The sequence below is a fragment of the Sphingobium limneticum genome (assembly GCF_008710165.1).
Lineage (GTDB): Bacteria > Pseudomonadota > Alphaproteobacteria > Sphingomonadales > Sphingomonadaceae > Sphingobium > Sphingobium limneticum.
Window position 1 is genome coordinate 1 of sequence record NZ_VYQA01000019.1, and the last position, 55,456, is coordinate 55,456.

Genomic DNA, 55,456 nt, shown 5'->3' on the forward strand with positions numbered 1-55,456 from the left:
CCCATTCCGAGCCGTACTCGGCCCGCTGCTCCACCACCATACGAACCGCCCGCTCGCGGACTTCAGGTGAAAATTTGTTGGTTGTCTTGCTCATAACGGATGCTCCTTCTCACAAGTTGGAGCCTCCTGGAAACCCGGGGCGCTTCAGCGCGCAGTGTTGCTGAGGAGGTGTTGGGCGGCCACCAACCTGATGTGTGGGTCTCCGATCGCTACGCTGGACAGCAGGAACTGGGCAAGGAGCATCAGGTCTGCCTCGCGCATGTCCTGCGCGATGTTCAGTATGCCATCGACTGCGGGGATACCGCCTTCGCCCCCAAAGTCCGCGACCACCTGCGCTGGGCGATCCGCATCGGCAAGCGACGAAGCAGCCTGAAGGACACAACGCTGGCCACCTACGCTGCGAAGGCCGACAATCTGCTGACCCGCCTGGTACAGATGCCTGTCGCGCACCCTGCGGGACGTGTTCTGCTCAAACAAATCAAGGCTTGGCGAAGCAAGTTCTTCATCTTTCTCACCAACCGCAACGTCCCTGCGACCAACAACATATCAGAGCGCGAGATCCGCCCCTCGGTCGTGTTCCGCAAGGTCACCAACGGCTTCCGCTCCGACTGGGGCGCCCAGATCCACGCTGGATATCGATCCGTCACCGGAACCGCTCGTCTCAGCGGAAAATCGGCACTCGTAGCCATCCGCGAACTCGTCGACGGCAGATTCGTGGTCGCCTGATCAGCCCACCAATTGCCGACCCCGTGAGCAATTACCATCGTTCATCCACACAGCACCTGGGGATCGAGTTTGCTGCGCCATCTGCAGGCAAAAGCATATTGCACTGACGAAAACACTGTACGCTCGGTCTGGTAAATCAAGGTCATGTCCTGTCTATCACGGGCGAAAGACAGCATCTCCGTATCTCGTCCTCATATGGCGAGCTACCGAATTCAAATAGCGATACTGCCGCGACGCCGTCGGGCTGTGATAGGCGCCAATCGCCTTCCAGTAATTACCGGTCGAGCGCAGGGCAGACAGGAATATCCACCTTGCAGCCTCCGCATTGAAGCAGGGATCAAAACGCAGCCAATGTCGAACCTGAACAGGTGAGCGCCCAACAAGCGCAGCGATGCGAGGTGTCCACCAACTGTTGATCTGCAGGGGACCGAGATCGTGAGAGCCGTTGCTGTTACGAACCTCAGCGCCGACCCAGCCCGCTTCCTGATCGCGCAGTCCCCAAAGCGTTTTTTCCAGCTAGGGCTGACCAAGCGAGGCTTGAAGAATGCAGGCGGCGATCCGCAATTCCTCCTCATCTGAGGACTTCGAAAATGCGGGGGTGGTGTACAATGCCATACTGATGACAGCAGTGTATAACAGCCTGGGGATGCCGTGTGACTTCATCCGACCCTCCGGATAGCGGTTCCAGGCGTAGTGATCGGATTGGTCGGATCACTGTAAAGCCCAAACACCGGAACTGGGCCATCTTTCTGAAATGCAGAGAGCGCTCTCTCCGAATTGATCTCGGCGGCGGCATTACGACTGACAGAAGTCCGACTGTGCGGCTTGGTCCATCCAATGCGGCTCAGGAAGACCCTACACCCTCTGGCTTGGCGCGACGTACTGAATTCAAATTGATACTCAGGCTGGACGGCACCTGCGAAGCGCTTTCCCTGGATCAGTTGAACGGTAAACTTGCAGCGAAGCATGGGCAGTGACCTTATCGTTCGGGGCCATGGGATGGTTCGGGTCGAGGCGCAGGAGATTGGTTTTCCCGGTCGATGCCGGTTTTCGGCGCACTCCCTTCGGCGTGCGCATGGTCGAGAATGCCTGCGAGAAACTTATCGAGCACCTGCGCGATGCTCCGGGCACCGTCCGCAAGATGCTCAGCCGCGCCACGGGGTGAGCGGTCCCGATAGTGGAGTTGTCGCTCGATCGCCCGATCGCGCCGCTCCGTTCGGTCTCGCTCTTGCTCGGCCCTCAGACTTGCCACATGGCCTTCCCGGCGTTTCGAAAAGGCATCTACGCGATCAGTCTTCAACCGGCCCAACCCTTCCGAAGAAGACGTCTTTTCTCCTGACTGGCGATCGAGTTTGGCAATCAGTTCCTTGACGTTGTTGGTCCAGAGCCTGGCACCGAATGCCGCGCGGGTAATGGCGGTGTAGAAGTTCTGGGCGTTGACCAACGGCGATTCTGCGGGCGCCAGCACGAAAACGCGCGGATAGGTTTTGGACTGTGCGGAATAGACCGTCTCTGCGTAACCATGATCCCAGGTCCGGTGTTCCGACAGATTAACCTGCTGCACGCGCCCATCTCGATCCCAGCGGATCGTCGCTAGCGCGCCATCAAGTTTTTCTGCGGTGCCGCGCTCCGCATTGCGTAGCCCGAGTTCGCGACTGACGAGCCGCCACTGGATACGGTCACCCTCCGCAATATCCCGCTCTTCAGGATTGAACACATTGATGTGGCGGGCCTTCGTCGTCTGCGGATCCCAGCGTATGACGCGCCCCTGATCGTCGACGAGACGCACAACCTGGCGCCCATTGGCCTCCCGGCCTAGTCCAGCGACCCGATAGTCGGCGTGCCGTGCGATACCGAGGTCTGCAATGTCCCGCTCGAAACGCACCACCTGTCCTGCACCGTAGAAGCGGGCCATATGCTTCTGGATATCGGTTGAGCCCGCCGGGGCCAGGATGGAAAACCGGCTGCCCTCGGCGGCCAGCCCATTCTCGTTTTTCAGCGCTTCGCGAATCTTGCTGTTAACGATCAGCCGGGTCGCATTGTCGAGGACCAGGATGTTGGTTCCGGCCCGCGATGCCGGTTTAAGCCGTATCCAGGCGTTGACGACCTGTTCCGCCATCTTTTCATTGTCGTCGACGGTGCTGACGCTATCGAGCTTTGCCAATGCCTCGGCAAAGTTCCCCGTCCGCGCGGCTGTGACGGCAGCCTTGATTGATTTCGTTTCCTGCCGCACGGCGTGCGTCAACTCGACCGTTGGCAAGCCCAGTCTTCGCATCAACCAGAAGGGTTTGCCCTGCTCGATCGCCCCGGTCTGTTTCTCGTCTCCGAGAAAAAGCAGCCGTGCCCCGGTCGTCCTGCTGATCTCCAGCATCCGCTGGGCCTGGCGGTTGCCGAGCTGCCCTGCTTCATCGAGAACCAGCACATGGCGGTCCGTGATCCCCTGCCCGCCGCGCGCGATGAAGCTGGCGACAGTATGGGACGTGATGTTCGCCTTGCTTCCCAGTTCCGCTGCGGCCGATGATGTGGGTGCCAATGCAATCAATGCCGTTCCCGGTTCGGCTGCCTCGGCCAGAACTCTCACCAGCGTCGATTTTCCAGAACCGGCGACACCGTGAATCGCCGTGACCCGATCCCGCGTCAGCGCCGTCTCGACAAGTGCGCGCTGCTGCTGCGTGTTGAGCGACGTCCCGTCGAGCACGGCCAGCAAGCGATCGCTCGAGGCGATGGGACGCGCGTCATCAAGGCCGAGCGCAATATGCTGGGTCAATGCCAGCTCCAGACGCCAGGACTTCCGGCTGGTGCGGCCACGGGTCAACATCTTGTCACCGGTCTGCGCATGGGTCGGCAGCAATTTGCGCAGGACCTCATGTGCTGCGATCCGGGGACGAATATCATCAAGCCGGACTTCACCGACATGGGCAGCAAGACCCCTGCGCAATATGTCGCCTAAATTGTTGACCGCCTCGGATGTCTCCAGTTGCCGCAAGCCGAAAAGAGCCGCACGCGACGCATCGCGTTCCGTGGGCGCCGGATGCTCCCCTTCTCGACCCCGCGCCAGCGCAGCAATCTCCTGCAGCATTTCGAGACGCTTGCCTGTCCGCTGATGCCATTGCGCGCTGAGTTCTTCCTGGCCGATCTTCACCTTCGCCTTGCGCGTAGCATAGAAGGAAGCACGCTGGGCTTTCTGTCCCACCAGACCATGCTCGCGCGCATGATCCTCGATCGCCTCGGCGCGCTGCGAAAATTGGTCGATCAGGTCCTTCGGCACGCCTCGTATCTCGAACAATCCGGAACGCGGATCAGCATCGATTTCATAGCCCGCTTCGCGCAAGCCGAAAGCCAGCGCATTGCGATATATCTGACCGGCCACACGCTGTTCGCCATACATGACCCGGCTTTCGAGGCTTGCCATGGGATCGCCATTCTCGCGGTTCGTCATGTTGAGCACGACGAGATGCGTATGCAGATGCGGATCAAGTTCCCGGCTGCCATGCTCGGTAAAGCGAGCAACCAGGATCCGACCCGTTGTTTCATGAACGATCTTCCCTTTATCACGGCGGCGCAACTGCGCCTGCTCCTCCAGATAGGAAATGGCTGCGGTCACCGCGCCCTCATGGGCGGCAAGCACGCGTTCGTCACCGGCAACCAGCCCCATGACCGACACGGGCTTGGGCGCGTTGACCGCAAAATCCCAGCCTGGGTGATGCTGAATTTCGCCATCCGCACGATGCCGCCCGAGTTGTTGATCCCCGACTTTTCCAGCAAGAAGGTCGCGCAACAGCTTCGGATCAACAGCCCCGAAGAGGCCGAGATCGGCTGCAAGCTTCCCACCCCATTCAGACGGTTCATTACCGCCCTTGGTGTAATAATCCCCGACCGTATAGTAGCGGGCAATATTGGCTGGTTTGCCATGGAGGCGTTGTGGCTGGATCATGCTGGCCTCGCGCGCTCACGCGGCCCGTCGTCGCGGCCATGCTGGACAAGATCAGACCGGATTTCTCCCTGCTTGCCGGCAAGGATGGTCCAAAGGGTGCGGGCGGGCGCGGGAAGCTCGGCATTCTCGTCAATGAGCAATATATCTTCCACACGCTGCGGATCGAGGTTTGTTGCTGGAGGCGTAAACAGATCCGACTGCGGTGGCGGCGTCGGGGCGGATCCTGAAGATACCGAAGGCTTCGCTGGCTTGATCTCGCCATGTGTCGCTGGCGGAGATGACTGCGTGGCTTCCCGCTCCATCGCTTCGCGAACACGCGCTTCGGCATGGGCAATGCGAACGAGCATCCCGGCCTTGTCGATCTGAATGGGGGGCGTCGTGCGTTCGAGGAAAGCTGGTCCCAAGGAGGGTACGTCGTTGAAGCGGCTATCGAACCGCACCACAGGCAAATTGCGGCCGAAGCGCAGGAAGCCCATCAGGTTGGGCAGGTTGGTGACTTCGGTCGACATGACCAGTGGCCGCGTCACCTGCATCCGCGACAGATTGACCCCATCGCGCATGTCGTTGACCCCATAGGACATGCCCTCATTGGCCTCGACCTGTTCGACCTGACCGAGGTTGATCGAGACATGCTCGGCCGTATCCGTGTCGTTCGCGCGTAGCGCCACCCAGGTTGAGCAATAGCCAGTGATCGCAGCCGCATCGTCCTTGCCGTAAGTGGCCTTGAGCTGGGGATAGGACTGGAACCCCAATATGCCGCACCCGCCATATTTGCGGGCACGGGCAAGGAAATCCGAGAGCGACGGCAGCTTATGCAGCGTCGGCAGTTCGTCGATCACGCAATAAAGCCGTCGGTCGCGATCGGGCGTCAGGCTCATGATGGCGCTAATTGCGATGTCGAGCCAGACGGTGATGAGCGGGCGTAGCGAGGGAAGCTGGTCGGCCTTCACGGTGATGAAGAGCCAGCTCCCGTCTGCGCCTTTCTCAACCCAGTCGCGGATCGAGAAGCCGTCCTCGGTATCATCGAGATAACCAAAACTGCGCATGACCGATGCAAGTTCGGCCTGGATGCCGGCGGATGTCCTTTCGCCTTCGGTGCTGATGAAGGCGGCGGCATCAGTGCCAGTCACGAAGGCGGCAAGGTCTTTCAGTTTAGAACGCAGCAGACGGTCGAGGAGGACCGAGACATAGGTATGTTTCTGGCGCGCCAGCTTGCGCATGACCGCAACCAGCGTCCCCCGCGCCGCCTTCGCCCAGAAGGGATCGCCATGCTTGTCGGGAATGGTCGATTCCGCGATCTGATCATAATGATAATCGCGTGGCACATCGACCCAGGGCGACCAGCGCGCCGCGCGCTGGTCGAGCGGGTTGAGCAACATGTCAGTGCCCTGCCGATAGAATTTCTCGACGAAGGTACCGGCGGTATCATAGACAATGGCGCGCCGACCCGATTTGCGGATGCCGTCGAGCATGCCGACGATGAGGTTTGTCTTTCCCGTGCCAGGCGCACCGCACAGCAGGATATGCTCAGGCTCATAGGCCTCAGGCACCGGCACATTGCCGATCACCAGAGGTCCCTTGGTCTGTCGCCATAGCGCGCGTTTTACCTGGCGGATCGTGCCGAACCTCGCCCCTCGCAGATATTCATTGGAGCCAAGGCCCCTACCCGTCCGGGTGAAGTAGAACCAGGCCCAGGCGAGCATGACAAGGGTGAACAGGCCAGAGAGCAGTGCGCCATGCAGCAGATAGCCTTCAAATACATGCAAGGTCTTTTTCGCGAGGGTCGAGGCAACCAGCCAGTCCGCCGAGGTCCAGTAGGCCTGGCCGTCAGGGGTGCGAAACTGCACCGGATCATTGGTCCCGGCGGCCGCATGCACCTTGATCGTGGCCTCAGCCAACTTAACCAGAATGAACCGCTCATATTCGGTCGACTTCTCGAACGCATACCAGAGCGTGCCGATGATCCAGATAATGAAACCCGCCAATATGGTCTGGTAGAAGACCTGGGTCGTCATGCGGACATTGTGGACGATCGCCTGTCCGCCGCGCGTCCATGAGCCCAACGTGTCGTTGCGAAAGATGCTCATGGGATATCCTCCCCCCCAAGCAGGCCGCGTTCGGCAAGGATCATTCGGGCCTGCACCATGCCCTGCTCGAGCGCACTGGGAGATTGCTCGCCGACGGACGTCGCAACGATCGACAGGATTTGGATCGAGGTGGCGAGAATCTCATCCTGGGAAGAGAAAACGTAGCGTTTGCGCTCGTCGACCGCCTGCTCAAGCAGCTGACGAATGAACGCCGATAACGACAGGTTCGCACCGAGCGCACGGCGCATCAAGGCGGCATGCAGCGATTCATCGAGGCGGAAATTAAGCTTGGGCAAGCGAACAGTCTCCTTATCCGGAGACCTTCGAAAATATCATGAAGCGATCGCATATTACCGGAATGGCAATATTGGCGCAAGCCGCCCTATGACCAGATTGATCCAGAGATTTAGCGCTGGGAGTAGGTACCGACAGAAAAAGAGGCTGAGCGGACTCGATCAGTTGCTTCTGATAATGATGGACGGCGGCGGCGTTCCGCCCGTCTCCTCGCGGTGTCGACGGATTTCGCCGATCCCCAGTCTGATCTTCCTGGCTACAACGTCCGACATGCGCCGCACCTCACTGGGCGTATCGAGACCAGGGACGCCTTCCAGAAACTCGGTCAGCAAAATGGTGAGCATCTGACCGACTTCTGCTGTCCCGATATAGAGAGTGCCCCCCTTGCCCGCTTCCGGGGCGTGTTGCCTTTGCGCCGACACTTCGCAGATGGCCTTGACCACCGCTTGGCGGAGATCGCTGATATACTCCTCATTCAATTCCGTCATGGCGCGATCCTTTCTTGCCGCGACAAAAAGACCATGAATTTGGCCAGGATTCAACGGGTGGTGACCTGCAGGCTCCACCGCCATCGCATGCCGCGACCAGGAATGACATACGACGCGTATCACGAAATTCCTGAAGGCGTTTCAGTATGATAGGCTTGCCCAAGTAAACCCGGTGTTTTGCGTACGACAGCGCGCCGGTTCAGTGTGAGACACGTAATACAGACTTATCCTAATGTTTTTAGGGCATAATGTTCCCGCAGCACCCGTGCGTAGGGTCCATTACAAAACGGCCTTGCGCCGTGCGTCCCGCCTTACGCAGCGCGCTCGCGCTGCGCTGCCTCGTGCCGGTAGGCGCGGGGCAACCTTTCTGCTGATTTTCGGGGGCCGATATCGGGGTGGTTTGAGGGTAGAGCTCATGAGCTTTTTCTCCCAGAATTTAAAAAAGGAGGCCGGATATAAGGCCCGGTCCCGAGAGCGTGATTACCGTCATCAGGAGATTTAACGCCGGGCTTCGCATGCCAGCATCGCTGCCTCGCCGGCGCGCCGTACACCCCGCCAGTTCCCCAGGAAGCGGCAAGCCGCTCTTGCTTTGGCCCGTCGATATGGCACAGTTGCGTGTGACGGGCAGCCCATCGGGGAAGGACGATGGAAATGCCAAAGATGACCGAAAGGGATCGGCTTGCCGATCTCGAAACACGTCAGCGCAAGCTGACGGAAGATCTGGAAACCGCCCGCCGCGCTCTGCGCGGCAAATATGCGGCCATGGTAAACGACGTGCCGATAGAGAAGCTGACGGAGCGTGAGTTCCGCGAACTTCTGACCCAGGCTATCCGGGTTGGCGGCAGCGCAGCGCTGACGGCCCTGAAAAAGTTGCCGCCAGTGAGCTGACCCGCCGCGAAGCGGCAATCTGATGATAATCGGCATGGGTGGAGCATAAGGAACCCATTCCTGTCGGTATCAGAGCGAAGGACGACATCGGATATCGGCGAGATTTCCCCTGCTCTGACCTTACTGGATCTTGAAGGCAGAGGACGCATTCCCCGCTTTGGCCCTCACCTCATTTGATCGTTACGCTGAACGTTTTCGCGACTACCAGCCTTCCCAAACCGCACCCGAAGGGTGTCCCTGCGACGAGCACGGCGAAGCCGCGCGCAGGAGGCCGGGACCGCGCTGGCGGTTCCGTATCGCCTCCGCGACGGGCCCGCTTGCGGGTCCCTGAGCGGGGGCGAGTGCTGCGCTTGAAAAAAGAAATGAGGATCGGCCCGGTAAACCGGACCGATCCTCTCGGGGCGTCATTGCGCCTCCCATTCCTGATCGCTGAGCCTCAGAAACCGCGCCGGGATACGCTTCTCCCTGACCAGTCGCGCAAGGTGCGATTGCAATCCTGATCCTTCGCACACCAGCGCTTCGACGGGACGTAATCCGACCATCTGCTCGTTGCGTACGAACCCCGCCCGTTTGCCAAGCTTTGCGCTGAGCCGGAATGTTATGAGCGTGACTTTGCGCGACGCTGCCCACGCTGCGGCCATGGCGTCGCACCCCTTGTCTTGCGCGGTCGTCGCCAGCACCATCATCGGATTTCGGGATTTGGCTTCATCGAGCTTGCCCCAGATGAGACGGTCGTCAAACCAGCATTCCGCTCCTCCTGAGAAGATCACAATCGGTCCTTGCGGGTTGTGCGCGTCGGTCCGGCGTTGACGACGGGCGGCGAGGAAATCGGTGGCGGCAATAACCGACGCAGTGCGCTTGCTCGATACCAGCGATCCCTTCGGCGCGGACCATGGCCGTCCGGTTTCGGTGTGGAAGACGTCAGCCGCATGGTCGCGCATGCACCGCAGCGCCTCGGTAGCTTCGTCGAGATATTCAAGTTCGTCGCGTGCCTGCTCGAGTTCGACGCTGTGGATTTCGCTGCCATCGGCGCGACGCAGCAGGTCCTGAATCTGCCGTGTCGCCTTGTCGGCCTGGCCCTCCCACTGGTCGGCGACGTGATGGAAGCTGTTGACGATACCCCACGCCAGGCGCTGCGCGGCCGGCTCCAAGCGCGTGTCCCGTAATGCGTCGAAAAGTGTCGTGACGATCAGTTCGACGGCGAACTGGGCTTCCCTCGGATCGGGCATGTCGGTCGCCATCTCTTCTCCACCACGCCCGATGCGGACACCATCGAGATCGGAGGCGAAGGCCGCGTGGAAGTCGTCGGTGGTAGCCACTGTCTCCTGCGTGATGAATGTAGCAATGTCGGAAGGCATGCGGTCGGCGTGGTTGATCTTCGTCATGAGAACCTCCTTTTGAAGCGAAAGAGGTTCCCCCCTGGGCACGGGCTCCGAGCGTCGGGGTCAAGGATCGCGGAACGCGACCGGCGCAGCCGGCGATGGGGGTCACGATTTTTTGGGGCGGTCACCATGGTCGAGTGAGAAGCGCGGCGCCTGACCCGCCCCAAAAAATGGTGGGGCCCCGTCGTCCTTGAGGCCGACGCGGTCCCGTGCCACCCTTGGAATTCTTGAGAGAGAGAAGAGGCGTTGCGAATCTGGGGCTCGATGCCCCTGATTCGCAAATGGGTGCCTCCTGGCGATGGCCTCGCAGGGAAGTGCCGGCAACGCTTGCCCTGATCGCCGAGGTAGCATCTGTTCCATGAAAAAGGGGACAGCGCGCGTAGCGCTATCCCCGAACGAAATGCGAGCGATGTAATGTCAGGCGGCACGGCGAAGTTGGCTGCGCCGGGGCGGAGTGACATTTTCGACCGGAACCTGATCGGCCTTGCGGAAGGCATGGATCGGAACGCTGGCCTTCCGCAGAGCCTGATAAAGATTGGCCTGAATACCCGATCCCTCACCCAGCAAGGCTTCGACGGGTTTCAGGTCCACAAGCTTGCGATTGCGGGCGAAGGGCGCACCGCGCCCCGACCCCGTCAGCGAATATGTCACAAGTTGCACCTCCCGATTGCCAGCCCAAGAGGCCACGATCGCGTCGAATCCCTTGCGCTGCGCGGTCGTCACCAGCGTCATATGCGGGATGCGTTCGAGGATGGTGTCGAGCCGATCCCAGAGCAATTGCCAGTCATGCCATTCCGCATGGCCTGAGGCGATAACGATCGGTCCACGGGGACGGTACCGCTCCCGTTCGGCCAGTTCCCGGGCACGCAGGAAATCCTGTATCGATACTTGCGTGGCGGTAGCCGCCTTCGAGACACGCGATCCGCGCGCCGGCGACCAGGGGCGACCCGATAGCACGCGGAAAGTTTCGGCGGCATAATCGCGCATGCACTCGATCGCCTCGCGTTGTTCGGTCAGCGACTGGCACAGGAGCTGTTTCTCCTCCAGTTCGCTGTTGAAAACCTCCGAAGGCTCGATCCGCCGGATCAAATCGCGCAGCTCATTGGCCAGCATGTCTTCCTGTCGTTCAAGCTTGCCAGCTACGAAGTGGAAGCTGTTGACCATGCCCCAGGCGATCTCGGGCGCGAGCGCGTCGAGGCGGGTATCGGTCAAGAGATCGAAGATGGTGGCGATCACACCCGCGCAATCGGCCTGCGCGTGGAGCGGTTCGGGCATATCATGCTCGCCCGGCTCGTCGCCCGGCGTGATGATCGAAAGCGGGATGGGATCGCCAAAAGCGCGTTTGAATTCCGGTGTCGCCGTCATCTGTGCAAACAGCGTCGGCAGGTCTGCGAAGTGGCTGATACGCCGCGAATGGTCATGGGTCATGGTACTTCTCCTCATCATGGAAAAGGAAAAAGGGGCGCGAACGCGCAAAGGCGTCCCGCCCCATTATGTCGATCAGTGCATGTTCGCCCGTACGCTGGGCAAAGCGGTTGAGCGCGTCAGGACGGCATCGACGATTTGCGCCGCATGGGGCGCAAAGGGCGTGCCTTCGAGCATGTCATAGATAGCAGCGATGATCTCGCCGCATGTAACGCCGCCAGGTATTTCCGGCGAGCGGACCGCAAGCGTGTTTTGGGATGTCAGCAGATCCCGGATAGCGGGACTGGCCATGATCGCGACGCAGAGCGCCGAGAGATCGGACAGCGGCGCGATGTCATGAAAAGAAGGAAGCGGCATGGACTGTCTCCTCATGCGAAGAAAAGAAAAGGGCCGGGGAAGCCTGACGCCTCCCCGGCCCGGAACGGGTTCCGATCAACGGGAGATCAGAACGGGTCCTCCTCGCCAAACGGCGCGCCCGCACCGGCCAGCTCGCCGTCAGCCCCTGCGGTGCTGTCACCGAAGCCGCCTTCGTCGCGCGAACCGCGATCGTCATAATTGGTGCGGCTGGTCCCCATGCTGCCCCCGAAGTCGGAGCGCATGGTGTCGCGCCGCCATGCGACCATGTAGCCGCCATGATCGGCCGGGAAGAGCGCGATCGGCAGCGGTTCAGGCAGGCTGGGGTCGTCGATATTGCCGGCAAGGAAGACCTCGCCGGTGCGCTTGGACGCAGCCTCCCACAATGCGCCGACCTGAACCCAGCGACGCGCGACGTTGAGCGCCAGGATTTCGTATACCGGAGCCTTCTCATTCTCGCTCATGACCTTGCGCAGCCCGATGCGCGGGAGATCGATCGTGCGGGTGGCGATCGAGCCCGTCAGGCGGCCGTTCTGATTGAAGATTTCACCGATGTTCATCGTCTTGACCTTTCGAATGTCGCTCGAAATCCATTTTCCGGCGACACCCTCCCCGTCCCTTCTCTCCTCTCTGTCCCGCCCTTGCCCCGCGCGCCGCCCGTCGAAGGAACAGCGCTCCCCATCCTTCCCGCGACGCTCGCCCCTCCGCCACCCGCAGCCCTGCGACCGGCCCACAATTCAGCGCAAAACCCCGGCAGGACGGGTCGCCAATACAGCCCTGCCGGGGGCAGCGCAGGTGGATGGCGCGCGAGGCTGAAGGCGCGGTGGGGCTACGGTCGGGCGAATAGCGGTAGCGGTGCGCATGGTGAGATCATGCCGCCATCGCCAGCCAGCGATCCGGCCAGGCCGGCGGCCTTGTCGTCACCCGATAGGCCTGCAAGGGTAGGATCCCGCGGATGACATAATGCGGGATGCCGGTGTCCCGCCGAAGATTGAGGGCGATTTTATAGGCGTGATCGAATGAGCATAAGCGGCGCCGGCAAGGTGACAACCGGGCGGGCAGATCGGACGAGGGCATCATGGCCTCCATGCTGGAATAGGTTCAGGCAGCGATTGACCGGTTTGCATCGACCGCCGCAGCGGCGTTAAGTGCAAGCAGGCTTTGGAGCGTGACGGGTGTGCGATTTGCCCGCCGGGTCCTGGGGCCTCGGGACGGTCTGGCCGGATCGTTGAACCGACAGCCGATACGTGCGGCGCGCTTACCGATGACGGCGGGATCGCGGCCAAGCGCCTGGGCGACATCGACCATCGAAACGCCATGGGTCCAGGCGTTACGGATCGCCCGGTCCTCATGCGCGCTGAATGCGCGCATGAAGCCATGCACCAGCCCCAGGCGGTTGGCATGATAAAGGACAGCGCGCACGCCGCGACCAAGGTCTTTGGCAATGTCCCGTGTCGGTACCTTGCCATAATCCGCTCGCAACCGAGCTTCTTCCCCGGCCGTCCAGACAGGTCCCTGCCGAAACCCGTCGCGGCGGACATGCGTGCCGCGCAAGCCAAGCGCCTCTGCACGCCAGCGGATGGAATGCGGGCTGCGGCCAAGCCGCTCCCGCAGGGGCGTCAGGCTCGTACCAGTCGCATAAGCGTGGCGCAGCAGCTCGTCTTCCTCAATGATCCACGGCCTGCCCCACCCTCTGCCGTAACCCAGTTTGCGAAGGCGTTGGCCAAGGCTGCGACTGTTCCGGGCCGGAAATCCCTCAGAAGCGAGCGCCCTGGCAATGACGACATAGGGCACGCCTGTGGCCGCGAGTGTGAGTGCGCGAGCCATTTCCGCGTCGCTCCAGTCGTCCGGCTGGCAGGCATGGCGCAGACCCAGCGCCGAAGCGCGGGAGATGACGCCACCGAAGGGACGGCCGATGAGGCTGGCAATCTGGGCGACGGGAACACCCTTGGCGTACCCGGCGCGAAGCTGTGCATCTTCCCAACCGCTATAGGGCGGCGATCCGGGCTCGGAGAGTCCGAGCAGTTGCGCACGGGCATAGAGGGCGCTCACAGCGCGGCCGAGGCGGGCAGCCAGTGTCGCGGTTGGTTCGTGCATATAGCAGCGCGCCAGTTCCTCATCCTCCCACGCGATCCAGGATCGCCGCGAGTTTCGGCGGAGGCCAAGATCATAGATACGCGTGGCGATGCTGGCACGCGATCGGCCCAGCACTGTGGCAATCTCCTCTAGCGTGCAGTCATCGGCGAAGGCGGCGCGCAAACGCAGCGTTTCATCGGGGAGCCATGCGTCGGCACGGAAAGCCAGTTCGGCAAGTGGCGCGGTTGTACCCGTTTGCTGGTCAGGGACGAACGGGGTGAGTTCGACGATTTCAGCGTCGAGATCGAAGCTTGTCTCTTTCATGGCACTCTCCGTTCAGACCAGGCCGATAACGGGCGTATCGACGACACGCAGGCGCAACCGGGCAGACAGCCGCGCGATCCGCGTATCGCCGCGCGGCATGGTGTCGGACGCACCGATCGCGGCGAGCAGGTCGAGCCCGGCATCGATATCGTTCGCAGGCAGGGCAAGGTGCCGCACCAGATCGTCCGCCGTGGTGGCGTTGGGCGCTATGCTGCCCAGCGCGCCGACAATCCGTGCAGCGGCGGGGGCGGCGGGATCGAGGAGGAAGGCGTCGAGCGCGCGTTGGCCTCGCATGGTCACCTGGTTCCCTCTGGTCGGCGCGACCTCGCGCAGGGTGTCAAGATCGAGCAGGGTCCGGCTTTCATCGGCATCAAGATCGGCGGCAGCGACTAGATCGGGCGTGCGCCCGATATGGGGGGTGATCGTGGGATCGATCTTCGCCAGCACCGGGATCGCCGCGAGCGCGGGGCCAAAGGCGAAGAATTCGCCGGGCGGAAGCTGGCGCAGCAACGCGGCCTGTTCACTGCCGAACCCCAGAAGGTCGGCAGCACGTGCCACGTCGCGATCAAAGACATTGAGGCCGATCAGATGATTGTGCAGTTCAGAGACCACCGAACTGGCGAGCTTGGCGAGGCGCTGGGTCGCGATTATCGTGCCAATGCCGCGCTTGCGACCCCGCGCGCACATATCCGTCAAGGTGGCGACCCCCAGACGGCGGGTCTCCGCGTCGCGGGCCGAGGCTGCAATATGCGGCGCGAGCAGATGCGCCTCGTCGATACACACCAGCACCGTGTGGGCCCAATGTTCGCGCGGTGTCGAGAGCAGGCCCGCAAAGAAGGCCGCAGCTTTCTCGATGCGATGATCGGGCTCCAGATCGGTAAGGTCGAGATGGAGGGCGATACGATGCTGCCGCGTTCGCAGCGCGAGCGCTGTGAGACCATCATTGGCATATTCGCGTGCGATGACCGTCGTTGCGCCGATATGCGTAGCAAGGTTGGCGAACTCGCCTTCCGGATCGACAATGATGGTGGTGAGATAATCGAACGCTTCTTCGATGATCCGGCGCAGCGTCTGGCTTTTGCCCGCGCCTGAAGATCCCTGGATCAGACAGCGCCCCGCCATCAGTTTACCCAGATCCAGTTCGAGCGGACTGGTCGATGAGCGGCCGAGCGGGACTTTCGTGTCGCGGGTGAAATCAGGATTGGAGATCGTCATGGGATATGCTCCTTTGCCCGGCGGCGCTGAGAGCGGCCGGAGATGCTGGTCGAGGGAAAGGGCTTGAGGTGATAAATGGCCAGCGGGCCTGGCGATCAGGGATGCTTGTGCTGCGATCCGTCGATCGACTGTTCGGAAAGCGTGGCGTCCTTTTCACAGGCCTCGCAAAAAGCTGCGTCGAACACAGCGCCGAGCGCCCAGTCCTGGGCATCATCGTCCCAGCGCGCCCAGGCATCGCGCATTACCTCGGCGCTGCCACATGCAGAACAGCGGATCGTGATCCTGGCAGCGGGGTTTGCGGCATTGACCGATTTCCCCGCGTCGCCCGTTGCCTCCCCCTGCCCGGCCGCGAAGACCGGGAACCGATCGCAAGGCGGTTCATCACGGTCGAAGCTCAGCCAGTTCGCTCCAGCCTTGCGGGCGTCCGACAGCAAAGCCCAGAATTCAGGCGAAAGCCCATCGGGGCGATCGGGCCAGTCATCGATGAAGCCAAGATGGACCCAGAAGCCATATTGGTGGGCCTCGATCGACAAGATCGGATGATCGACGATGATCCGGCCGCTCCTTCGCGGCGCGTGCTGGATCAGCCGGTCGATGGCGTCATTCTCGGCGCGGGGAAGATGCGCTGTCGAACAGGCGCAGACGGGGAAGCGGCGCATGGCCGGTCTCCTTGATTGGGTTGGGACAGGGGTGACAGGCGCGGCGAGCCAACTCGGGCACCCTTTCAATTCGGCAGGAAATCGACCGTGATGGCACCGCGCTCGGCGTGAATGACGATCTTGCGATCGAGCGGGATCAGCCAGCTCAGATTATCCCATGCGCTCATGTTGATGGCTTCGAGGGTGGCAGCGTCCTCCCCAAGGAGGATATGCGTAGCGTGCTGCCGCGCCTCGCGTTCGAAGGATCGCGACTGGGTGTCCCAGCTGTCGCAGTCGCCATCATCAGCCCCACAGAAGATCGTCGCATAGATCATGCGGCTCAGTCTGTCCGGGGTGATTCCACCATCGCGCGTGGCCAGGATGATGGCCTCCTCAGTATCCCAACCGCCATTGCGGCAGACGAGCGCCGGGATTTCGATGGAATGGACGCTGCGTGGCGCGTCCGTGCGACCGGTTTCACAAACCGTCAGCTCGATGACGATCCGGTCGACCAGGCCACAAGCGAAATCGGCGGGGAGACACATGTCGTCGTCATAGCGATGGACGGAGCCTTCCCGGTCGATGCGCAGGGAAATATCCCTGATCACCGGGAGCGTGTCATACCAGGCGTAGCCTTGCAGCGCGTCTTCCGCCTCGACGAGTTGCACATCCTCAATGGGCGGTTTGCCCCGAGCCAGCGCAAGCGACTGCGCGATATCCGGCTCCAGCGCCGGCACGATCAGCATTGCGCCTTCAGGAGCGATCATGCGGCTGCTTCGCCCATGACAGTCGTCGGCGGTCTGCGGCCGCCAGATCGCCAGCCCTGAGCGCGCCTGCGGCAGCGTGACGCCTAGCTCGCACGCCCGCTGCCAGGCGGTAAAGGGCAGCCGATGGTCCGGTCGGGTCGCGATGGCCTTGTACAGGATCTGCTCGGCAGCGTCGCGAAGGGCCTTCAATGCCGCGTTGTCGATAACCTCCTTGCGCGCCGGCAGAACCATATGAATTTCCGGCGCATCCATAATATCGATCCGGACCGTCCAGAGACTGCCATTGTCTTTTTCTTCCCGAACCGTCGGCAAGGCGCATTTGACGCGGTGCCCGTGAAAATTGATGCGTTGGTCGCCTGGCCAATCAGGATCCCGATCATAGACACCGATACGGCAGCCGCAGGCGTTTTCGACAAACATGGCGTCCTTGAGGAAGTCTTCGCGGGGCAGCAGCGCATCGTTCAAGGTGACCGGTAAGGGATAGTGACGGGCTGCATCGGCGACGGCCGCGGACAAGCCTTGGTTCCAGTCGAGCGGCAGTTCGATCGAGATCAGCGTGCCCCAACCGATCACGGCCGGAGCGATGGCAAGCGGCGCGCCGCTTTCCCATGCGTGCGCGGGGATCTGGACTTTCCAGGCTGCGGCGGCAGAGGGGGAGAAGGACTGGATTTCGACCGCGCGGCCGGCAAGGCTGAACATGCCCATGCCGGCCGGGTCTTCGCTGCGGGCAATGTCATCGCCCCAGCCCGAATGGCCCAGCATTAGCAGGGCGGCGGGATCATCGATGCCGCAGCCATCATCGCGGATGTGCAGAAGGTATCGGCCATCCTGTTCGGTCAGATCGACCGCGATGCAGGTGGCACCGGCGCGCCTGGCATTCTGGAACATCTCATGAAGGTAGTCCCGGCTGTCGCCTGAAAAAAGGCGTGAAGCGCGGCGGATCGCGTCCGGGCTGACGGCACTATGGATCGTTGGGGGAAGGGGCATGGCGGTCTCCCTGGTTCCGGACTGGAACCCATCATCCCTTCCCCTCTTCCTCCCCCCCATTTGTCGTCAAAGGGCATGGTGCCCGTTGAGGCCCATGTGCAAGCTGCTGTTGCGGCAGCGGTCCCCGGCTGCGAAGAACGAGGAATGCCTCAGGATATGGATTCGCAACTGACCGCCTTGCTCCGGCGCCTGCCGGACTGGATGCGCCGGGACATCGCCGCCACCGATCCAGCACGGCGCGAACGCGCCGAGGAGGCACTGCACGCCATGCTGCTTGCCCTGATCCAGGGAACAGCAGGGTCGGTATCAGGGCAGGACGGCTGATGGGGGCCTCCAGGAAGGGCAGTCGCGGTTCGGGCAAGATGACGTCCGAAGCGATCGCGGCGCTGGGAGCCGGTCGCCTTGCCCGGCTTGTTCTCGCCCAGGCCGAGCGTGACGCCGTCTTCGCCCGCGCCGTCCGCATGGAACTGGCGGCCAAGCACGATGGCGGCGCGCTGGCCCACGAGATCGACAAGCGACTGAAGACCATCCGGCGTTCGCGCGGGTTCGTCGAATGGGACAAGGCCCCTGCACTCGCGCGCGAACTCGATCAGTTACGCGAAGCGATCATGGGGCCGCTGGCCGAACACTCTCTGAGCCAGGCGATCGATAGCATGCGGCTGTTCCTGAGCCTTGCCGAGCCGGTGTTCGAAAGGTCGGACGACAGCAGCGGGTCGCTTGGAGAGATATTCCGGCAGGGCGGTGAGGATCTTGGCCGACTATGGTGCCAGGCGGACATGTCCGATGTCGAGCTGCTGGCAGGTGACATTCTGATGCTTGTCGAGGGCGACGGTTATGGCGTCTTCGACGATCTGCCGGAAGCGGCTTCTCCAGCCTTGGGGCAGAAGGGCCGCGCAGCCTTGCGCGGGATTCTGCTTGAGCGGCAGGCGGCCAAGACAGGGAATGACCGGCGACAGTTCGACTATAAGGTCGGCTGGCTGCTACCCAAACTCGCCGATCTCGACGGCGATGTGGACGCCTATATTGCAACTGTCGATCCCGATCGTCGCAACCCCGTACTCAATGCGCAGGTGGCCGCCCGATTGATCGCACATGGTCGTGCGGCAGAAGCCCTTGACTGGATCGACGCACCGGTTGAGCGCAGCCATAACGAGCGCGAGCTTGCCGATCTCAAATTACGGGCCTTTGAGGCGCTCGGCCGCAGGGACGATGTACAGGCGCAGCGCAAGGCGATCTTCGACCGCTGGCTCGACGGGCAGGTACTGCGCAACTGGCTCAGGGCTTTGCCCGATTTCGAGGATGTCGCTGCGGAGAGGCAAGCCCTCGATCAGGCCATGGCATATGATCGGGCGACATCGGCGTTGGCGTTCCTGGTTGCCTGGCCCGATCTCAAGCGCGCGGGCAGGCTGACCAGGGAAAGGCTCGAAGATTTGGAAGCCCGGAGCTATGACACTCTGCGTCCTGCCGCTGAGGCATTGGCGCAAGCCGACCCGGGCGGGGCCACCTTGCTCTATCGCCGACTGGTGACTGGCGTGCTCGACCGGGCGAGTTCGAAATACTACCCCTATGCTGCGCGGGACTTTGCAGCCGCGACGGATTTGGCTGACCGTATCGCAGGCGATGTCGATGTCGTACCGCATGATGACTGGCTGGCCGATCTTCGCAAGGTGCATGGACGCAAGATCGGCTTCTGGAATCAGGTCGCGGGGAAATTCGGATAATCGCGGAGAAGCCGGGGCGGCCAGATTGGAAACCTCCCTACCAATGGTGCAGCGGCAGTCCGTCGACGTCACTGCCGTCACAGTCGAAGAGCAGGAACTGGAAGCCGTGCGCGCGGCCGAAGGCGATGAGCCGCAGCAGATCCTGCGGCAATTGCGCACGGCGGTCATCATCAATGGCGCGCGTCGGTACGAACCAGCCATAGACCGAAGCCGCGATGTCGATCGGTCGATCACTGGGCGGCCAGGACGCCCATTTATCGAGGCATGAGGCGGTATGAACCGTCAGATGGGCGGTCGATAGTACACAATAGCGGCCTTGCTCGATCGATCCGGCAGCAAGGGGAGACGGGTTTGCGACGGGCGCAATACGTATGCGATCCTTCGTGCAGCTTTCCGACGGATGACATTCGAAATAGCTTGATATCGCTTCTGTGTCGGACAGGTTATCCGGGTCGCGCGCGTCGTCGATCTCGCTCCAATACTCACGGCAATAAGCAGCGATTTCCACGTCGAGAGCCATCGCATCGATTGCGACGTGGATATTCATTCCATGCCGATGTTCAATCACGGCAGTGTGGACCTCTATCGCCAGATGGTCCTCATGGCTGGTCCCGATCGCGGTTTGGGGGGGTGCGTCATATCCTATAGGTGGAAACGACGTCGATCTGACGTACCGAACGGGCGCAGTTGCGCGAATGACCGGACGGCGCGGATCTGACCAGTCGATCGTGTCGTCAATCCAACGGGGCACGAAATCCCAATCGAACGACAACGGATATTCGCCTTCGACGGTGCGCCATGCAGCCTCGACCGCATCGACCCAGCCTACCACGATCAGACGCAGCGCCGCCGTGCCGAGCGTATCGACGCATTTGCGTAAGGCGAGCGCCAGACTGCTTGCATCGGGAGTGGTCTCTGGCCGATCGCGCAATTCAAGGACGGCTTCCCAAAGACAAGCAGCGGTTTCGAGATGGGATAATGTGTAGCGGGTCATGGAGATGGCTCCAGGGGAAGGTGGCACGGGCCCACGGTTCGGACAGCGGCTGGATCGGCACACCCGTCCCAGGATTCCGGTTCGGAAGTTTTGTCATCGAGATTGATCTCAGAGCATGATCAGGCCGTGCGGACAGTGGCGGTTCGGCTGAGGTCAGGAATGCGCGCATCGTCATAGACGCTGTTTACCGACATCTGCAGCGCCTGTTGCTCCGCAGCAAACCAGGTGGATGCAGGAACGGTGTAAGTCTCGGTGGCATAGTATTCGCCGCCGCTGAAGAAGGCGATGTCGACGATAAATTGCGGCAGGGGAAGGGACGAATGGGCGCGCATGGCGGCATCCTTTCATGACAATGGCCACCCCGGCGCTTGACCGGGATGGCGAGGAAGAAGGTGGAGAAGGCATGAGAGCGGCGGCGCCGGGCCTCAAAGCGCCTGTTCGAGCAGCTTTCTGGCCTTGTTCTCCAGGTCGAGGCGGCTGTCCTGATGCGGCTTCGCGCGCGCCAGCGCTGTTATGCCCTGGACGAAATCATAGATGGATTCAGGCGGCCGGCCTTCCTCGGCCAGCACGGTCTGGATGATCTTTGCGGTCTCGGCCTTGGAAAAGCCGCGTTTGCGAAGGAAGGGTTCGCGCTCTTCCTCCTTGCGCGCGACGATCCGCTCGCGAGCGGCCTTGATGCCGGAGATGAAATGCGACGGCGAGGAGTTTGCGAAATGCTCGAGCGCGGGCGCGGCCTGATGGGCAAAACGGGCGCCGGCGAATTTCGAGTGGCGGATGTTGACCTCCTCGAAATTCTCGACACCCCACAGGCAGCGGTTGGCGCACACACCGCGCAGATAGAAAGTCGCGATCCCGAGCGTTTTGGAGCCGACTTCACTGTTCCAGGCGTAGAACCCGCGAAAATAAAGGTCGGGATCGCCATTAGGGAGCTTGCCGGCCTCGATAGGGTGCGTGTCGTCCACGAGGAACAGGAAAATGTCCCGGTCCGATGCGTAGAGCGTGGTCGTCTCCCTGGTGATATCGACATGCGAGTTATAGGTCATGCCGGCCCAGTCGATCGTTCCGGGCACCTTCCAGCGCGTGTCGCCGACGCCATCGCCGGCAAAGGCCATCACCGCCTGGACCAGTTCCCAGTCGAAGATCCTGCCATATTCCGACCCGGTAGCCGCCCGCAATTCGGTGCGACCATTCTCGGTCTGGAGCAGTTTGACCTGCTCGCCCCGGTGGTTGATCAACCCATGCTGCAGGTTGATGCCGGCAAGCGCGGCAGGAAGCTGGCGCAGATAGGAAGCCGGAGCACCGACGAGACTTGCCACCTGGCCAAAGGACCAGTTGGTGGGTGCAAGCGGTCGATCATCGCCAGGCGCCACCAGCATCAGCCGTTCTGGATTGTCGCTTTTCGCCTCGACCCGGATCGACCGGCTTTCAACGATACGCGTGGTCGCACGGTCCGCGCGGCCGCGCACGGCATCATAGAGACTGGTCAGCGAGAGATATTTCTCGTCGTCGGGACGGGAGAACCACTCGGACGATACGCGGCTGCTCATGCGTCCGCGCGAGACATCGATCCGATAGGGCGCCGTGACGCGGGGGCTTTCGTTCATGGGGGCAAGGGTCGCCATGGGAATCGTCTCCTTGAGATGCAGAGCGACAGGTGCTTCACCGCCCCTGTCACATCCCCGCCCCTCCCTTCCCTTTCGCGCACCGCGATATCGGGTTCACGAGACCCGACCGGCGGCGGCAGGTACGACGGCGGCTTGTATGTTTTACAAACTGGCGTATATGTTCAACGAAAGGAGGCCATGATGGCGACGAAGCACGAAGAGCATCTGTCCCAGCGACATGGAGCGGTCGTGGCCGCTGCCAAGGCGGCGGGTTTGCTGTCGGGCACGAACAGCGCGGTCGGCGCCCGTGTCCCGCGTGAACTCATCGATCGCGCCAAGATGCGCAGCGGCATCGCCTCGACCACCGATCTTGTCGAATATGCGCTCGCCAAAGTGGCGCTTGAGGATGATTTCGGAGCCAGGCTAGTGCGCCGAAAGGGCACGATCCCTGCGGATATTGCGCTTGGGATTTGATCGCAAGGCCTCGTTGCGCCGGATCAGGCCGCAGCGATCTGGTGCCAGGCTGTCGCGACGACCCGAAGAGGCATTGCCGCTTGTTCACAAGGCAGCTGTCATAGGCCGCGAGCTTCTGCTCGACACGTGCGTCTATATTGATGTGCTTCAGGGCAAGACACCGGATGAAGTAGACTGTTTGCTGGAAAACAGGATCGTCAATCATTCCTGCGTGGCGCTTGCCGAGATGACCCACCTGATGGGCGCGCTCGATCCGGCCGACAAACGCACCGCGTCGGTCCTCAAGACGCTGGGACGGACAATCGACGATATCCCGGAGCATCGCCTCAGCGCGCCCTCCTCCCGCATGTTCGGAGAGGCCGGTATGCTGGCAGGCATGGTCACGAGGCTTTCTGGCCAACCCCATTCGATCGCCCTGCTCAACGACGCCCTGCTGTTTCTGCAGGCGGCGGCGACCGGCTGTGACCTGCTGACAGGCAACCGGCGCGACTTCGATTTTTTCGATCAGATCATTCCCGGGACGGGCGTCATCCTGTATTGAACCGTCACATAGGCGCGGGAAACCGACCATGCTCGCGACCGGCAGGATCGGTCAGGCAACATGCCAGCAGCACCAGCGTTCAGCGGCCTGCCGTGGACTGAGCAGGCCGTGATTGCCGGCACACCATGTACGGAAGGAAGGATCGAGCGCGAGCCCCTGATCGGCGAGCCGGTCGATGACGTCCTGCATGAAGCGATCAACTGGAGCGATGGCGGCCCCGGCTCGAGCATGAGCGACCGCAGCCTGAAGCTGCGTTACCATTTTCTCGGCTTCATCGATCGAAATATCCTCGACGGCGCGCATGCCGCCGCGCGGTCCGCAGATGGCCAAAGTTATGATTGCTGTGCCGGACGGAATTCGGCCCAGAGCGTCGATATGGACATGTCGGGCCATGCCAATCTCCTATGATGTGAGGCGCGAGAATGTCAGAATAGGCTCAACTGTCGCGGCATCGATCGCTGCGATGCCCGTGGTTCGTGCGATGGCGAAACGGCGCCTTGTGATGGTGATGTCGCGGCGGTGACGGTGGTCGCGCGTTGGGCGGTCTCAGCCACGGGTTCGCGACGTTGACGAAGGGTGAGCCGAGCGGTCCATCCCCCCAATATATGCGCTGGGGTGAACCAATGGTCCTGTATCTCGCCCGACAAGGCGTTGCCGACCATGAGATGGGCTGGAATATGAAGCAGTGAGAGTTGAACATAGGCCATGTGGATCGCACGCGGATCAACATCGATCGCCGTCACATGAAGGTGCCGCTGATAGTTATGCCCGATATCGCGCATGGTCTGGGCAAGCGCGATCACCATAGGAAATGGCGCTCAGGAAGCCCTTAGCCATTCGTAGAGAAGATGATCGTCAGGACCATATTGCGAACCGATGGCGATCCGGATCAGCCGGCCGTCGCAGGCGAAGGCGGAGGCCCTGGGAAAGGACAGGTAGGAACGACCTTCGAGGATCAGGTCGCCCGAGCGCACTTCGGTGATGTCGCGGGTCGTTCCAAGAAGTCGATGACCAGACGGTGCGTCCAGAAGCTTCAGCCGATCACCGGCTTTTACACGCTTCTTGAATGCCGCTAATGACAGGACCGTATCGACGGGATTGCGGATACCCTGACGTTTTGCCAATGCCGCCCAATAGGCCTGGCCGATGCGCGCCTCGCTGTAGAAACTGCATGACCAGAAATCCTGCAACGGATTGGTCCGCGTGAACCCGAACCGTTCCATCTGATCGCGCACCTCGACGATGAAGGCATCCTGCGCTTCACGGCCGGTGAGGTCGTCCGGGGTATCGAGGATTTCCGCGATGACCTTGCGTCCGCCTGCAAATGTCTCGGTGCGGATCGCAAAGCTGGTGCCGGTAAAATGCTGGGCGAGTTGGCGATCGATCCGGGAGGCGAGCGATGGCAACGCTTCGCCGGCGCGGTAGAGATCGCCTTCATAATGGAAGTTGCCGCGTTCGTCATGGTCGGTCTGACTATACAGGCGCGCGGACGCGCCCGGCGCGTTAGCGTCAGTCATGATGTCATCCTTATGGGTCAATCAAATTCAGGGGGTGGGGTGCGTCAGGCCGACGGCACTTCCATTGAGGGAGGCACGCTGCGGTCTGCTTCAGTTCGGGCGAGAACCCAGTCGAGATAGCCAAGACGCGTATCGCCATTGGCGACCTCGGTCTGCCAATCAGCCGAGGGATAGTGTGGATAGTCGATCCATGGATCAGGCGGTTCCATCGGTGGCGTCACTGCAGATCGGACCAACCGGCGCGCCAGTTCTTCCTGGGTGCTGGCGAATTCGACATGATCGGCAAATATCGCGCACCATCCTCCACCAAAACTGTCGCGACGTGGGCGCGAACAGCCATAGCTCCAGTCGAACCCGACAGGCGCGGTCTGCAAGCTATCCTGGCAACAGCGTCGGATGAGTTCAGCAATCGGACCAGGCTGGAAGTCGGTCGTGCCATAAATGGCGACGATGCAATCGGCTGCGCCCGCAATCTCGATCTCGGCTCCGAAATCTGGGAAGTCCGAATCATCGAAGATTTCAAGCAAGCCGTTGAACGGATTGGCGAGATCGGTCGGGCATGAAGGCGGCGAGGAATTCAGCGCTCGGTTCCCCCGGCGCAAAATCACCCAACAGGTCGGACGCGTGCTGCCACACCTCCTCGATCAGCGCGCCTTCACCGGCCGTGCAGGTGAACGCGAAGGACGCTTGAACATAATGGTCAGCCATGGATCGGCTCCATCATTGCTCCATCAATCGGTTCTTCATCGATGAGCACCAGCGGCGGCGGGTTCTGGCGGGCAAGCTGGTAGTCAGTTTCGATTGCGGCGATGCCTCCCAATTCCCGAATGCGTTCGATCGAGAAGAGCTGCTGGTCATCTTCAGTCGTCAGATAGTGTCGCGGTTCGCCATGGCCCCAGTAAATGACGCGGACAGAGGGGAAGCTTCCGGCATATCCGCCTGACCATCGGACATAATGAAGGCCAAGACGTCGACAGCTTTCTTCGATTCTCCCGAAGCATCCATTGGCCACTTCATGATCCATCAAGGTGAGAGGGTCATTTACGGGAATATTGGCCGGATCAAAGGGCGTTCCGTCCCAATCGACAGCCGCATTGTCGTTGCCGATCGCCTGAACGAGAACGGGGTATTGCGAACGAGGAAGCACACCCCCTATCATGATATGCGCGGATACACGGTCGGCCATGACATGCCTTTCGTAGTTACTGGACTCCAGTCGGTCTCTCCATCCTCACCCCCTCCCCTTTGCCGGACCGTATGACCGTCACTCATTCCCGTCTTGCATGAGCTGTAGATTCCCGCTTAGCTAAAGCGCAGTTCCAGTCCGGCGATAACCGGCATCCTCCATTCGTTTCTCAACCAGGAGTCCTTTCGTGGCCGATACCGAGCAGCCTGATTTCACCGCAATGACGGTGCAGTTACTGAGCGCCTATTTCTCCAACAATCAGGTTCCGTCCGGCGACATCGCCAGCATCATCGAAGCGACCCGCGGCGCGCTCGAACGGAAGGCCGACGTGGAAGCGCCAGCGGCACCCGAGTATGTTCCTGCTGTATCGATCCGCAAGAGCCTTGGCTCACGCGAACACATCATCAGCATGCTCGATGGAAAGCCGTACAAGACCCTCAAGCGGCATCTGGCGGTCAATGGAATGACACCCGCCGAATATCGCGAGCGCTATAATCTTCCCAAGGATTATCCCATGGTCGCGCCTGCCTATTCGGAACAGCGGCGCACCGTCGCGCAAAAGCTCGGCCTTGGACGGCGGTTTGGCGCGAAAGCACAGGATGCGGTTCCGGTAGTGGAAGCATCACCCGTGGTAGAGGCGGCGCCAGTTGTCGAAGCGACACCGGTTGTCGAAGCCACACCGGCAGTTTCGACGGAAGCTAAGTCCAAGCGCGGCCGCGGCAAGGCGGCCGCTGCCAAACCAAGCGAACAGGCCGAAATCGTATCGTCCGAACCTAAGTCAGAACCTTCGACCGTGCCTGCAAAAGCGGAGACCGCGACAATAAAGCCTGCCAGGAAGAAGCTGGGCGTACAAACGACACCGCGAACTGCGAAGGCCCCAACAGCGGCCCTGAAAGAGCCGTTGGAACCCGCAGTAGCAGAGCCCACAAAGGCTAAACCTGCCAAGCCAGCCACCGGGAAAGAGACAGCTGGAAAGGCTGCGCCGCCAAAGGCTGCGGCATCCACGAAGCAGAAAGGCGCAGGGCGGCAGGTATCCGCTGTGAAACAGAAGAAAGCGCCTGTTCCGGCACCGACATCTACGGAATAATGGTCACCGACGAGATATGGGTTTATCCAACCCATATCTCGTCTGTCCGCTGACCTTACGAGCATCATCGGTAGCGCGATGTGGCGCATCGCGGCGAAGACTAGCTCCGCTCCGCCATAATCCTGGCAAGGATGTCGCCCGCACGGTCAGGAGGCAGGAAAATCCTGGTCTTGAAGGCGACGACCTCACTGAACGCTCCGCAAGCCTTCAACCAGGTCCGGTCTTGGGGTCGATAGTCTCGTATTTCGAGGCGAGCACTGTCGTTGACATGAACCCGGGCAAGTTTGGCCGGGCCAAGACCTGGGATCGATACTCCGCCCACCGAACGCGCACCATCGATGATTTCGTCGGGACCAAGAACTGTCGCGCCATCGAGGCCGAACTCCCTTTGGATCCGTTCCACGGCCGCTGGATGGATGATGCGCCCCAGGATTGAACCGCCCGCGCCATCGTCGATCCGCCAGACGCGCACGTCATCTTCCGGCAATTTATGCCATATGGGCAGCAGCAACCCGGTTGCCATGGTGATCGTTTCGACCATAAGATTTTCCGTCGCTTCAGCCACTTCCCCCTCCCAAAAGACCTGGAAAGCATCGGGTTCGATCTCGCTCCAATGGCTGGCTTTTAGGGCCGCTCTATCCATGCGGAGCTGACCCCTGGGACGAATGAGATAGCAGCGTTCGATCCATTTGCCATCGTCGTCCTGTCCCGGCCATGTCGGCATGCACAGTGCGACCCGGCCGGACCGGGTATTGCGGAGCCAGGCAATATTGTCCGTGTTCTTGCAGACAAGCTGCAACGCAGCCCAGTTGGTGATCGGAGGCCGCCGGTGCAGTTCGAGACGCAAAAGCCGTGTTTCGGCGCCGATTACAGGATCGGTGCGCAGCAGACTGTCGGAAAGCAGAACCACTTTCTCGGCGCGGATGGTTTCAATGCCCAGGTCAAGCGTGCCGGCAGCGCGCGCCGCTTCGACGCGGTCCTCGACCAACCCCAGAAACTCCTCGAATATGCTGTTCTGGGTCGCGATCCGCAGTGCCAATATGCGGTTGAGCCAGCGGTGAATGGACGGCAGACGTTCCAGAAGTTCCCCGCCCTCGTCGCAAAGCTCAAGGCCCGTCATCTCCTGGAAGTCAGCGAGCGAGACGCTGCGGAGTTTGCCCTCATAGAGGAGATGGAACCATTGAACGAGCGCATCGCGGGCATAGTCGGATTCCAGATTGTCGGAAGGATCGAACAGGTTTTGCGATCCGGTCTGGCGTTGCCCTCTGGTCAGTGCGCCCAATGCTTCCAGACCGCGGATGATGGTGCTGAGGAAGCGCCGCTCCCCCCGGCAATCGGTGGTGAGTGGGCGATAGACGGGCGGCGTCAGCTGGTTCGTCCGGTGGCTACGACCAAAGCCCTGCACCGCCGAGAGGATACGGAACCCAAGTTCCAGCAGAAAATGCGCGCGGCGCCTGTACGCGCTGGCACAGGTCCGATCGGAATGCATGGATCGTCCGGTACTCCCGGCCAGGGAAAAGGCGGCGATGGGCTTGCGGCCATCCTGAAACGCCTGAACCTCGAACAGATTGGCCCGAGCGCTGCGCCTCTCGACCTTTTGTCGCCCGGTGATGTCGGGCACGATACGCCGCGAGCGCCCCGTAATCTCGGCGACCTGGTCGGTTCCGAAATGCGCGATAAGTGCATCGAGCGCGGTCGGAATCGCGGGCAGTGCGCACAGCTCCTCGATCAATTCGTCGCGTGCGGCTATCGCCTGCCGACAAAGCACCGGATTGCCTTGCGCATCGGTCATTGGTTCGGCGCGCATCGCGCCATCGTCGGCACGAAAGACCCGCATCTGGCGCACAGGAAAGCCATTCTTCATATAGTCGATCAAGGTTTCCTTTGGAGAAACCTCAACGTCCATCGTCGCCCGTTCCTGGGCGGAGAGTTCGGATAGACGCCGATCCATGATGGCCTCGCCCGTGCTGGCGAGTTGCACCAGCACTACATTGTCCGACGCCAGCTCCTGCTCGATCGCGTTGATGAGCGAGGGCATTTTCATGCTGACCAGGAGACTGGAAAAGAAGCGCAATTTCGCGGATTCAAAGGCGCTGAGGGCTGATCCCCGCGCCCGGGCGTTCTGGGTCTTGCCCGACATTCTATCGACTATGCCGATCTCGGCCAGCACATCGCGCAATCCGCGATGAATAATGCTCCAGCTATCGGCATAAGCATCGTAGATCGAAATCTGATCTGGCGTCAGCGCATGTTCCAACGGCTCATATTCGACGCCCGCAAAGCTCAACGCCCGGGCGGTGTAGAGACCCATCGCTTTGAGATCGCGGCAAACGACCTCAAGGGCTGCGATCCCCCCCTCTTCCATCGCCTTCATGAACATGTCGCGCGTGGCAAAGGCAGTGCCCGGTCCCCAGAGCCCCAGGCGAACAGCATAGGAGAGATTTTCCGGCCTGGCCGCGCCGGTCGCGGACATGTAGAGAATGCGAGCGCGCGGAAGCGCATTTTGCAATCGAACGCCGGCAAGCCCCTGTTCCGAGCCTTGCGCTTTGCCAAAATCCGTCTCAGTCCCGCCTGCGTGCGCCATCGCATGAGACTCGTCGAAGACGATCATGCCGACGAAATCCTCGCCAGTCCAGTCCAGTAGTTGTTGCAGGCGGGAGGCTGTATCGTGGCGCGCGGAGCGCAAGGCGGCGTAAGTGAGGAAGATAATGCCGCTTTCCATCGTGATCGACGTACCCAGGGGAAAGTTTGAAATCGGCTGAATATCGATGGCAAGCCCGCCCAGCGCCGTCCAGTCGCGGCGGGCGTCCTCGATGAGGTCGGCCATGGAAATCCAGATCGCGCGGCGATTGGCCCGGTTCCATTGATCAAGGATGATGCCCGCCGCCTCGCGACCCTTGCCCACACCAGTACCGTCAGCGATGAAAAAGCCGGTCCGATAGGCTTTGCCTTCCCTGTCCTCGATCAGGCGATCGCCGGCGAGGTTAGATGAAAAGCGGCCGACAAGATCGCGCGCATGCGCTTCACCGGCATAAATGACGGTTTCAAGCTGCGCCTCTGACAGCGCCTTGGCCGCGCGGTCCTGGAGCAGGGGTTGATAGCGCGGCACCGGCAGGGACACCGAGGCCATGGCAATGGATTCGACAAGAACATCGGGATGCCTGGAGGCAGCATCGATGGAGATCCGTGCGGGCCGCCAGGCAGAATAGATGCCCACGGTCTCGCCGGGAGCAAGCGGCTCCTCCCGAACCACATATGTGATTGGCCGTGCGTCCTTTGCCACCGCTGCAACGCGCGACGGCGGCGCAAGCCTTTGCCCGCTCATATGCCCAAAGAGGCTTCCTCGCGCGACATTAGTGGCTGGTCGGGAAGGCAAAAGACCAACGGCTGGCGGAGGAAGGAGAGGTGGAGGCTGCAGGGGATCGAGCCGATCAGGGATGGCGAGGACAAGGTCCAGTGCTGCCTCGATGTTGCAGGCGACGTGACGCTTTGGCACGCCGATCCATCCCTTGTCGAAGATCAGCAGACGCACATCGATCCCCGTTCCATGTTTGGCATAGGGGCTACCCGATATGGCGATTTCGATGCGGGGCGGCACAAGCTCCGCGACTACATTGTAGCCAAGCGCGGCCGAACCTTCTGGCGAGAAGCTTGTCGGCATGATGGCGACGCATCGCCCACCTTGTGCGAGAGATGCAAGCGCGCCGCGCAGGTGGCGCGCGCCGGCATGGCGATCGATCCCGCGGCCAACGCTCCGACTGAAGGGAGGATTGATCAGCACCAGCGTGGGAATCTGCTCGGTGGTCAGCATATCTTGAATATGTTCGGCATCATGGCACGTCACGATCTCGCCCAAGCTTCGCGACAGCAGGTCGGCGCGGGCGGGATCATGCTCGTTAAGCAGCAACCGCGAGCCTGCGCGTGCGCCATGGACTGCCAGCAGGCCGGTGCCGGCCGAGGGTTCGAGCAGGATATCGTCCGAGCGACAGCGTGCCCCCATGGCTGCGAGCCAGGCGAGGCTGAGGGGCGTGCTGAACTGCTGGAGCTCGACCTGCTTTTCCGAGCGGTAGGTCTGCGTTGGCAATCCGCGCTCAAATTGCCGCAGTCGTTTGAAGATGTCGGCAGGTGTTCCTGCCAGAAGCGCGCATTGCGGATCGGCGAGGTGCAGGATCTGCGCGGTTTCCAGCGCATCATATGCATCGCGCATCGACCATGCACCGCCGGCATCATCTTCGCCGAACGCCTGGGTCATCATGCGCTTGAGGGACTGGCGATTGACCATGCCGCCATTGCGCAGGCGGTGGGCGAGGGACTGGGCAACCTCGAACAGGCGTTCGGGCGCGTCGTGGGTTTGCGACAAAGCGAGTTGGGGCAAGGTCATGGGCACCTCATGCGAGAATAGGACAATCCGGCTCTCCCCTTCCCGCTCTTCTTCATTCCGGCCCCTGACTGTGCAGGAAGGATAGATCAGACCCGGTGACGGGGGATCGGCTCGAGGCTATGGAAGAGCATGGCTATTCCACTCGACTATCTCGGCGAACTCGATCGGCTGCTGCTTGATCAAGGCGAGGATTGCATGCTGCTGTCGCAGCTGGACGGTTTCCTCACAGGGATACTTGTCAGTCCCGACCTGCTTGCACCAAGCCAATGGCTGAAGATGATCTGGGTCGGCGAAGACGGCACGGGCATGCTCCAGTTTAGTGAAATGGGCGGTTTCCAGCATTTCACAGACCTCATCATGCACCATTATCATGTCATCTTGGCCTGCCTGGGTCAGCCGGGCAGCTTCGAACCGGTGCTGGAGATCGACACACGGTCGGACGAAACATTGTGGGAGATGTGGATCGAGGGTTTCGGACAGGCGATGGATCTTGCCCCTTCGGGCTGGCAGCGTGTCCTCAATGACGATGATCCCGGTTGCCGCGCCGCGATCGAGGGTATCCGCGAGCTTCGTGCGTTTGCCGATGGGACGAAAAAGCTGACTCTCACTGCGGAAGACCAGTGGGATCGGGAAGCACCTGACCTGATCCCGATTTGGGTCGAGATGCTGCACCAATGGCGGATTGAAAATGACCCCTACCGACCGGTCACCATCAAGCGCGAAAAGACGGGGCGTAACGAACCATGTCCCTGCGGGTCGGGCGCCAAATACAAGAAGTGCTGCGGTTTGAACTAAATGATCGCGGACAACTGCGGGCGCGGCATGACCGTCAGCTGGGTCTTCCTCTGCGCGCTTCCAAACCCGTCAACCCGATGAAGTTAAACGGCGATCGACATCCGCCCGGCTGAAATCGTCTCCGACAAAAGCAGCAGACACGTTCGCTTTTTCACATGCCGACCGCAATCATCCGGGCATGCCCTCATCGCCATAAAGAAAGTCCTGGGAATTTGCCGCATCGGGGCCAGTTGTCGTCTTGGCTGTGGAAGCCAAGCGCACCTCATCCAGCAAAACGCGGCGGCTGGCCCTGTCAGCAGGCATATTGACCGGAACAAGACGGACAGCAGCGTGCCCCTCACGGGTCAGGATGATTTCTTCCCCTGCTTCCGAGCGGCGAACAAGGTCGATGAGTTGGCCTGCCGCATCAAATATGGAAATATGCATAGACCATTATTCCTGGCGTTTGAGAACAGCGGCTCATTTTAGACGGTTGTACAGTTCCATCCAAGGCCGAAGCCGGGGGCGGGGACGACGCCCTGCCCCCGGCTGTGTTAGGCGGCTTGCGCGAAGCTTTGGTCGCCTTCGTTGCCACCTTCCTTGTTCACCATGTCCGCCAGGTCGTGCTCGCCATTGTCGGGCGAGGTCGGCTCTTCGCCGGTTTCCAGGGCAGCGAACCGCATTTCGTCGGGTAGCCAGACGAGCGCCCGTTCCTGGATTTCGGGCTCGATGATGACCTCGCCACCAAAGAGCCGCTCGGCCGACGCGGCCAGATCGTGCTTCTTCGACCCGGAATAGCGTACCCGCAACTCCAGTCCGCCAATCTCTTCGAACAAGGCAAGGATGCCAGGCTTGGTCAGCTTGTCGAAATAGGTGAGCGCCGTCGGCCGCCACCAGGCCGCGACATCGATCCCGAGCTTGCGCCCCAGATGATCGAGAAAGCCTGCCTCGCGTCGTCCGGCAGGAACGGCATGAAGCGTGCGCGCGATCGCCCATCCGAGCCAGGCCGCACGTGCATCATCGGGCAGCGCACAGAAGGCATCATAACGATCTGGAACGGCCTGGTGGTGGAGCCAGCTCCGATCGAGCGCCCCGTCAAGCTTCGTCCAGGCACCCGCCGCCGCTGTTTCCGGCTTGAAGTCGGGCAAGAGACGGGAAGGCACCGAGGCCCGCAGATCGCTCGGCATGTCGAAGGACGCCAGGCGGGATTCACGATCAACCATGATGAAGGTGCCCAGATCTAACGCGAATGCGGGATCACTGGCGACGTGGACCGCAAGAAGCTCAGTCTTCATCATCGCCAGCATTTCGCGAAGGCGCTGGCTCATCACCGGGCGAGCGTCATCGGCGGTATTGTTCTCCTGCGTTTCAACGCTGGCATTATCGTCGCCCTCTTCGCCGTCATCATCGGCCTCGCCGCTCTCTTCATCAGACACCGGCGCGACATAGAGTTGATGATGGATTTGCGGCGTGCCGTCTTGGCCGAGCACCACATAGCCCAGAGCGTTCGCTTTCTGCTCAGGATCGATCACAACCTCGCGCTCAATGATTGCCGTGAGTTCCGCCTGGAGGGCAGCATAGCGCTGTTCCTCATCCTCTTCCGGCTCATAGGCCTCGTTTTCGGCAAGCAGTTCGATCTCGGCAATCTCCTCCTCAATCTCCCGTTTACGCGCTTCCTGCTCCTGCGTGAGCGGTTCGGCGACGCCGGTCAGCGGTTGCAGCGCATAAGTTTCCATATAGGGGATTCGCGCGCCGGTGACGATGCGCACTTCCCCCAGGCCTTCGCGCTCACGCAGTGCCTCGGCCTGCGCGGCGAGTTTCGTCTCCGCCAGATCATCGAGAATATGGGTGTCGATCCAGCGCTCGTCGGCTGCAGTGGAGAACAGGTCCGCGTCCTCGACACGGCCACCTGCCGCGATATAGGAATCCCGCCCGACCAGCAGGGCCTTGGGATCGGTTGCGCGATAGCTGTAGCCATTGAGCGCCCGCCGGATTTCATTCACATTGTCGCGGGAATAGCTGTTGCGTAAAGACTCCCAGATCGCCGTCTGACGGGCGGTGTCGGCGGTCGTCGCATATGCCTTGGCTACATCGAGCGTGATCTCGTCAGCCTCGAGCGCATCGAAGATCGGCTGAGCGAGGTTCGCGAGACGCAGGCGCCCGACGACAAAGCGTTCCTCGATGCCGAAGCGCTTGGCGATATCCGCCGTGCTGCGGCCCTCGACCTCGATCAGATCGCGAAATGCGAGGCAATCTTCGGCAGGCGACATCTGTAGCCGGTCGTAATTTTCAGCAAGGCTGATTTCGCGGCCGTCCTTCGCTTTGGCAAGAACAAAGACAGGGACCTCATAGTCGGCAGGCAGCGTTCCCTTCTCGATCAGCCGATGGATTGCATCGAGGCGTCGACCACCGGCCGTGATGCGATAATGACCTTTCTTACGGGAGACCGGCACGCCAACGAGATTCTGGATGAGGCCATGTCCGGAGATGCTGGCTTCGAGTTCAGCGTCAGCGCGCGGATCGGTCCGCTTGCGCACATTGACGGGCGACTTAGTGAGATGGGTTGCCGGGACGAGGATGGATGGCTTGGTCATGCAACAAACTCCGCAAAAGCCGCGGTTCGCACATCGAACCGCGCATTCGCTTCCCTCCCCCTCTCCTTTCGTTTGCACCGGTTTGGGGCGTGACGGCACGGTGCCGTGCCGCTAGACACGGCAGCTGCATAATTTCAGGAGGACGTTTTATGAACAATTCCGAGCTGGCTGAAGCGCTCAGCGCCGATCATGGACTGACCAAGGGTGACGCACGCAAACTCGTCGACGCCCTGTTTGGGGTCATCGCCGACGCGGCGGCCAAAGGCGACGAGATTTCGCTGAACGGCTTCGGCAAGTTCAAGGTGAAGGACGTTGCAGCGCGCGAGGGCCGCAATCCGGCCACCGGCGAAACCATCGCCATCAAGGCGTCGAAGAAGCTGACGTTCACGCCCGCAAAGGCGATCAAGGACCGTCTCAACGGCTGACCTATATCGCTGCTCTGCTGCCAACAGGTGCAGGGCAGCGGAGCCTGTTATCAGGCAGCGCGTGACTGCCCGTCCAGCACATCCGCCCAATCATTATTGGGCGGCGGCGGCCACGCGCTGATGATCTCAAGGCCAGGACGCTCATAGGCAAGGCGCGCACTTTTGTTCGCTTTCCATCCAGCCTCATCCCGGTCGAACAGCAGAACGAGGCGTTCGAGACTGTTGGGTAGCAGGATATGTCCGGCCCGTTCTGTCCCGAGGATCGCCCATACCGGGATCTTGTGCAGTTGCATCGCCGCCAGCGCGGTCTCGATGCCTTCGGCGAGGCCGAGCACCGAAGCGGGAGGCATGAGTTGTACCGCGCCGCGCCCCGGACGTCCGAGCATCATGCGGGGATCGGCAAGATCCTTTGCTTTGGTGGCGGTTGCGGGATCAAGGAAGGTGCGGTGAATGGCGACGAGCCGTCGTCTCTCCCGCACGGCGGCAATCATGGCGGGCCGGAACAGCGCGCGGCTGCCTCGTCCCAGCGGCGTGCGTAGATTATAGCGCAGATCATGCCAGGGCGGGGTGAGCAGGCGCCCAGACAGGTAGCTTTGCGCAGGCGTGTCCACGAGGGATGCGGATGCGTTCCATATGCGTAGGGCTGGCGCTGAACCCGCGCGAGGCGAGGGCACGTTGCGCGACAAATCGGAAATGTGCCGGTCCGCAAAAGGCAGGCGTAAATGCCGGATTGCTCGCAGGACGTCTCTCCTGTCGCAACCGGCAAAACATTTGAAGAGCAATGCGCGCTCGCCAACGCGGATCGACAGGCTGGGATTATGGTCATCATGGGCCGGACACAGGCATAGGCCTCGATCTTTCTGCCATGTTCCGCCTAGCTTTCGGCAAAGGGCTTCGCCTTCAAATTCAAGTTCAAGATATTTCATCGTTGTCAGCCGCCCTGGCGAATTATCTTTCATGTCTCGTCGAGGGCCTGCGAAAGTATCAAAAGCGCCGACGCCAGTTCGCGCTGGACCTCAGCAACTTCGAGACTCAGCCTGCGGGCTATCGCCGGGTAGGCAGAACCCTCGACGCAATGGGCAAGGAAAACGGCGCGCGTTTGCTGCGGCAAATCCGCAATCGCGTTGCGCAACTTCATCATTCGCATGGCACCGCAGGACGCGAAGGCTTGCTGCTCCACCCATATCCATCCACTGACCCACACGCCTTCAGGCGTCTCCTCGATATAGGCCTCGTCTTCGTCGACGCGCAGGACCGGCGCGCCTTCCAGTCTGGTCATGGCGACTGCGACTGCTGGATGCGCCCCCACGTCCAATAGCGCTGCAATGGCATCGAGACGCCGCAGCAGATGCGTGCGGCGCCGACGGCGTGACGGCGGCCAGCCTCCGGTCACAAGATATGTTTTGATGTCTTGCAGCAGAGCACGGACTTCTAAATATTGCATGGCAACCGGATCCCTCTGGGTTCTTCCGCTCGCCTTGCCCCCTCCCTCCTTCGCGAGGCTCGCTCGCTGCAGGGCAGCGCAGGGTCGACGGTCTTGTGTCCAGAGACCATGGGAAGGGTTCGTGAAGCGCCAAGCCTATCTCCAGCTATGATCCTCTGGCGTCGCTGTCGTAGCGTGACCGGTTCGGATTGCTTGCAAAACAATCTGTTAAACCGGATGCAGAACGATTATGTGTTCGAAAGGTTTTTGTTTGAAACAGAATGGCTGCAACCGGATACTGACGGCAAAATAAACGCGAATGATATGGTTGGAGAGGACGCCGCTTCCGGTTGCCATGAACTGGCGAAGGGACACGCCCTTGAACGAGGAAGACTATTCGGACCGGCTTGAACGGCTCAGCACGCGCAAGGGCGACTGCCTGCGAGAAGCCGCCAAAGGCTTATCCTCCAAAGAAATCGCGCGGGTTCTGAACTTGTCCCCTCATACGGTGGACAATCATATTCTGGAAACCCGGCAGATACTTGGGAACGTGTCCCGATGGAAAGCAGCCCAGCTTTTCGTGGACTGGGAGGCTGGCAAGGGGGGGCAGATTATACCCCCCTATCCGATGACTATTCCGGGCGGCGCCAATTGCGAGTCAAATGCGTCCATCGAAACCAAGGCGGACGCACAGCCGACACACGAGGAATTCAAGGATCTGTTCGCAGAAGGACAACGCCCATATGGCGTTCGCAAACAGCCCTCCTCCTTGCTCGACATTGTGCCGCTCCGCGTAGCCGGGAGGCAACGCAATGACCTGAATGGACCCTCCACCCTGATCGCCTTCGCGATCCTCACTCCCATGATGCTCTTTGCCGTAGGGGCCGGAATATCCCTCCTGTTGGTACTCAACGACCTCGTGGCAAAATAGAGCGGCAATTCCTCAAATCCATCACCATAGCCTGCCCGGATGGGCGGGAAGGAGAAACCATGCGTGCTCAACGCCAATCCGTCGCCAAACATGTTGCCGAGCGTTTGTTCGCTGCCGAAGAGGCCATCGACATCGCAGCTGCGCGTATCGCCGAACTCAACGCGGCGTTGCCGCTTGCGCGGCTGGATGCCCGCCTCTCGGCCATGATCGGCCAGGACGCCATCCAAAGCTCCGCCTCGGCCATGCTGCTTGTTGCAGAAACGCGCGAGAAGATCGTCACCACCCACGCCAATCTCAAACATGCCAGTGACGCAATGGGATTACCGGAGACCAGCTATGGCGACCTTCTCAAGGTGGCAAGGGCTGGGTCGCCCGCCCAGGGACAGCATCTCCGAGCGGTGTGATGCTTTCGTCGAGAGAGTTTGACGGATCGGGACATTTGTCGTTCCTCTACGTCATGACGCGACAAGCCCTGTTTCTGGCTCTTCTGCTTTTGAGCAGCGCCTATGCCTTCATAAAGGGCGGCCAACCCGAACGTATCGGTGCGGCCACGCTTTTATGCGGCGCAAGCCTGACTGTGTTTGTCGCGTCGCCTTTCGGGATCCGGTTTCAGGGGGTCGAAGCCGGCATCCTGATCATCGATTTGCTGATATTGGGCATTTTCCTATGGCTTTCAATTCGGAGCACCCGCTTTTGGCCGATCTGGATCGCCGGGATGTTGGGTGCCGAAGTCGTCATTCATGTAGCGCTGATGGTTGCACCAGCTGTGGTTCCCCGTGCCTACATGCAGGCGCTGGCGGTATGGAGTTGGTTCGCCCAACTGGGCCTGATCATCGCCACCTGGCGGCACCAGATGCGATTGACGCATCTGGGTGTCGACGCGCCCTGGAAGAACTGATCGGCCTTACCTGCCCTGATCGCGCGCAGGAATTTTCGGAACGCCTCCTTGCGAGATTTGGCTCTCTTGGCGAGGCTGTCTCAGCGCGTTCGACCGCCAGGATCGAATTGCTGGATGGCTCGATCCAGGTCGAGCAAACCTTCCTCAGCTTCAGGCGTGCGATGACACGGATGCTGAGGGCCTCACTCATGCAGCGGCCCATATTATCCAGCGATCAGTCGGTGCTCGATTATTTGAGGGCGCAAATGGCCTATGACCCGATCGAGCGGTTTCGGGTTCTGTTTCTTAATGCGGGCAACGAGTTGATTGCAGACGAGGTGATGGGCGTCGGAACGGTATCGGCAGTTCAGGCCTGGCCCCGCGAAATACTGAAACGCTGCCTGGATCTGGAGGCAACAGCGATTCTCCTCGTCCATAATCATCCCTCCGGTTGCCCAACGCCGTCGAGAGCCGATCGCGACCTCACAGACAAGATCGCGTACGCCGCGCGCTGTTTCAATATCGTGCTTCACGATCATCTGATCGTTGCCCGCAACGGGACGATCAGCTTCCGAGGGGCCGGTTACCTTTAGGTCTCCGGTCTCCAGATATCCCTGTTTTGCCACGGAGCGAGAGCATCCGTGAAAAGGAGGTCGATGCGATGACTTCTGTTCCGAATGAGCAAAATCCAGATGGCCGCACCATTGTGGCCGATGATGTCCGCGCGGCGGCCTGTCGGCAGCTCATTGCTCTGGATGGGAAGCTGGAAAAGCTGGTGGGCCGCGCACTACTGTCACGCGCTTATTGGCCATCGCTGCTAGTGATCTATCTTGCGGAACTCGAAGGAAAGACCCTCTATCAAACCGGGCTGTCGATTGCGGATGGAGAGCCCGCAGTGAATGCGCATCGCAGGACTGGCAAACTTGTTGAAATGGGAATCCTTACTCGGGAACGCGACCCCGGCGATTTTCGGCGAAACAATCTCGCAATGGTACCTCAGATACGCCGCCTGCTCGACGAAGCGATCGACGCTTTGTTCTTACTGCCGGGAATGGCTGGCGATCACGAATCGTTGCAACGGTTTGCAACGAACTTGATACGCGATAATGGAATACGGTACTGTGCCTACAACGGTACCATTGCCGGAGGACCTGTCATGAACATCGTTCGAGGGAAGATCATCGCGGGTGGGCGCGTTGCGCTCCCAGCTGATATGAGGCGTACGCTTGGTCTGCAAAACGGCGATACTGTGCTGATCGAGATAAATGATGAGGCGATCCGGATACGGCCAGCCCGATCTGCCCTCCGTCGAATTCAGGATCGGCTGCGCGCCTTTGCCCCGAGTGAGGGATTGGTATCCGAGGAACTGATCGCCGAACGGCGAGCCGAGGCGTCGAGTGACTGATAGGATTTATGTGCTGGATGCGTCGGCGCTTCTCTCCTTGCTATTTCAGGAGCCGGGTGCCGCTTATGTGGAAGCGCGGCTTCCTCGTGCCTTGGTTTCAGCGGTGAATTATCATGAAGTGCTGGCGAAATTGATCGACCGCGGCGTCGAGCCGAACGAGGCGAGCGCGATGCTGGCGGAACTGGATATCGACATCATCGCTGTCGATCGGGAACAGGCGAATATTGGCGGAGCTTTCCGCGCTGTTACCCGCAGCGCTGGCTTGTCGCTTGGAGATCGCTCGTGCCTGGCTTTGGCGCAAATCCGTGGCGGCGTTGCTGTTACAGTCAATCAGGCCTGGGCCATGCTGGACATCCCAATTCAGGTCGAACATGCGCGATGATTGATAAGTATGATATGAGAACGAATTGATGAAGACGGATATCAATCATATCCCTGCCAACAAGCAGCGCGAACTCGACCATGTCGTCGAAATGCTTTTCCAGGGCTTCCGCGAAGCGACACAGGATGCCAAGGGCAGGAAAAAGTCTGCTCGCATTCTCAAGGTCATCCTTTTTGGCTCCTATGCGCGAGGCGACTGGGTTGATGCACCACTGGATGCGAATCAATTCAAATCCGATTACGACATATTGGTGATCGTCAATCAGAAGGAACTTGCAGATCGGGCCGCTTATTGGGCCGAGACCGAGCAGCGCCTCGTCGATGCCTATCTTGTCGAAAGAAGCATTCGGACGCCCGTCAATTTCATCGTGCACTCACTCCAGGAGGTAAACGACGCGCTGGCCCATGGACGCGTCCTGTTCTCGGAGATCGTCAAGGACGGTGCAATCCTTTATCAATCAGACGATCGATTGCTGGCGTCGGCAAAGCCCAAGACGCCAGAGCAGGCTTATCTCGCAGCAAAAGAATATTTCGAAGAAATGTTTCCTGCTGGCATGAGGCGTTTTAAAGGCGCTCAATTCTATACCTCTGAAGGCTATCTTCGCGACGCAGCTTACGATCTCCAGCAGGCCACGGAACGGTTGTACCAATGTGTTCTGCTGACCCTGACTTTCTATACGCCATACGACCATAATATCATCTTTCTACGATCCCTGGCCGAAGGCCTCGACAGGAAGCTTTTCGATGTCTGGCCGCGCGGTACAAAGGCCGAACGTTCCTTGTTTCAGAAGCTCAAGGAAGCCTATCGCAAAGCGCAATATTCCAAGCACTTCAAGATTTCGCTCGAGGAACTTACCTGGTTGCAGGCGCACATCCAGACGCTAGGGGAGTGCGTGCATGAAATCTGCACCAATCATATCGCCGAATTGAAAGCTGCTGCTGACCGGCTGGAGAGTTAGCCGATGGAGCAATTTCGCCCTGCAAAGGCTTGATCCGCCCTTCCTCCCTCGATAACATCGGCCTTACGGGCTGGAGTGCTGGCAGCCACCCGCAGGATTATCCTGTCAGGTATTTCGACGTTCGACATACGGGTCGGACGGCCTACCTCCAAATTCTGGAGCGTAAGGTTCACCTCACACAGCTTCTCCCTCGCCATGCGCGTGGGCCAGCACTGCCGTATCGTGAGGAACCGTGTTTTCATGCCGCCAAAAGAAATCGACCGTCCGCGTGAACTGACGGAGAATGAAACACAGGAAGGAACCGGCTTGGAATTTGTCGATGTTCGGCAAATCTATGAAGTCGAGGCGCCGCGGCTCCGCCGCTATTTCCAGGCCCGTTTGCGTTCTTCGAGCGATGACGCCGGCGACTTGGTACAGGAATCCTTTATCCGGCTTCTTGGATGCATGGCGAAGACCAGCTTGCCAAGACCGGCGGCCTATTTGCAGCGGATCGCGCGCAACCTGCTGCTGGATCGATACAAGCGGCTGGAGACGCGCCTTGCCGCTTGCCATGTGCCGATCGGCGAACAGCATGAACCTGCGGTCGCGCCGGATCAGGCGACTCGCATTGAAGTCGAAGACATGATGCGTGCTTATCGGCGTGCGCTCGGCGAGCTGCCCGACAGGACGCGAGACGTGTTTCTGCTGCACCGGGTCGACGAACTGACCTACAAGGAGATTGCCGGCAGGCTAGGCATTTCCATCCCGACCGTGCAATATCATGTCGCCCGCGCGCTTGCACATATCGATGCAGCTTTGGAACAGGAATGATGGACGATACCCAGCCGCCACGTCTTCATGGCCAGCTAAGAGAAGAAGCCGCAGACTGGTTCGCCATCATGCGCAATCCCGAGGAAGCGGACGTCAGGCGCAAGGAATTCGAAGCCTGGCTGGCCCGCGGCGCGTTGCATCGCGCCGCCTATAGCCGGATCGCCGAGACATATAGCGTCGGTAAATATCTGAAGGAGGACGAGGCAGGCGGCGGGCATGACGTGGCAGAAGCCGTTCCCGCGCCCTCGGTATCCGTCGATCAGCCCGCGACGCGATGGGGCCGGAAACGAAAGGCGCTGCTGGTTGCAGGCGTAGTTGTCGTGATGGCCTTCGGCGCGCATTGGGCGTTGGGTTCACCCGTGCTCGATGGTGCCGGAATGGCGCAGGCCCCTTCCGACGCATCGCGGGCATCCATGCCCGCACCATTGCGGCTTGCGACATCTTCGGGTGAAATCCGCACTTTCCAGCTCGACGATGGCTCGGTGGTTGCCCTGGATACAGATAGTCTTGTACTCGTGCGGTATGACGCATCCCGCCGCGATCTGCAGCTCATACGTGGACGCGGGCGTTTCACGGTTGCGCATGAAAACAGGCCGTTCACCGTACACGCCGGTCAAAGGACGGTTGTCGCGCGCGGCACGATTTTCGATGTCGCGATCAGTCCCGAGAAATTCGTTCGGGTGAGCCTCATGCGCGGTGCCGTTGACGTCGAGGGCGAGGCCCTTGGCAAAAGCCAAACAGCGATCAGACTTTCACCGGGGCAGCAAGTGGCATTGCCGGCCAAACCCATGAGCGCACCGCAAATCGAAAAAGCTGCAACAGACGATGCACGCTGGCCCGACGGCTTGCGGGACTATACCAACATCAGGCTCGGAGATTTGTTTGAAGAGGCCAATCGCTATGCGACGATTCCCATTATCGCCGCGACGCCGGAGGTGAGCGCAATTCGGGTGTCCGGTACGTTCCGCATCACCGACACGCCCCGCCTCGCCCGTAATCTGGCCGATCTGCTTGCGCTGGCGGTGATCACCGGCCCAGCCTCGATTTCCCTTGCCCGCGATTGTCCTGCCAATTCCCAGGGAAATTGCCGCCCGCCATCATAATCAACTCGTCTTCGTCGTCGTAGCTACCATGGAACCGGAAAACAGGCCGGCATGATGGGGGCAAATGATGATGAAGATCGCAATGTGGGCATTCAGTTCAGCGATGGCGATCGTGGCAGCCACCGCCCCGATACCGACCATTGCAGCGTTGAATCAGGGAGAGGAATTCCATCTCGATCGGCAGGATCTGGCGGATGCCTTGGCTTTGGTGGGCCGCTCGACCAATTATGAGATCATCTTCCAGCCTCGCTCGGTCAAAGGACGGCAGGCCCCTCCTTTGCGCGGCACCTACACGGCGATCGAGGCGGTCGAAGCCCTGATCAAAGGGACGGGCCTTGAAGCTGTCGATCAAGATGGAGCTATTCTTATCCGGGAGCGATTTTCTGAAACCACAAGTGAGAAAACCGAGGGTCGCGAAATCGGCATTATAGTGACGGGCACGCGCATTCGTGGCGGTCCATCAACTTCACCGGTTACGACTATCGGTCGCCAGGAGGCCCTGGCAGCCGGCCAGACCGATCTTGGCCAGATCATCCGCGATTTGCCGCAGAATTTCGCCGGTGGTCAAAATCCGACCCTATCCGCAGCCGGCCAAGGAGGGTTCACAAATGTATCCGGTTCATCGGCACTGAACTTGCGCGGCCTCGGACCGGATGCCTCGCTGACTTTGATAAACGGCCATCGCGTCGCCTTCGATGCCATCAGCCAGGGAATCGACATTTCATCGATCCCGCTGGCCGCGATCGAGCGGATAGACGTCGTAGCCGATGGCGCATCGGCGTTATACGGCTCGGATGCCGTCGCAGGTGTCGCCAACATAACCTTGCGACGGGACATCGACGGTGTCGTCACGTCTGCTAGGCTGGGAGCGGCGACCGATGGCGGGTCCGTCACGCAGCAGTATAACATCGTTGCAGGTTCATCGTGGCGCACCGGTGGCTTCATGGTAGCGGCAGATTATCAGGATTCTAGCCAGATCACCGCGCGTCAGCGATCCTACACCGGCAACGTCGCTCCCGACGCAACGCTGATACCCGCGCAAGACCAGATCAGTCTGGTGATGGCGGGGCATCAGGCGATCAGTGATGCGATTGGCTTCGAACTCGATGGTCATTACATGCACCGCTCCACGTCACGATGCCTGATCGCGGTCGTTGCGTCGAGCTGCTACGCGCAGGGCAGCGTCGTGGAATCGACCGCTGATAGCTGGTCATTATCCCCGGCGCTGAAAGTCGAACTGTCGGCGGATTGGAATGCCCGCCTGTCGGGAACCTACAGCAAAAGCGATACGGAAATAGTCACCAGCGTATTTTCTGCCGGCACGGAAACCTACCGCGCGCTACCCAACTACAGCAACGAATTGAAGGCGATCGAACTTGGCGCTGAAGGACCGCTCTTCTCATTGCCTGGCGGCGAAGCGAGGCTGGCGGTTGGAGCGGGCTATCGATCCAACACACTCACAATCGATTCACGTGCCGTTGTCGGCGGCATTGAGGCAGCGACCGAAGCCCTCAGCGAAACGCGGGACGTGGCTTTTGGCTATGGTGAATTATTCCTGCCCTTGGTGGCGCCCGCCAATGGCATCAGCCTCATCCGCAAGTTGAATTTGATCGGTGCCCTGCGGTATGAAGATCATGATAATATCGATCGCGTAACCACACCGAAGCTGGGCCTGCTCTATTCGCCATTCGAAAGCGTCGAATTCAAAGGGAGTTGGGGCAAGTCGTTCAAGGCTCCCAATCTGTATCAGACCGGTCAGCTGACCAACGCACAGCTCGTTCCAAGCACACGATATAATCCAGCCCCTCCGACAAATCTCCCGGTCCTCTACCTGTTTGGAGGCAATCGGGACCTCGAACCCGAACGCGCAACGACCTGGACGACCTCAGTGGCGATTACGCCGACATTTATGGACGGGTTCAAGGCTGAGATAGGGTATTTCAATATTCGTTATCGCAATCGCATAGCCTCACCCGTCGCTTCATCAGGGAGGGCCTTCCAGCCAGTCTACAGCGACTTCATACAGGCCAACCCCAGCGCATCGGACGTCCTGTCCGCGATCGACGGGATAACGGGCGTGTTTACGAACCTGACGACCGGCACTTTTGACCCCGCTGCGGTTTCAGCGATATTTCGGAATTACCTTCAGAACATCTCCGTGCAAAGACTGGAAGGTGTCGACTTCTCGGCAAGCTACCGCCGGGATCTCGGCCCCTATGGGCAATTGTCGTTGAAGGGATCGGCGAGTTATCTCGACAGTATCCGGGAGATCGCACCCGGCCTGCCATTGGTGGAGCAGGCGGGGATCATCTTCACCCTGCCGCACTGGCGTGGCCGGCTGGGTGCAAACTGGCAGCGGGACAATGTCAATCTGTCCGCCACAGGCACATATATCGGCAAAACCAAAGATAATCGCCTTTCACCCACCGTGAAGGTGGATTCCTTCACTACGCTGGATACGGTCGCCACGATCCGCAGCGGTGCCCAGCGCGGGCTATTCGCCGATGTAGAATGGCAGGTCGGAATCCAGAACCTCTTCAATGCCAGGCCGCCAAGAATTCGGGCCACTTATGCCGCTGAAGTGCAGGCGGATTCGACAAACCACTCGCTTTACGGCCGGTTCGTCAATTTCACTTTGACGAAGAAATGGTGATATGCGCCATTATCTCATTATTGTGCATCTGCTGACGGCGTCGGCTTTAGGAGGCATTGGCCAACCCGCTCTGGCGGCCGACGGTTGCGAAACGCTTCTACAGACGGATGCGATCAGCGGTGTTCCGGGCCCGGCAACCCCTGAGGCGTTAGCCAGGCTGAGGGATATTGGGCCTGCGCCCCGTCCTGATCGCACACGCCCATTGTTCACATTCTCTCCCGACCATCGCGCGGTTGCTTTTCTAGTGCATCGCGCCGATCCGGGAGAGAACCGCTATTGCACAGGCTTGGTGCTCCTCCCTCTCGCGCCAGCGGCTCGGCCGAGGCTGCTGGATATCGGCACCGAACTGATCCGGGACGAACCGGCGAGATATGGCTGGGCGGCATTCCCTATTGGCTCCCCCGCACCAGTGACGCCGCGCTGGGCGCCTGACGGACGGTGGATTGCCTATCTCAAGCGCGCAGGAGGCAGAACACAGGTCTGGCGAGCAAAGGTCACCGGTGGCGATGCGAGGCAGATAACCCGCGCTCCAGTGGATATAGATGATTTCCGTATATCGTCTGACGGGCGCGCCATAATCTATGCGGCGCGCCCTGGCCTCATCACAATGAATGCCACTATCGATCAGGAGGGACTGTCGGGATGGCGCTATGACGAGCGAGCATTTCCTGTCCGCGGCGCTCGGCCGCAAACACCAAACCCGGAGCGCCATTATGTCACGATCGAGATAAGCAGTGGTATCGAGCGCCCTGCTTCTCCTGGCGAGATCAGCATCTTTATGCCGTCCGCCTCCGCCGCCGCCGATAAGATCGGTTATTCGTTAGGGCCTTCGAGTTGGAGCGCCTATGCGGAACCAGTCAACAGGTCGGTATATCCACCAGATTACCGAGTGGTCGTTGAAATGGGCACGGGCCGTCGCCTAGTCTGCCCGGCAGACCTGTGCCGAACGGACAGATCGGTTTCTTTTTGGTGGTCGGGTGACGGCAAACAGCTTCGCTTTGCGCGCAAGGAAGGCTGGGCGAACAGCCTGACGGCAATTTACGAATGGCGACCGGGCAGTCGCACGGTGCGGCGTCTATATCTGACGAGCGACGATCTGGTTGAATGCCAGCCATTGGGCAATGACCTTCTCTGTTTGCGCGAGCAATCACTCGCGCCGAGACATTTTGTGATGCTGGGGCTGGATCGCACGAAAGAGCAGAAGATTTTCGATCCAAATCCAGAGTTTGCGTCGCTGATCCTGGGGGCAGCCGAGCGTCTGAATTGGCGGAACGGCTTTGGCGTCCCCTTTTATGGTGATCTGGTTTATCCGGTCGGCTTCAAGACCGGACAACGATATCCGCTTGTCATTGTTCAGTATCGAACCAGGGGATTCCTGCGCGGCGGGATCGGCGACGAAGTTCCGATCCAGGCATTTGCCAATCGGGGATATTTCGTGCTGGTCGTCGACAATCTGACTTATGAGGATATCGTCGGCAAACAGAAGTCAGCCGGTGCTCTAACGGCGGCATTCAATCGTGATTTTGCAGGACGCCGAAACATAGTCTCGGCGATCGAGGCCGCGACGCGATCTTTGATCGACCGTGGGTTCGTCGATCCGAAACGGATCGGCATCACTGGCTTGAGCGATGGATGCACAACGGTGCAGTTCGCAGCCATTCACAGTATGCTTTTCTCCGCTGGTTCGGTGTCGGGGTGCGGATGGGAACCCGTGCAGGATGCGTTTTTGGGGCCAATCGTTGCACAAAGCTATCATGATGGAGGATGGCCTCGCCTGGCGGACATGGATACCAACTTCTGGTCTCAAATATCGGTGATGGCACAACCAGGACGCGTACGGTTCCCGATGCTGTTTCAGGCCGCAGACAACGAATATTTAGCGATGGTCGCAAGCCATACGGCTCTGACGCAGGCAAATATTCCAAGTGAACTCTATATCTTTCCGGATGAGGATCACATCAAATGGCAACCAGCCCACCGACTTGCGGTATATCGCCGCAATCTTGCCTGGTTCGATTTTTGGTTGAACGATCAAAGACCCACGGACACCGAAGGTCACAGTGATGTGCTTCGCTGGGAGGAGATGCGCAAAAAATACATTCGACATTGAAGTCTTGGAACGAAACAAGCGTTTCTGAGGGTCAAGTCCGTCAACATCTTATCGCGCAGACCAAGAATTGGTCCATGCTTCGGTATCCAGCAGCGCCATCACCCGAGGGCAATCAAGCAACTCAAACTTTGCATTCGGTGCCATTACGCGTTCGACGGCCGCCCGATCAAGCAACCCGTGGCGGGCGAGATTTCCTTCCAGAAGGCGTTCGCTTATTGCGGCACGGTGACGAGCGATAAATCTCGCGACAAAGCCATCCGGGCTGCCCTTTCCGGATCGACCAGAGACAGGGGCAGGCAAGACGTCAGCAAATGCGCGCCGAGCAACAGCGCGGTCGATGCCTCCTTCGCACGCCCACCACGAGGGAACGCCCAGGCAGAATTCGATGACCGGTTGGGATAATAGCGGACTGATCATCGGTACCGCCAAGGCCTTATCTCGATGCTCAATGTGATGCAGAGCACGCAAGATCATCGCTACATGACCCTTTTTCCCCAGCGGTACCGTGGCCGGGGAATTCCGCCAGGGATGTTCTGGCAGAAGGCCGCGCTCGCTCTCCACAAATTCCCGACTGAGATAGTCTCCCGCACCGTTCCACTGAAGCCCTGTCGTCCTTGGGGAAATTCTAACAGCTTCGGCTACCACCTCCCAAATATTCGCGCCGGTGATACGGCAAATATCGCGCGCGGTGGAGACCAAATCCAACGACCATCCCTCAGTCCTTAGCCGATCAAGCAAAGGTCGAACCGAATGCGTAAGATAGAAAACATTGTCTCCTCCAGCACCCACGAAAAATGCGGCAGCTTGAGAAGTTGCGGCCGCGGCTCTCACTCTCTTGTTATAGGTCTGTTCGTGCGCTTTCCCTGAAGGGATGGGAAAGCCTGCAGCAACTGATTTATCCAGATCGATATCGTCGTTTGAATAGAAGTCTTCGATAAGTTCGGCATCAATGGCCCCACTGACATACCGGGCGTATGACCTCTCGTCGCCAACCGGATCGTCAGTAGCCAAGGTCAAACACGTAACCTTGGCGCTGCTTCTAGCCAGGCAAGCAGTCACAATGGATGAGTCCAGTCCTCCCGATAGACCAACCAGCGTGCGCGGAAAACAGGACGCCCACGCGCTTATGCAAGCCTGGACAACGCGCCCCAGCCCTTCGCTACGTTTCTTCCGATCGTCATCTCCGTCATAAGCGGTATAGTTCCAAGGACTCCAGTTTTCTGCCCTGTTTATCTCGCGTCCCTCTAGGATCAGCGAACATCCACCCAAAAGCTGCGATACACCGGAAAGTGCTGTTTCTTCTGGTGGCAACTGGTGCCAATAGAGCGTCCTTCCCACTCCATTCCAATTGACTGAAGGCGTGAACAGCCCCGTGTCGATCAAGAGAGAGATGTCCGACGTGAGCGCAGCGATCCCGCTCAATGATAGATAGTAGCAAGGCATTCCGCCGGATGGGTCGCGTAGTATCGTTACACGATTAGAAATTGAAATTGCCGCAACATAGCTGCCCCAATAGTGTTCGATCAGAGATTGGACCGGATCAGGCGCAAATCGAGCGGCATCATCAGACTTTAGCTCGCAAACCTGCTCAGGATATCCGTGACGGCGAAACAGCTTGCCTATGATCACGCCATTCCCTTGGGGTAAGAGTAGAACATCGAGTAGTTGATCCGAGAACAGAATAATTCGGCCATGCCGCCAGACGAGAGGTAGCTGGGTTAGAGTCGCGATGTGCTGGATATGCTCTTGGTGCCCTTCATCTTCAGCAAGAATGAGCAGGAGGTAGCGGTGCTTCATCACGCCACCATTATCGGCAAGAACATTCTCGCACGGTCCGGCTTTTCGTTGAGTATCGTGCTTCCTTTCTGTACCCAGCAATGGGCTGCGAAGGGATCTGCCTGAACGCCGATCACCAACATTGTCGGCAACCCCTGCCTGCGGCAAGTGACCGCGAGTGCCAGCGATCGCGACAGGCAACGGTCATGGCTACCAACGATCAGATCGGCATATTCGAATGAGCGGGCGATTTGCGCCAGCTTCACATTGTGTAACTCCGAAGACCCTTTATCCACATGATCGGCCAATTCGCCAAGTTGTTCGATCATCCGGGCAAAGGGCCAACGCTTGGCTCGCCTCAACCACAATAAACGAGACCATATTGCCCCGATGACGGATGTGAGCGGCGGGTGCGCGTGACCAACATCGATTTGCGTGGTTGGTGGAGTGACTTTTGCGGAAATCGTCAGTTCGGGGTCAGGTCGCTGAGGCAGCGTAACGAAAATGCCTTCATTTATCAGCTTCTGGAGGTGATCGAGATCGTCATCAGCAGGCTGCGCACCAGATGCCCAACGCGAAAAGCTTTCATGGAAATGTGGCGGCAATGAAAAATAGCGACCGATCGCAAGGTCCAGCAGGATCACGCGATCCACCGATATGCAAAAGCTCAAGCCAGGCCGAAGACCGAAATACATGACCTATTTCCTCCGAACAGCGAAAAGCACGCGGGCTGGTATGGCCCGCGTGCCCGGCATTTCAGTCGTCCGAGAGTCCAGGGACGAGCTGCTGACCGCCGATCCCGTCGCTGTTGTCGAAACCGGGTCCCTTGGTTTCTTCCGCGACGGAGCCGAGGTCGATCAGCTCGGATCCAACATGTTCTTCGCGATTCATAATAGCCTCCATTCTGAAATCAGCTGCACCATTGCAGCCAGATTGATTTTATGATGAAGAATGGAGAATGACCGAACTTATAAGGTATCGGGCATGTAGCTATTGCGTACTTGCGCGCATTTCCGCTATTTTTATGTCAATGCGGGAGCATAGCTTGCTGATTTTATTGTTCATCCTAGCGGCCAAAGTGAATCGGATATCTTTTCAGCACGACGCATCCGCCGGCGGTGATAGGCACGTAGAACCGAAAAACGGTTCAGACCTGAACCACAATTGATCGCCGCCGTAATCTGCTGCAACTCCATATCAAGATTGTCCATAACAAGATGCTCCCGGAGTCGTATGGCTTGAAGACGATCGTTGGCGGCGTGGAGGGAGCGGGCATGTTCACGATTAATGGCTTGATCAGCCAGCGCTCTGAACAATCCTGTGGCGGCTCGCGCGACTTTCTCCCCGCCAACAATATCCTGCATAACCAATGACTTCGGTGTCAAAAGCTCGGTCGGCATCTGCACCTTGATAAGGTGACGCACGAGATGGTCGTGCCAGCTGTAGAGATCCCGGACCGCGGCAGGCGTTGCGATCGGAACCCTAAATCCACCACCGGTGCCGATTTCGAGAAGATGTTCACCCACAAGACGCTGCGCTGCGTCTCTGATCGGCGATATGGATACACCATATTCGATCGCGACAGCGCGTTCGATAATCGTCCCTCCAGGCGAGAACCGTCCCGACAGAATATCGGTCTTCAAAAGGAGATAGGCGCGATCCGCCGCGACTGGTTCGGGAGACATGTCTGCCCCACCAGAGCCTAGCGGCTCCCTCCCAGCAAGGATCGCTGGGTGATCCGCGTAAGGATAGCAGACTGATGCCGTGCTACGACCTCAAGCATCTCACGCTCAAGATCCCAAAGATCGTCATGCATCAAAAGTTCTCTGGGTATCGGCATATCATGCTCCACGGCCAGTAAAGGAATGAACAAATGCAGTGTCGTCATGCGCAGCGCGTGCGCGCAGCGGATATGATCCTCAATCATCGAAGTTTCGACGCCTGCTTCGATTTCGCGGACCCAGCGTTCACTGCGCCCGATACCGCGCGCCATGTGCCGTTGCGTGATACGGTCCCGGCGGCGGCGGCGTTCGATGAGCTTTCCGGAAAGCTCCTTGATCAACGACAGGGCCTCACTACCCGTCATTTTCGGACTTTGAAGCGTCATCTGCAGGTCTCCCCGGCAGCGGCTCAAAACTCCAACCACATCGCTGTAACGGTTTTTGTTGTAAATTAATCCGTTGGTCAACGGATATTGGTATCGTGAGCGAGAGTAAGTTTGCATCGCAGATCAGTAATACTGTCATCTGCGATAGTGTTTTATGACCTATCTCGCTGAACGCTTAATCTTGTCGAGCATGACGTGATAGCTTCTCAATATGTGAACATCTTCAGCGTCCCGCATATGCAGGAGGGCCGCTAGAAAAATTTTCCAGACTTGGGGTGATGAATAGATGACACCCGCAGTTTCGATCTCGGCTGCGATCGAGTGCACGAGATCCGATAAGATGCGGGATGTTCCGACATGACGGATTTTACGACCTCCCAACTGGTGCAGTTCGGGATCGAGCAACGCGTTTGCCATTTCCCCCCCTGGGCAAAGATGCAGCAGGTGGACGGCGACGAACAGGGTCGAACCATAGGACAACAGATCCCCGACCAAATGACATAGCCGGCAATGATCATCCAGGAAAAGTTGCATTCCTGCGTCGGACAGTTGGAGCTTATATGCTCTGGATGCCTGATGCGCCATTATCGCCCTCCATCTGACTTGGCAAAAAACATGCTTGTCTTGTCCATTCCCATGCATGCCGGTTGATTCGGCTAAAGTAGAACCCGAACGGCCATGGGAACAAAGCAGGAAACCGGAAATGTAATTCCGGTTTCCGGCAGTGTGGCTCCGATCATCGGCACTTCATTACCTCAAACCGGAACGGCAGTTCCTCCTGCCTTGCGACCCGGCTGGTCCTGCTGTCACTCAGGCCGGGTTGAAACGACAAGGCCGTCAAAGCTTGGCGCGGGACCAGATCATCAAGTGGTTCTCAAGGCCAGAAGCTCGACTACTACTCAGGAGACTTGCGCCCATGGACAGAACGCTATCGGTAGGTGTCGGCTTGCTCGTCGGCTTTGCGGGAACGATTATGTTCTCGACCCCCAGCATTGCGCAAGAGGCGACTGCGGTTACTTCTCCTGTGGCTTTGGGAGAAGCCGCAAAGATTGCGCAAGCGCAGCTTCACCAGACCTTCACCAATCTGCGCTTCGAAGAATTTGGTCCCGCGCCCGTCGAGGGCCCCATCTATCAGGCGACCGCTGGCGGCCGGATCATCTATTATGCGCCGCAAAGTGAGCATCTTTTGTTCGCCACGGTCTACGACCGCAACGGCGTCAACCTGACCGCGCTGGCGCAGGAACAGGGTGCCACGCGCCGTGTCAAAGCCATCGACCCTGCCAAGGCATTGGCGATCGGCCCTGCAGATGCGCCCACGGTCATCGAATTCACCGACCCCGACTGTCCCTACTGCCAGGCGCTCGATCGCTTCTGGAGCGCCAAGGCAGCAGAGGGCAAGCGGGTAAGGCGTCTTATCTTCTTCGTGAGCGGCATCCACCCGACCGCGGCCGCCAAGGCCGAGCATATCCTATGCTCGGCAGATCGCGAGGCAGCCTTCCGGGCGGCCTATTCCGGCCAGACACCGCCTGTCCTGCGTCAGTGCGCGGAGGGCCGTGCCAAGGTTGCGGAGGATGCCGAGCTGGTCGCCAAAGTGGGCGTTTCAGGAACGCCGACGCTGATCGCGGATGGCAAGCGCATCTCGGGCTTTCAGCAGGCCGAACTCGAAGCGTTCCTCGATCGGCACGCAAAACCTGCGCTTACAAAGGCACCGTCCGATGCGCGGCGCTGAACGAGCGCGCGCCATCGCGACTACACACAATCTCTTGGCGGAGGGCATCCGGCCTGGCCCCAACTGGCCTGCGCGGATGAACCAGGATGCCGGCGGCGGCGGGCTCATGGAGCCGTCCACCGACGCCCCGGCCGACACCGATCTTCCTTCGATGCCGGCAGGCTTTGGTTGGACGGCTCTTTTTTGGAGCAATGCTATGATGCACAAATTTGGCAACAAGGTCCTGGCGGTGGCCAATGTCGGCCTCCCTTTAGGCGCGATGGCCCTGGTCGGTGGCCCGGTTCATGCCTTCTCGGCGCCCGCCCAGGGCGATCTTGGTTACGACATATACGATATCGTCGTGAACCAGGGCGTGAAAGGTCCGATGGGATTTGTGGGCGGCGTCGCCGCCTTCCTGTTCGGCGTCTCGCGCCTTTTCTCGAATATCATGATCGGCATCCCGACCATCGTCGCGGCCGTCTGCCTCATCAAGGCGGACTCCATTCTCCAGACCTTCGGGATGGTCATCTGAGACGCGAAGGTGGGGCAGGCACCTGGCTGACCAGGCGCTTCCCCCACCGGCAACAGGCTGGGGACCGATGGTCGGTTCCTGGAGAATGATACCTTCGAAGGTATCATGAAGCCAAGAGGAGAAGGGCAGATGGACGAACGCCTTCCGCAATATCTGCATCGGCCCGTCCAGATCCTTTGGTTTGGATCTGACGAGTTTCTGCTCGCGACCTCGAGCATTTTCGTGGCCGCGATCGTGGGCGGACTTGTCGGCTGGGCGCTCATCGCTGCCCTTCTCCTTTTCATTCCGTGGAAGCGGACCAAGCCCAAGGGCTATCTCCCCCATCTCGCCTGGCGCTGGGGTCTTGTTTCCTTTCCTTATTATCCGGGTCCTACCCAGACCCGCTTCTTCGAGTGAGCGCCATGGGCATGTTCGGGCACAAAAAGACAAAGGAGGATCCGCTGCTGGGCAAACCGGCGAGCTACGGCATCCATCGCTACCTGCAGGGCTCGGCCAACCTGTTCGAGGAGAACCGCCTGCTCAAGGTCGCCATTGCGGGCATGTTCGGCGTCACCGCCGTGCTGGGCGTGGTCATCTACACGACCAACCAGAATGCCCGGACCGTGATCGTCCCGTTCGGAGCCACCGGCGATCTTCACGTTTCAGGCAATACACCGTCCGAAGCCTATATCGTCGCCATGACGCGCAACATCGTCGCGCTGTCGGGTACCTGGTCGGCTTATTCGGCCGACCGGCAGTTCGAGGAGTTGTTGGGGCTCGTCCACCCCTCCGCCTATGGCGCGATGCGCGACAGTCTCAATGCCATACTCGACGAACTGGCGAACAACCCGACGCTGTCGATCGCCACCTATGTCCGCAACGATCAGCCGGTCCGCTGGACCGCCCATGAGATCGTCGTCCCGGTCGAGAAGGTCCGTGTCATCGGCGGCGTAATCCGCAAATTCCGGGGCATTTTACGCATCGGCTACGGCATCGAAAATGGCCGTTTCTGGCTGACGCGTCTTTCCGAGGAGCAGTTCGATGTCGAAACACGCTAATCAGCGCATGGGAGCATGCGCCGCCGTTTCCGGGCTCATGCTGCTGGCGATCCCGGCCTCAGGCCAGACGCTCCATGCGCTGCCCGATCAGACCAGTCGGATCCGTCTCTCCAACCGCGACATCAACCATGTCGTATGCGAGGGCGGCGAGATCGAGGATATCAAATTCTCGGCCGAAAAAGGTCTTGCCGTCGAGAAAGGCGGATCGGACGCCTGGATCAAGTTCCTTGCCCGCGAGATTGACGATGCAGGGCAAGTGACGCGCAGCTATGTGACGCAGCCTTCCGAATTCTTTGTCAATTGCAACGGCGCGACCTACCCGCTTTATGCCGAACCGGCGGAAATTCCCGCGCAAACGGTGATCCTCGTGCCGGGCGCACGCCAGCGTGCCCAGGCCAATAGCGCCTTGATGGCTGCGCTGGCCGATGAAGATCGCGCCGTCTCCATCACCATGGCCCTGCTCGACGATCGCATCCCTGCCTCGTTCAGCGAGGTCGCGCCGTCGGGTGACGCCGTCAGCATTCCAGCGCTGCCGGGCCTCTCGATAACCGAACAACGCCGTATCGCCGTCGAGGGGGCCGGTCTCTCGGCCTCGCAATATCTTGTGCGAACCACGACGGCGGTGACGCTGGATGAGCGCCAGCTCGTCGATCCCGCCCTTGGGGCAGGCATTTTCTCAATCACGCTCGACCGGGTCCGCCTCGATGCGGACGAAACGGCCCGACTAGTCGTGGTCCACCGGGGAGCCGGGCAATGAGCGG

Annotated in this window: 59 protein-coding genes and 1 pseudogene (1 of these 60 cut by a window edge); 28 read left to right on the forward strand and 32 right to left on the reverse strand. The window is 60.0% G+C overall.

Going from position 1 to position 55,456, the window contains the following annotated elements; translation table 11 throughout:
• Positions 1-147: 147 nt before the first annotated feature.
• Positions 148-726 (forward strand): annotated as a pseudogene (locus F4U95_RS19905) (IS66 family transposase); the annotation flags it as partial.
• Positions 727-1,705: 979 nt separating this feature from the next.
• Here F4U95_RS19905 and mobF read toward each other — a convergent pair.
• The 4 genes from mobF to F4U95_RS19930 all read right to left on the reverse strand — a co-directional run bounded on the left by mobF (position 1,706) and on the right by F4U95_RS19930 (position 7,529).
• Entirely contained in the window at positions 1,706-4,660 is a 2,955-nt protein-coding gene (gene mobF, locus F4U95_RS19915) for a MobF family relaxase (RefSeq protein ID WP_120252753.1), read from the reverse strand.
• Positions 4,657-6,747: a type IV secretion system DNA-binding domain-containing protein gene (locus F4U95_RS19920; protein ID WP_120252752.1), complete on the reverse strand. Its 2,091-nt coding sequence runs from the start codon at positions 6,745-6,747 to the stop codon at positions 4,657-4,659. The genes mobF and F4U95_RS19920 overlap by 4 nt, the downstream gene beginning before the upstream one ends.
• A complete protein-coding gene (locus F4U95_RS19925) occupies positions 6,744-7,043 on the reverse strand; it encodes a toxin-antitoxin system HicB family antitoxin (protein WP_120252751.1) in 300 nt (99 codons plus the stop codon). The genes F4U95_RS19920 and F4U95_RS19925 overlap by 4 nt, the downstream gene beginning before the upstream one ends.
• Before the next feature lie 159 nt (positions 7,044-7,202).
• On the reverse strand, positions 7,203-7,529 hold the full coding sequence (locus tag F4U95_RS19930; RefSeq protein WP_145986284.1) for a hypothetical protein: 327 nt from the start codon (positions 7,527-7,529) through the stop codon (positions 7,203-7,205).
• Between the two features lie 651 nt (positions 7,530-8,180).
• Between F4U95_RS19930 and F4U95_RS19935 the strand changes: the two genes are divergently transcribed.
• The gene (locus tag F4U95_RS19935; RefSeq protein ID WP_246171661.1) at positions 8,181-8,417 is read left to right on the forward strand and encodes a hypothetical protein; all 237 of its coding nucleotides are present in this window, start codon (positions 8,181-8,183) and stop codon (positions 8,415-8,417) included.
• A gap of 404 nt (positions 8,418-8,821) precedes the next feature.
• Here F4U95_RS19935 and F4U95_RS19940 read toward each other — a convergent pair whose 3' ends face one another.
• The 9 genes from F4U95_RS19940 to F4U95_RS19980 form a co-directional block, all read right to left on the reverse strand.
• Entirely contained in the window at positions 8,822-9,802 is a 981-nt protein-coding gene (locus tag F4U95_RS19940; RefSeq protein ID WP_120252748.1) for an SLOG family protein, read from the reverse strand.
• A gap of 414 nt (positions 9,803-10,216) precedes the next feature.
• Positions 10,217-11,227 (reverse strand): DUF2493 domain-containing protein, encoded by a 1,011-nt coding sequence (locus F4U95_RS19945; RefSeq protein WP_120252747.1) that lies wholly within the window; start codon positions 11,225-11,227, stop codon positions 10,217-10,219.
• Between the two features lie 72 nt (positions 11,228-11,299).
• On the reverse strand, positions 11,300-11,581 hold the full coding sequence (locus tag F4U95_RS19950) for a hypothetical protein (RefSeq protein WP_120252746.1): 282 nt from the start codon (positions 11,579-11,581) through the stop codon (positions 11,300-11,302).
• A gap of 86 nt (positions 11,582-11,667) precedes the next feature.
• Positions 11,668-12,138, reverse strand: a complete 471-nt coding sequence (locus F4U95_RS19955) for a DUF736 domain-containing protein (protein WP_088189812.1) — start codon at positions 12,136-12,138, stop codon at positions 11,668-11,670.
• A gap of 310 nt (positions 12,139-12,448) precedes the next feature.
• On the reverse strand, positions 12,449-12,667 hold the full coding sequence (locus F4U95_RS24945) for a hypothetical protein (protein ID WP_120252745.1): 219 nt from the start codon (positions 12,665-12,667) through the stop codon (positions 12,449-12,451).
• A 12-nt stretch (positions 12,668-12,679) separates the two neighbouring features.
• Positions 12,680-13,978 carry a hypothetical protein gene (locus F4U95_RS19965; RefSeq protein ID WP_120252744.1) on the reverse strand — a complete coding sequence of 433 codons (1,299 nt, stop codon included), beginning with the start codon at positions 13,976-13,978 and terminating at the stop codon, positions 12,680-12,682.
• A gap of 12 nt (positions 13,979-13,990) precedes the next feature.
• Positions 13,991-15,193 carry an ATP-binding protein gene (locus tag F4U95_RS19970; RefSeq protein WP_150412160.1) on the reverse strand — a complete coding sequence of 401 codons (1,203 nt, stop codon included), beginning with the start codon at positions 15,191-15,193 and terminating at the stop codon, positions 13,991-13,993.
• A 95-nt stretch (positions 15,194-15,288) separates the two neighbouring features.
• Positions 15,289-15,852 carry a DUF5983 family protein gene (locus F4U95_RS19975; protein ID WP_120252743.1) on the reverse strand — a complete coding sequence of 188 codons (564 nt, stop codon included), beginning with the start codon at positions 15,850-15,852 and terminating at the stop codon, positions 15,289-15,291.
• Between the two features lie 65 nt (positions 15,853-15,917).
• Positions 15,918-17,303 (reverse strand): ATP-binding protein, encoded by a 1,386-nt coding sequence (locus F4U95_RS19980; protein WP_232016560.1) that lies wholly within the window; start codon positions 17,301-17,303, stop codon positions 15,918-15,920.
• Positions 17,304-17,741: 438 nt separating this feature from the next.
• On the opposite strand from F4U95_RS19980, the gene F4U95_RS19985 reads away from it, so the two are divergent.
• On the forward strand, positions 17,742-17,909 hold the full coding sequence (locus tag F4U95_RS19985; protein WP_232016558.1) for a hypothetical protein: 168 nt from the start codon (positions 17,742-17,744) through the stop codon (positions 17,907-17,909).
• Positions 17,909-19,306 (forward strand): DUF6880 family protein, encoded by a 1,398-nt coding sequence (locus tag F4U95_RS19990; RefSeq protein ID WP_120252740.1) that lies wholly within the window; start codon positions 17,909-17,911, stop codon positions 19,304-19,306. Before F4U95_RS19985 ends, F4U95_RS19990 begins: the two co-directional genes overlap by 1 nt.
• A gap of 37 nt (positions 19,307-19,343) precedes the next feature.
• On the opposite strand, the gene F4U95_RS19995 is transcribed toward F4U95_RS19990, so the two are convergent.
• The 3 genes from F4U95_RS19995 to F4U95_RS20005 all read right to left on the reverse strand — a co-directional run bounded on the left by F4U95_RS19995 (position 19,344) and on the right by F4U95_RS20005 (position 21,922).
• Positions 19,344-20,300, reverse strand: coding sequence for a DUF5983 family protein (locus F4U95_RS19995; protein WP_120252739.1), 957 nt, complete (start codon positions 20,298-20,300; stop codon positions 19,344-19,346).
• A gap of 119 nt (positions 20,301-20,419) precedes the next feature.
• Positions 20,420-20,632, reverse strand: a complete 213-nt coding sequence (locus F4U95_RS20000; protein WP_037480211.1) for a hypothetical protein — start codon at positions 20,630-20,632, stop codon at positions 20,420-20,422.
• Between the two features lie 93 nt (positions 20,633-20,725).
• Positions 20,726-21,922, reverse strand: coding sequence for a DUF932 domain-containing protein (locus F4U95_RS20005; protein WP_120252738.1), 1,197 nt, complete (start codon positions 21,920-21,922; stop codon positions 20,726-20,728).
• A 180-nt stretch (positions 21,923-22,102) separates the two neighbouring features.
• Here F4U95_RS20005 and F4U95_RS20010 point away from each other — a divergent pair, with 180 nt between their 5' ends.
• Positions 22,103-22,378 carry a hypothetical protein gene (locus F4U95_RS20010; protein ID WP_232016557.1) on the forward strand — a complete coding sequence of 92 codons (276 nt, stop codon included), beginning with the start codon at positions 22,103-22,105 and terminating at the stop codon, positions 22,376-22,378.
• The gene (locus F4U95_RS20015; RefSeq protein ID WP_170267509.1) at positions 22,368-22,919 is read left to right on the forward strand and encodes a type II toxin-antitoxin system VapC family toxin; all 552 of its coding nucleotides are present in this window, start codon (positions 22,368-22,370) and stop codon (positions 22,917-22,919) included. Before F4U95_RS20010 ends, F4U95_RS20015 begins: the two co-directional genes overlap by 11 nt.
• Before the next feature lie 51 nt (positions 22,920-22,970).
• Here F4U95_RS20015 and F4U95_RS20020 read toward each other — a convergent pair whose 3' ends face one another.
• The 6 genes from F4U95_RS20020 to F4U95_RS20040 form a co-directional block, all read right to left on the reverse strand.
• Positions 22,971-23,222: a hypothetical protein gene (locus tag F4U95_RS20020; RefSeq protein WP_170271971.1), complete on the reverse strand. Its 252-nt coding sequence runs from the start codon at positions 23,220-23,222 to the stop codon at positions 22,971-22,973.
• A gap of 122 nt (positions 23,223-23,344) precedes the next feature.
• Positions 23,345-23,725, reverse strand: coding sequence for a hypothetical protein (locus F4U95_RS25165; protein WP_232016555.1), 381 nt, complete (start codon positions 23,723-23,725; stop codon positions 23,345-23,347).
• Positions 23,726-23,737: 12 nt separating this feature from the next.
• A complete protein-coding gene (locus F4U95_RS20030; protein ID WP_120253497.1) occupies positions 23,738-24,436 on the reverse strand; it encodes a hypothetical protein in 699 nt (232 codons plus the stop codon).
• A 44-nt stretch (positions 24,437-24,480) separates the two neighbouring features.
• Complete coding sequence (locus tag F4U95_RS20035) at positions 24,481-24,963, reverse strand: hypothetical protein (protein WP_246171662.1); 483 nt, start codon at positions 24,961-24,963, stop codon at positions 24,481-24,483.
• A complete protein-coding gene (locus tag F4U95_RS25170) occupies positions 24,956-25,144 on the reverse strand; it encodes a hypothetical protein (RefSeq protein WP_232016551.1) in 189 nt (62 codons plus the stop codon). The genes F4U95_RS20035 and F4U95_RS25170 overlap by 8 nt, the downstream gene beginning before the upstream one ends.
• Positions 25,137-25,622 (reverse strand): hypothetical protein, encoded by a 486-nt coding sequence (locus tag F4U95_RS20040; protein WP_120252735.1) that lies wholly within the window; start codon positions 25,620-25,622, stop codon positions 25,137-25,139. Before F4U95_RS20040 ends, F4U95_RS25170 begins: the two co-directional genes overlap by 8 nt.
• A gap of 187 nt (positions 25,623-25,809) precedes the next feature.
• Between F4U95_RS20040 and F4U95_RS20045 the strand changes: the two genes are divergently transcribed.
• Positions 25,810-26,709, forward strand: a complete 900-nt coding sequence (locus F4U95_RS20045) for a Ros/MucR family transcriptional regulator (RefSeq protein WP_120252734.1) — start codon at positions 25,810-25,812, stop codon at positions 26,707-26,709.
• A gap of 100 nt (positions 26,710-26,809) precedes the next feature.
• On the opposite strand, the gene F4U95_RS20050 is transcribed toward F4U95_RS20045, so the two are convergent.
• Positions 26,810-31,090, reverse strand: coding sequence for a strawberry notch-like NTP hydrolase domain-containing protein (locus F4U95_RS20050; RefSeq protein WP_120252733.1), 4,281 nt, complete (start codon positions 31,088-31,090; stop codon positions 26,810-26,812).
• 129 nt (positions 31,091-31,219) lie between these two features.
• Between F4U95_RS20050 and F4U95_RS20055 the strand changes: the two genes are divergently transcribed.
• Positions 31,220-31,885, forward strand: coding sequence for a UPF0149 family protein (locus tag F4U95_RS20055; protein ID WP_120252732.1), 666 nt, complete (start codon positions 31,220-31,222; stop codon positions 31,883-31,885).
• Positions 31,886-32,053: 168 nt separating this feature from the next.
• Here F4U95_RS20055 and F4U95_RS20060 read toward each other — a convergent pair whose 3' ends face one another.
• Both F4U95_RS20060 and F4U95_RS20065 read right to left on the reverse strand, forming a co-directional pair.
• A complete protein-coding gene (locus tag F4U95_RS20060) occupies positions 32,054-32,311 on the reverse strand; it encodes a type II toxin-antitoxin system Phd/YefM family antitoxin (protein ID WP_120252731.1) in 258 nt (85 codons plus the stop codon).
• Positions 32,312-32,418: 107 nt separating this feature from the next.
• Positions 32,419-34,458: a ParB/RepB/Spo0J family partition protein gene (locus tag F4U95_RS20065; protein ID WP_120252730.1), complete on the reverse strand. Its 2,040-nt coding sequence runs from the start codon at positions 34,456-34,458 to the stop codon at positions 32,419-32,421.
• Between the two features lie 149 nt (positions 34,459-34,607).
• Here F4U95_RS20065 and F4U95_RS20070 point away from each other — a divergent pair, with 149 nt between their 5' ends.
• Positions 34,608-34,883 carry an HU family DNA-binding protein gene (locus tag F4U95_RS20070; RefSeq protein WP_120252729.1) on the forward strand — a complete coding sequence of 92 codons (276 nt, stop codon included), beginning with the start codon at positions 34,608-34,610 and terminating at the stop codon, positions 34,881-34,883.
• A 50-nt stretch (positions 34,884-34,933) separates the two neighbouring features.
• Here F4U95_RS20070 and F4U95_RS25550 read toward each other — a convergent pair whose 3' ends face one another.
• Entirely contained in the window at positions 34,934-35,842 is a 909-nt protein-coding gene (locus F4U95_RS25550) for a DUF7146 domain-containing protein (protein WP_120252728.1), read from the reverse strand.
• Positions 35,839-36,327 (reverse strand): sigma factor-like helix-turn-helix DNA-binding protein, encoded by a 489-nt coding sequence (locus tag F4U95_RS20080; RefSeq protein WP_120252727.1) that lies wholly within the window; start codon positions 36,325-36,327, stop codon positions 35,839-35,841. Before F4U95_RS20080 ends, F4U95_RS25550 begins: the two co-directional genes overlap by 4 nt.
• 216 nt (positions 36,328-36,543) lie before the next feature.
• Between F4U95_RS20080 and F4U95_RS24950 the strand changes: the two genes are divergently transcribed.
• From F4U95_RS24950 to F4U95_RS20135, 12 genes are all read left to right on the forward strand, one after another.
• Positions 36,544-36,717 carry a hypothetical protein gene (locus tag F4U95_RS24950; protein WP_211364661.1) on the forward strand — a complete coding sequence of 58 codons (174 nt, stop codon included), beginning with the start codon at positions 36,544-36,546 and terminating at the stop codon, positions 36,715-36,717.
• The gene (locus F4U95_RS20085) at positions 36,686-37,237 is read left to right on the forward strand and encodes a helix-turn-helix domain-containing protein (protein ID WP_161600417.1); all 552 of its coding nucleotides are present in this window, start codon (positions 36,686-36,688) and stop codon (positions 37,235-37,237) included. Before F4U95_RS24950 ends, F4U95_RS20085 begins: the two co-directional genes overlap by 32 nt.
• A 59-nt stretch (positions 37,238-37,296) precedes the next feature.
• The gene (locus F4U95_RS20090; protein WP_019052721.1) at positions 37,297-37,641 is read left to right on the forward strand and encodes a hypothetical protein; all 345 of its coding nucleotides are present in this window, start codon (positions 37,297-37,299) and stop codon (positions 37,639-37,641) included.
• 53 nt (positions 37,642-37,694) lie between these two features.
• Positions 37,695-38,135 (forward strand): hypothetical protein, encoded by a 441-nt coding sequence (locus tag F4U95_RS20095; protein WP_120252724.1) that lies wholly within the window; start codon positions 37,695-37,697, stop codon positions 38,133-38,135.
• Entirely contained in the window at positions 38,039-38,707 is a 669-nt protein-coding gene (locus F4U95_RS20100) for a JAB domain-containing protein (RefSeq protein WP_120252723.1), read from the forward strand. Before F4U95_RS20095 ends, F4U95_RS20100 begins: the two co-directional genes overlap by 97 nt.
• A 68-nt stretch (positions 38,708-38,775) precedes the next feature.
• Entirely contained in the window at positions 38,776-39,519 is a 744-nt protein-coding gene (locus tag F4U95_RS24955; RefSeq protein WP_197716484.1) for an AbrB/MazE/SpoVT family DNA-binding domain-containing protein, read from the forward strand.
• A 10-nt stretch (positions 39,520-39,529) separates the two neighbouring features.
• Positions 39,530-39,901: a type II toxin-antitoxin system VapC family toxin gene (locus F4U95_RS20110; RefSeq protein WP_232016546.1), complete on the forward strand. Its 372-nt coding sequence runs from the start codon at positions 39,530-39,532 to the stop codon at positions 39,899-39,901.
• 28 nt (positions 39,902-39,929) lie between these two features.
• Positions 39,930-40,859 (forward strand): nucleotidyltransferase and HEPN domain-containing protein, encoded by a 930-nt coding sequence (locus F4U95_RS20115; protein ID WP_120252722.1) that lies wholly within the window; start codon positions 39,930-39,932, stop codon positions 40,857-40,859.
• 75 nt (positions 40,860-40,934) lie between these two features.
• Positions 40,935-41,669 (forward strand): RNA polymerase sigma factor, encoded by a 735-nt coding sequence (locus F4U95_RS20120; RefSeq protein WP_246171663.1) that lies wholly within the window; start codon positions 40,935-40,937, stop codon positions 41,667-41,669.
• Positions 41,666-42,772: a FecR family protein gene (locus tag F4U95_RS20125; RefSeq protein ID WP_120252721.1), complete on the forward strand. Its 1,107-nt coding sequence runs from the start codon at positions 41,666-41,668 to the stop codon at positions 42,770-42,772. The genes F4U95_RS20120 and F4U95_RS20125 overlap by 4 nt, the downstream gene beginning before the upstream one ends.
• A gap of 64 nt (positions 42,773-42,836) precedes the next feature.
• Positions 42,837-45,425, forward strand: a complete 2,589-nt coding sequence (locus F4U95_RS20130; RefSeq protein ID WP_088189782.1) for a TonB-dependent receptor — start codon at positions 42,837-42,839, stop codon at positions 45,423-45,425.
• Between the two features lies 1 nt (position 45,426).
• Positions 45,427-47,535, forward strand: coding sequence for an Atxe2 family lasso peptide isopeptidase (locus F4U95_RS20135; protein ID WP_120252720.1), 2,109 nt, complete (start codon positions 45,427-45,429; stop codon positions 47,533-47,535).
• A 48-nt stretch (positions 47,536-47,583) separates the two neighbouring features.
• Here F4U95_RS20135 and F4U95_RS20140 read toward each other — a convergent pair whose 3' ends face one another.
• Positions 47,584-49,332: an asparagine synthase-related protein gene (locus tag F4U95_RS20140; protein WP_120252719.1), complete on the reverse strand. Its 1,749-nt coding sequence runs from the start codon at positions 49,330-49,332 to the stop codon at positions 47,584-47,586.
• Positions 49,332-50,006 carry a lasso peptide biosynthesis B2 protein gene (locus F4U95_RS20145; RefSeq protein ID WP_088189779.1) on the reverse strand — a complete coding sequence of 225 codons (675 nt, stop codon included), beginning with the start codon at positions 50,004-50,006 and terminating at the stop codon, positions 49,332-49,334. The genes F4U95_RS20140 and F4U95_RS20145 overlap by 1 nt, the downstream gene beginning before the upstream one ends.
• Here F4U95_RS20145 and F4U95_RS25180 point away from each other — a divergent pair.
• On the forward strand, positions 50,005-50,256 hold the full coding sequence (locus F4U95_RS25180; RefSeq protein WP_246171664.1) for a hypothetical protein: 252 nt from the start codon (positions 50,005-50,007) through the stop codon (positions 50,254-50,256). The two genes, F4U95_RS20145 and F4U95_RS25180, sit on opposite strands and share 2 nt — an antisense overlap.
• A gap of 116 nt (positions 50,257-50,372) precedes the next feature.
• On the opposite strand, the gene F4U95_RS20155 is transcribed toward F4U95_RS25180, so the two are convergent.
• The 3 genes from F4U95_RS20155 to F4U95_RS20165 all read right to left on the reverse strand — a co-directional run bounded on the left by F4U95_RS20155 (position 50,373) and on the right by F4U95_RS20165 (position 52,003).
• On the reverse strand, positions 50,373-50,996 hold the full coding sequence (locus F4U95_RS20155) for a GntR family transcriptional regulator (protein ID WP_120252717.1): 624 nt from the start codon (positions 50,994-50,996) through the stop codon (positions 50,373-50,375).
• Between the two features lie 17 nt (positions 50,997-51,013).
• On the reverse strand, positions 51,014-51,499 hold the full coding sequence (locus F4U95_RS20160) for a transcriptional regulator (RefSeq protein WP_140419419.1): 486 nt from the start codon (positions 51,497-51,499) through the stop codon (positions 51,014-51,016).
• A 78-nt stretch (positions 51,500-51,577) separates the two neighbouring features.
• Entirely contained in the window at positions 51,578-52,003 is a 426-nt protein-coding gene (locus tag F4U95_RS20165; RefSeq protein WP_088189776.1) for a hypothetical protein, read from the reverse strand.
• 388 nt (positions 52,004-52,391) lie between these two features.
• On the opposite strand from F4U95_RS20165, the gene F4U95_RS20170 reads away from it, so the two are divergent.
• From F4U95_RS20170 to F4U95_RS20195, 6 genes are all read left to right on the forward strand, one after another.
• Complete coding sequence (locus tag F4U95_RS20170; RefSeq protein WP_425505082.1) at positions 52,392-53,147, forward strand: DsbC family protein; 756 nt, start codon at positions 52,392-52,394, stop codon at positions 53,145-53,147.
• 196 nt (positions 53,148-53,343) lie between these two features.
• Complete coding sequence (locus tag F4U95_RS25185) at positions 53,344-53,658, forward strand: hypothetical protein (protein WP_026149605.1); 315 nt, start codon at positions 53,344-53,346, stop codon at positions 53,656-53,658.
• A gap of 129 nt (positions 53,659-53,787) precedes the next feature.
• Positions 53,788-54,054 carry a type IV conjugative transfer system protein TraL gene (locus F4U95_RS20180; RefSeq protein WP_150426796.1) on the forward strand — a complete coding sequence of 89 codons (267 nt, stop codon included), beginning with the start codon at positions 53,788-53,790 and terminating at the stop codon, positions 54,052-54,054.
• 11 nt (positions 54,055-54,065) lie between these two features.
• Positions 54,066-54,695, forward strand: a complete 630-nt coding sequence (locus F4U95_RS20185) for a TraE/TraK family type IV conjugative transfer system protein (protein WP_425505081.1) — start codon at positions 54,066-54,068, stop codon at positions 54,693-54,695.
• Positions 54,696-54,732: 37 nt separating this feature from the next.
• On the forward strand, positions 54,733-55,452 hold the full coding sequence (locus F4U95_RS20190) for a type-F conjugative transfer system secretin TraK (protein WP_120252714.1): 720 nt from the start codon (positions 54,733-54,735) through the stop codon (positions 55,450-55,452).
• Positions 55,449-55,456, forward strand: partial view of a TraB/VirB10 family protein gene (locus F4U95_RS20195; RefSeq protein ID WP_120252713.1) — the 5' portion only. Its footprint extends 1,327 nt past the window's final position; only the first 8 of its 1,335 coding nucleotides appear in the window; its start codon is at positions 55,449-55,451; its stop codon lies off the right edge, out of view. Before F4U95_RS20190 ends, F4U95_RS20195 begins: the two co-directional genes overlap by 4 nt.

Excerpts from the sequence above, each read along its gene's own strand:
- F4U95_RS20115 (WP_120252722.1), top strand. The coding sequence starts at position 39,930 with ATGAAGACGGATATCAATCATATCCCTGCCAACAAGCAGCGCGAACTC.
- F4U95_RS20185 (WP_425505081.1), top strand. The coding sequence starts at position 54,066 with ATGTTCGGGCACAAAAAGACAAAGGAGGATCCGCTGCTGGGCAAACCG.
- F4U95_RS20080 (WP_120252727.1), bottom strand. The coding sequence starts at position 36,327 with ATGCAATATTTAGAAGTCCGTGCTCTGCTGCAAGACATCAAAACATAT.
- F4U95_RS20000 (WP_037480211.1), bottom strand. The coding sequence starts at position 20,632 with ATGCGCGCCCATTCGTCCCTTCCCCTGCCGCAATTTATCGTCGACATC.
- F4U95_RS19980 (WP_232016560.1), bottom strand. The coding sequence starts at position 17,303 with ATGGGCATGTTCAGCCTTGCCGGCCGCGCGGTCGAAATCCAGTCCTTC.
- F4U95_RS20165 (WP_088189776.1), bottom strand. The coding sequence starts at position 52,003 with ATGGCGCATCAGGCATCCAGAGCATATAAGCTCCAACTGTCCGACGCA.
- F4U95_RS20130 (WP_088189782.1), top strand. The coding sequence starts at position 42,837 with ATGATGATGAAGATCGCAATGTGGGCATTCAGTTCAGCGATGGCGATC.
- F4U95_RS19965 (WP_120252744.1), bottom strand. The coding sequence starts at position 13,978 with ATGAAAGAGACAAGCTTCGATCTCGACGCTGAAATCGTCGAACTCACC.
- F4U95_RS20140 (WP_120252719.1), bottom strand. The coding sequence starts at position 49,332 with ATGAAGCACCGCTACCTCCTGCTCATTCTTGCTGAAGATGAAGGGCAC.
- F4U95_RS19990 (WP_120252740.1), top strand. The coding sequence starts at position 17,909 with ATGGGGGCCTCCAGGAAGGGCAGTCGCGGTTCGGGCAAGATGACGTCC.
- F4U95_RS19985 (WP_232016558.1), top strand. The coding sequence starts at position 17,742 with ATGGATTCGCAACTGACCGCCTTGCTCCGGCGCCTGCCGGACTGGATG.
- F4U95_RS20145 (WP_088189779.1), bottom strand. The coding sequence starts at position 50,006 with ATGTATTTCGGTCTTCGGCCTGGCTTGAGCTTTTGCATATCGGTGGAT.
- F4U95_RS19930 (WP_145986284.1), bottom strand. The coding sequence starts at position 7,529 with ATGACGGAATTGAATGAGGAGTATATCAGCGATCTCCGCCAAGCGGTG.
- F4U95_RS19955 (WP_088189812.1), bottom strand. The coding sequence starts at position 12,138 with ATGAACATCGGTGAAATCTTCAATCAGAACGGCCGCCTGACGGGCTCG.
- F4U95_RS20065 (WP_120252730.1), bottom strand. The coding sequence starts at position 34,458 with ATGACCAAGCCATCCATCCTCGTCCCGGCAACCCATCTCACTAAGTCG.
- F4U95_RS20190 (WP_120252714.1), top strand. The coding sequence starts at position 54,733 with ATGCTGCTGGCGATCCCGGCCTCAGGCCAGACGCTCCATGCGCTGCCC.
- F4U95_RS19975 (WP_120252743.1), bottom strand. The coding sequence starts at position 15,852 with ATGCGCCGCTTCCCCGTCTGCGCCTGTTCGACAGCGCATCTTCCCCGC.
- F4U95_RS20005 (WP_120252738.1), bottom strand. The coding sequence starts at position 21,922 with ATGGCGACCCTTGCCCCCATGAACGAAAGCCCCCGCGTCACGGCGCCC.
- F4U95_RS20100 (WP_120252723.1), top strand. The coding sequence starts at position 38,039 with ATGGAGTTGGTTCGCCCAACTGGGCCTGATCATCGCCACCTGGCGGCA.
- F4U95_RS20060 (WP_120252731.1), bottom strand. The coding sequence starts at position 32,311 with ATGCATATTTCCATATTTGATGCGGCAGGCCAACTCATCGACCTTGTT.
- F4U95_RS24955 (WP_197716484.1), top strand. The coding sequence starts at position 38,776 with ATGACTTCTGTTCCGAATGAGCAAAATCCAGATGGCCGCACCATTGTG.
- F4U95_RS25550 (WP_120252728.1), bottom strand. The coding sequence starts at position 35,842 with ATGAAAGATAATTCGCCAGGGCGGCTGACAACGATGAAATATCTTGAA.
- F4U95_RS19970 (WP_150412160.1), bottom strand. The coding sequence starts at position 15,193 with ATGACGATCTCCAATCCTGATTTCACCCGCGACACGAAAGTCCCGCTC.
- F4U95_RS20040 (WP_120252735.1), bottom strand. The coding sequence starts at position 25,622 with ATGGCCGACCGTGTATCCGCGCATATCATGATAGGGGGTGTGCTTCCT.
- F4U95_RS25180 (WP_246171664.1), top strand. The coding sequence starts at position 50,005 with ATGACCTATTTCCTCCGAACAGCGAAAAGCACGCGGGCTGGTATGGCC.
- F4U95_RS19940 (WP_120252748.1), bottom strand. The coding sequence starts at position 9,802 with ATGACGAAGATCAACCACGCCGACCGCATGCCTTCCGACATTGCTACA.
- F4U95_RS20090 (WP_019052721.1), top strand. The coding sequence starts at position 37,297 with ATGCGTGCTCAACGCCAATCCGTCGCCAAACATGTTGCCGAGCGTTTG.
- F4U95_RS20010 (WP_232016557.1), top strand. The coding sequence starts at position 22,103 with ATGATGGCGACGAAGCACGAAGAGCATCTGTCCCAGCGACATGGAGCG.
- F4U95_RS20070 (WP_120252729.1), top strand. The coding sequence starts at position 34,608 with ATGAACAATTCCGAGCTGGCTGAAGCGCTCAGCGCCGATCATGGACTG.
- F4U95_RS20180 (WP_150426796.1), top strand. The coding sequence starts at position 53,788 with ATGGACGAACGCCTTCCGCAATATCTGCATCGGCCCGTCCAGATCCTT.
- F4U95_RS19945 (WP_120252747.1), bottom strand. The coding sequence starts at position 11,227 with ATGACCCATGACCATTCGCGGCGTATCAGCCACTTCGCAGACCTGCCG.
- F4U95_RS24950 (WP_211364661.1), top strand. The coding sequence starts at position 36,544 with ATGCAGAACGATTATGTGTTCGAAAGGTTTTTGTTTGAAACAGAATGG.
- mobF (WP_120252753.1), bottom strand. The coding sequence starts at position 4,660 with ATGATCCAGCCACAACGCCTCCATGGCAAACCAGCCAATATTGCCCGC.
- F4U95_RS20030 (WP_120253497.1), bottom strand. The coding sequence starts at position 24,436 with ATGACTGACGCTAACGCGCCGGGCGCGTCCGCGCGCCTGTATAGTCAG.
- F4U95_RS20135 (WP_120252720.1), top strand. The coding sequence starts at position 45,427 with ATGCGCCATTATCTCATTATTGTGCATCTGCTGACGGCGTCGGCTTTA.
- F4U95_RS20055 (WP_120252732.1), top strand. The coding sequence starts at position 31,220 with ATGGCTATTCCACTCGACTATCTCGGCGAACTCGATCGGCTGCTGCTT.
- F4U95_RS25165 (WP_232016555.1), bottom strand. The coding sequence starts at position 23,725 with ATGGTGATCGCGCTTGCCCAGACCATGCGCGATATCGGGCATAACTAT.
- F4U95_RS20125 (WP_120252721.1), top strand. The coding sequence starts at position 41,666 with ATGATGGACGATACCCAGCCGCCACGTCTTCATGGCCAGCTAAGAGAA.
- F4U95_RS20050 (WP_120252733.1), bottom strand. The coding sequence starts at position 31,090 with ATGACCTTGCCCCAACTCGCTTTGTCGCAAACCCACGACGCGCCCGAA.
- F4U95_RS20170 (WP_425505082.1), top strand. The coding sequence starts at position 52,392 with ATGTTCTCGACCCCCAGCATTGCGCAAGAGGCGACTGCGGTTACTTCT.
- F4U95_RS20020 (WP_170271971.1), bottom strand. The coding sequence starts at position 23,222 with ATGCGCGCCGTCGAGGATATTTCGATCGATGAAGCCGAGAAAATGGTA.
- F4U95_RS24945 (WP_120252745.1), bottom strand. The coding sequence starts at position 12,667 with ATGGAGGCCATGATGCCCTCGTCCGATCTGCCCGCCCGGTTGTCACCT.
- F4U95_RS19920 (WP_120252752.1), bottom strand. The coding sequence starts at position 6,747 with ATGAGCATCTTTCGCAACGACACGTTGGGCTCATGGACGCGCGGCGGA.
- F4U95_RS20155 (WP_120252717.1), bottom strand. The coding sequence starts at position 50,996 with ATGTCTCCCGAACCAGTCGCGGCGGATCGCGCCTATCTCCTTTTGAAG.
- F4U95_RS19950 (WP_120252746.1), bottom strand. The coding sequence starts at position 11,581 with ATGCCGCTTCCTTCTTTTCATGACATCGCGCCGCTGTCCGATCTCTCG.
- F4U95_RS19935 (WP_246171661.1), top strand. The coding sequence starts at position 8,181 with ATGCCAAAGATGACCGAAAGGGATCGGCTTGCCGATCTCGAAACACGT.
- F4U95_RS25170 (WP_232016551.1), bottom strand. The coding sequence starts at position 25,144 with ATGGCTGACCATTATGTTCAAGCGTCCTTCGCGTTCACCTGCACGGCC.
- F4U95_RS20095 (WP_120252724.1), top strand. The coding sequence starts at position 37,695 with ATGACGCGACAAGCCCTGTTTCTGGCTCTTCTGCTTTTGAGCAGCGCC.
- F4U95_RS19995 (WP_120252739.1), bottom strand. The coding sequence starts at position 20,300 with ATGACCCGCTACACATTATCCCATCTCGAAACCGCTGCTTGTCTTTGG.
- F4U95_RS25185 (WP_026149605.1), top strand. The coding sequence starts at position 53,344 with ATGATGCACAAATTTGGCAACAAGGTCCTGGCGGTGGCCAATGTCGGC.